Raw genomic sequence first — 52,340 nt, forward strand, 5'->3', positions numbered from 1 at the left:
AGGCATTCATCGGTGACGTCCCCACCCCCGTCTCCTCCCCTAAAGGGGAGGGGAGGTCACTCCGCGGCCTGAAGCGCCGCCTCTGCATTGGCGGCGTCGATTTCGGCCGCCTTTTTCTCGACCAGGGCGACGATGTGGTCGACCATCGCCTCTGAGGAAATCTGGTGGTCGGTGACGCCGGAGAGATAGACCATGTGGCGGCCGTTGCCGCCGCCGGTCAGGCCGATGTCGGTCTCGCGCGCTTCGCCGGGGCCGTTGACGACACAGCCGAGCACGGAGAGCGACAGCGGCGTGGTGATGTGGGCGAGGCGGGTTTCCAGCGTTTCCACGGTGCGCACCACGTCGAAGCCCTGCCGGGCGCAGCTGGGGCAGCTGATGACCTTGACGCCGCGGGCGCGGATGCCGAGCGACTTCAGGATGTGGTAGCCGACCTTCACTTCCTCCACCGGGTCGGCGGAGAGCGAGACGCGGATGGTGTCGCCGACGCCGCTCCACAGCAGCATGCCAAGACCGATGGAGCTTTTGACGGTGCCGCCGATCAGGCCGCCGGCCTCGGTGATGCCGAGGTGGAGCGGATAATCGGTGCGGGCCGCGAGTTCGGAATAGGCCGCGACCGCGAGGAACACGTCCGACGCCTTCACCGAAATCTTGAACTCGTGGAAATCATTGTCCTCGAGCAGCCTGGCATGTTCGAGCGCGCTTTCGACCAGCGCCTCGGGACAGGGTTCGCCATATTTTTCGAGCAGGTGCTTTTCCAGGCTGCCGGCGTTGACGCCGATGCGGATCGAGCAGCCATTGGCCTTGGCGGCGCGGACGACTTCGCGGATGCGCTCGTCGCTGCCGATGTTGCCGGGGTTGATGCGCAGGCAGGCGGCGCCGGCGTCGGCGGCTTCCAGCGCGCGTTTGTAGTGAAAGTGGATGTCGGCGACGAGCGGCACGCGCGCGGCCTTGGCGATCAGCCTGAAGCCCTGGGTGGCCTCGACCGTGGGGCAGGAGACGCGGATGATGTCGGCGCCGACTTCCTCGCAGGCGCGGATCTGGTTGATGGTGGCGACCGCGTCCTCGGTCGGGGTGTTGGTCATGGTCTGCACGGTTACGGCCGCGTCGCCGCCGACGGGCACCTTGCCGACCATGATCTGGCGTGATTTGCGGCGGGCGATATCGCGCCACGGACGAACGGACATGGGACCTCGCTTCTGCTTGCCCGCCCGCTTTACCGCGTGATGGGACTATAGGGAAGCGACCTATCCCGCCGCACCCGAGATGATGACCGTCACCGCGCGGCGGTTCTGTGCCCAGGCGGCTTCGTCGCTGCCTTCGGCCACCGGGCGCTCCTTGCCATAGGAGATGACCGACATGCGCGACGCATCGACGCCGTTCGCCGCGAGGAAATTCTTGGCGGCGTTGGCGCGGCGTTCGCCGAGCGCGAGGTTATACTCGCGGGTGCCGCGTTCGTCGGCATGCCCCTCGATGCTGACCTTGACGCCGCTGTACTGCGTCAGCCAGGTGGCCTGCTTGCCGAGCGTTTGGCGGGCGTCCTCGTCCAGCTCATAGCTGTCGGTGGCGAACAGCACGCGGTCGCTGCCGGATTGCGCGACGAAATCGGCGCTGCTGCCGGGGACGGCGGTGGTGCCGACCGCCGGGGTGGCGGGCGCCGGGCCGGGTTCGGCGGCGGGCGGGGTGGCGGGCGCGGCCTGCGGCGGCGGCGGGGGCAGGTCGGCGGCCTTGCGCCCGCAGGCGGCGAGCGCAAGCAGACTGGTGAGGGTGATGAGGGTGAGCGTGGTCTTGCGCATCATCTTGCTCCTTCGCGGCCCATTATCCGTTTCGTGGCACGTCATGGCAACAACGGCGACCAGGCGGGATCGCTCCCGTCGCGCGGTGTGGCAATTCGTCGGTCATTCACACCCGTCAAATCGACGCTGCGCAACTGCACCCGTCCTGACCCTTGCACGGTTCGGCTGAACAGGATCACCCGACCGTTGGGCGCCCAGGTGGGATTTTCATCCTGCCAGGCATCGGTGAGCAGCCGTTCGCCGCTGCCATCGGGGCGGATGACGGCGATGCGGAACTTGCCGGCAACAATTCGGGTGAAGGCGATGAGGTCGCCGCGCGGCGACCAGACCGGCGAGGCGGCGCGGCCCTCGCCGAAACTGATGCGCTGCTGCCCGCTGCCGTCGGCGTTCATGACATAGAGCTGTTGCGTGCCGCCGCGGTCGCTTTCGAACACGATGCGCTTGCCGTCCGGGCTGGGGCTGGGGCTGGTATCGATGGCGCTGCTGCCGGTCAGGCGGCGGGTGGCGCGGCTGGCGATGTCATAGGCCAGGATGTCGGCGTTGCCGCTGCTGGTGACGCTGAAATAGAGCGTGCCGCCGTCCGGCGAGAAGCGCGGCGCGAAGCTCATGCTGGCGAAGTCGCCGACCGCTTCCTGACGGCCGCTGCCGACATTGTAGAGCCAGACGCGCGGCCGGTTGTTGGCGAAGGACATGTAGGTGATGGTCTGCTGGTTCGGCGCGAAGCGCGGCGTCAGGACCAGGCTGGCGCCGCTGGTCAGGAAACGGTGGTTGGCGCCGTCCTGGTCCATGATGGCGAGGCGCTTGATGCGTTTGGTCTTGGGGCCTTCCTCGCTGACATAGACGATGCGGCTGTCGAAATAGCCATTCTCGCCGGTGAGGCGCGAATAGACGAGGTCGCTGCATTTGTGGGCCGCGCGCCGCCAGCCGGCCGGCGTGACGGTGAAGCCCTGGCGGGCCAGTTCTTCCTCCGAAAACACGTCATAGAGGTAGCAGCCGACCGTCAGCGTGCCGTCCGGGTTGGCAGTGACGAAGCCGCTGACCAGCGCCTGCGCGGCGACGGTTCGCCAGTTGAGGAAGCTGGGGGCGGTGACCTGCGCCGGGGTGACGGTGGTGGTGAAGGCGGCGGGATCGATGGGTTTGAACAGGCCGGAGCCGGCGAGGTTGGCGCGGATGATGGCGGCGACCTGGGCGCCCAATGCGGCGGTGTCCCCGGCGGGCGTGGCGGTGGGCACGGCGCTGGGGAAGGCGGGGACGGCGATGGGCATTGGCGCCTGCTGGCCGCTGTTGATGTCGACGCGCAGCGTGGCGAGTGCCGGCGTGGCGGCGACCAGCAAAAGGGTGAGGAGCAGGCGCATCGGGTCCCTCATGTCATCAGGCTCGGATCGAAATTGAGTTCGAACTCCCGCCAGTAAGCGAACATGTCGGCGGGAAGTTGCAGCGGCGCGCAGCGCAGCACGGCGCGGCGGGCAGTTTCGACGAAGGCGCGGGCGTAGGCGGCGTTGGCGGCGGTCGCGCCGGTCTGGCTGACGAATTCGGGCGCGGCCATCACGCTGCCATCGCGGTTCAGGCGGATGCGCAGCACCGCGGTCATGCCGCGCACGTCGGCGCCGCCGATGGGCGGGTTCCAGCAGGGCGCGATCTGGGTGCGGATCGCCTGTTCCAGGCTGGCGGTGGCGCGGGCGTCGAGCCTGGCGCCCTTGGGAATCGCGCTTTCGATGGATTTGGCAAAGGCGGAGGTGTCGCGCGGTTTGACGGCGGCCTTGGGCAGGGCCTTGTCGATGAGATTGGCGAGGCTGCTGGTGTCCAGCGGTTTGGGCGCGGGTGGCGTGGGTTTGGCGGGTTTTACGGGTTCGGGGGCGATGGCATCCTGCGCGCTGGTGTCGGTGGGTGCTGCCTCGGTGGGCGGGGCAGCGGCTTCGACCGTCTCCTGCGGGGCGGCGGCCATCGAGGGTTTGGGGGTTTCGGTGACGCTGGGCGTGTCGGCGATGGTGACGACTTCGACCGGCGTCGTTTCGGCGAAGCTGGCGAGCAGCGGTTTCTGGCTGATGACGGCGAGCGACAGCGCCGCGAACAGCGCGATGTGGCCGATGCCGGCAAGCAGCAGCGCGCGGCCCTCGGTCATGGCGCGGCGAGCGGCTGGTTGACCAGCGCGACTTTGGTGAAGCCGGCGCCGGTGACCTGGGCGAGGACGGTGGCGACCTGGCCATAGGGGACGGCGGTGTCGGCGCGGACGAAGACGCGGGCGTCGTCGCTGCGGGCAGCGCGCAGCGCGGCGAGCTTCGCGGGGAGTTGGGCGGCGGATTGCGGCTGCTGGTCGATGAAGATGGCGCCCTGGCGGTCGACGCTGATGCTGATCGGCTTGCTGTCCGCGTTCAGGCTCTTGGCGGCGGTTTTGGGAAGGTCGACGGGCACGCCGGTGACGAGCAGCGGGGCGGCGACCATGAAGATGATGAGCAGCACCAGCATGACATCGACCATCGGCGTGACGTTGATCTCGGCCATCGGCGCGCGCCGCCGTTTGCCACGCCGGGCGACGCCCCCAAGACCCCCTGTTGCCATCAGCGGTCGCCGTCCAGCTCGCGGCTGAGCATGGCGTGGAAGGCGGCGCTGAAGGCGGTCAGCCGGTCTTCCAGCCGGTCGATGCGGTGCAGCAGGCGGTTGTAGCCGATGACCGCGGGAATGGCGGCGAACAGCCCGATGGCGGTGGCGAACAGCGCCTCGGCAATGCCCGGCGCGACGACGGCGAGGCTGGTGTTCTGGGTGGCGCCGATGGCGATGAAGCTGCGCATGATGCCCCAGACGGTGCCGAACAGGCCCACAAAAGGAGCGACGCTGCCGATGGTGGCGAGGATGTTGAGCCGGTCGGAGAGGTCGGAGATGGCGCGGTCGATGCTGGCCTGCATGACGCCGGCGAGACGCGCGCGCACGCCTTCGCGGTCGGCCAGGCCGGTGCGTTTGGTCGACGCCTGCCATTCGTCCATGCCGGCGGCGAACAGGTCGCCGGCGGGGTGCTTGCCCTTGTCGCCGGAGAGGTCGTCGAGCGATTCGGCCTTCCAGAAGCGGGTTTCGAAGGCGCGGACGGCCTTGTCCAGCGCGGACAGCCGGCGGGTGCGTTCGATGATGATTGCCCAGCTCCAGACGCTGGCCAGCAGCAGCCCGATCATGACGGCCTTCACCACCCAGTCCGCCTGCAGGAACAGCGCCCAGGGGCTCATGTCGGTGGCTGCGGTCAGGGCGAGGGCGTCCATGCGGTCTCCGGGATCAGGCGCCGTGGCGTGGCCTGCGGTTCCTGTATCGGGGCTGAATCAGGGATGCGCAATGGAATGTGGAACGGCGACCTGTGGGAGAATGTTCCACGTGGAACCAGATTGGATGTTCCACGTGGAACAATGATGCGATTATGGTTGTATCATCAGCCGGCGGAAGCCGGCCATCCAGTCGGCTGGCTGGCGTCTTGGGCGGCCGTCCGGCGTGAGGAAAGCGGCGCGGATGGTGGCGTCGGTCAGCAGCCGGCCGTCGCGGGAAATGGCCTGCACCATGCTGACGGTGGCGGCACCCAGCGCGGTGACGCGGGTTTCGATGAGCAGGTCGTCTTCGAGGCGCGCCGGGCTGAGATAGTCGATGGAGAGGTCGCGGATGGCATAGACGCCGGTGCCGCTGGCGTGGGCTTCGCGCTGGTCGATGCCGGCGACGCGCAGCAGGTCGCTGCGCGCCCGTTCCATGTAGCGCAGGTAGTTGGCGTGATAGACGACGCCGGAGAAGTCCGTGTCCTCGAAATAGACGCGCACCGCGAAGCGGTGCACGCCACTTTCAATGGCGCCGGTGAGCGGTTTCACCGGTGAAACGCTTATGCAGCGGTGGAATCCGTCCGCTTGTCGCGCAGTTCGACGATGCGGGCGGATTTGCCGCTGCGGCCGCGCAGATAATAGAGCTTGGCACGACGCACGACCCCGCGACGCACGACGTCGATGCTCTCGACGATCGGCGAATAGAGCGGGAAGACGCGCTCCACGCCTTCGCCGAAGCTGATCTTGCGCACGGTGAAGTTGCTGTTGATGCCGCGGTTCGAGCGGGCGATGCAGACGCCTTCGAAGGTCTGGACGCGGGTGCGGTCGCCTTCGACCACCTTGACGCCGACCTTCAGCGTGTCGCCGGCGCGGAACAGCGGCACGGCGCGTTTTTGCGTGAGTTTGGCGATCTGTTCGGCTTCAATCGTCTGGATGATGTTCATGTCATTTCTCCTCTGCCCTCTTGGGGGCGATGGTGCCGCGTGCCAGAGGGCGGACCAGGTCGGGCCGCCATAGCGAGGTATCGGCGAGCGCACGGGTGCGTCGCCATTCCTCGATCCGCGCATGATCGCCGGAACGCAGCACGTCCGGAATATCGCGCCCCTCCCAGCTGACTGGTCGGGTATAGTGGGGGGCTTCGAGAAGGCCGCTTTCGAAGCTTTCCTCGACCCCACTGAGGGCCGCGCCCATTACGCCGGGAAGCAGGCGAATGCAAGCGTCGAGAAGGACAAGGGCCGCGGGTTCGCCGCCGGAGAGGATGTAATCGCCGATACACAAGGGCTCGACGTCGCGGCCGGGGAAGATGCGCTCATCAAAACCTTCGAAGCGGCCGCAGAGGAGAGTGACGCCGGGGCCGGCGGCGAGCGCGCGGACGCGGGCCTGGGTGAGGCGGGGGCCGCGGGGGGTGAGGGCGATGACGGGGAGCGCCGGGTGCCGGCGCCGTGCGGCGTCGATGGCGGCGGCGAGGACATCGACGCGCAGGACCATGCCGGCGCCGCCGCCCGCCGGCGTGTCATCGACGCTGCGGTGGCGGTCTGTGGCGAAATCGCGGAGCTGCAGGGGGGTGAGCGACCAGATCTTGTCGGCAAGCGCGCGGCCGGCGAGGCTGTGGCCGAGCGGGCCGGGGAACATCTCCGGGTAGAGGGTGATGGGTTGGGCGCGCCAGGTCATGCGGGCCAGATGGTCCAGTCTTCGGTGACGAGACCGGGGATGTCGGCGAAGTCGCGCGGATTGTTGGTGGCGATGGCGGCGCCCAAGGACAGCGCGTGGGCGGCGATCAGGCGGTCGAAGGAGTTTCGGCGGAAAGGGAGGGTGGCATAGATGTGCGCGGCTTCGCTGGTGAAGTTTCTGACACCGGCGCGCATGAACAACTGCTCTGCGGCCCACAGTTGGTCGCTGGGAGCGCGTGTCAGACCCAGCATGACTTCGGCGTAACTGATCACGGATACAGCAACATCTTCCTTGTTGCGGTTGCTGAGTTGGGCGACTTCGGGGCCGCTGGCATTCTGCAATATGTAGATACAGATGTTGGAATCGAGCAGAATCAGCCTGTCAGTCACGCGGTTTGCCCGCATATTTCATGTCCCAATCGAGTTCACGCTCTTCGAACATCCGCTCTTCAGGTGTCAGCGGTTTGAGCCAGGGGATGGCGCCCGCGATACCGGTGAGGTCGATCTTCTGGCGTACGGGTTCGACGATGAAGCGGCCCATTTCCTCGCGGACACTGACCTGCTGGCCGACGGTGACGGGGTAATCGGCGGGCAGGCGCACGGCCATGCTGTTGCCGGATTTGAAGATGCGGGTGGTGCGGGGCATGACGGGGTCCTGTGATGACAGGGCGTATATACTCAGGCGAGGTAGGGGGTGTCAATGATGAGGGGGGCGGTGAGGGCGGGGACGGCGGCGGGGATGAGGGGGACGAGGACGCGCTTTCCATCGGGTTTTTCGATGTCGAGCAGGTCGCTGGCGCCGTAGTTTTCGACCGCCACAACGCTGCCGGCGGGGGTGCCATCCGGGGTGACGACGGGCAGGCCGATGAGGTCGTGCCAGTAATATTCGCCCTCCGCCAGCGGCGGCAGGGCGCTGCGGGGGGCGGTGAGGAGGGTGCCGCGCGCGGATTCCGCCGCTTCGCGGCTGCCGAGCTCGGCGAAGCGGGCGACGGCGCCCTGGGGGCCGGGGCGCAGGCTTTTCAGCGTGACCGGCTGGCCGTTCAGCGCCAGGCCGGACAGGTTTTTCAGCCCGTCGGGGTCGGCGGTGAAGAGTTTCAGCCGGACCTCGCCGGTCACGCCATGCGCGCCGGCGACGGCGGCGAGCGTGACCGGCCGGTCGTTCACGCTTCGGTGGCGTCTTCGGCCGGGGCGGCTTCCGCCGGCGCGGCGGCGGCTTCGGCAGCCGCTTCGGCGGCCTCGGCTTCCTTCTGCGCCTTCAGTTCGGTGCGTTCCTTGGCCTTTTCGCCCGGCTGGCCCTTGGTGGGGTTCTGGCGGGCGGCGCGGGGGCGGATGCCGGCGGCATCGAGGAAGCGGGCAACGCGGTCGGTCGGTTGCGCGCCCTTGACCAGCCATTCCTTCGCGCGCTCGGCGTCGAGGGTGATGCGCTCGGCCGAATCCTTGGGCAGCAGCGGGTTGTAGGTGCCGAGCTTGTCGATGAAGCGGCCGTCCCGCGGTGAGCGGCTGTCGGCGACGACGATGCGGTAATAGGGCCGCTTCTTGGCGCCACCGCGGGCGAGACGAATTGAAAGTGCCATGGTCTTTTCCTCTTCTAACGTTTGAACCTGAAACCGCCGCCCGGGCTTCCGAGGCCGGGGGGCAGCATTTTTCCCATCATGGCCGACGGATCGCCGCCGCCGCCCATCATCTTGGCAATCGCGCCGAGGCCGCCCATCTTTTTCAGGCGCTTCATCGCGCCTTCCATTTCCTGGTGCATCTTCAGCAGCTTGTTGACATCCTGCACGGTCTGGCCGGCGCCCTTCGCGATGCGGATGCGGCGCTTGGCGTTGATCAGATCGGGCTTGGCGCGCTCTTTCGGGGTCATCGACAGGATGAGGGCCTCCATGCGGGCGAGGGTCTTTTCGTTGACGCCGGCCTTGTCCATCTGCGCCTGCGCCTTTCCCATGCCGGGCAGCATGCCGGCGAGCGCGCCGAGGCCGCCCATCTTCTTCATCTGCTGGAACTGCTGCCTGAGGTCGTTCATGTCGAACGCGCCCTTGGCCATGCGCGCGGCCATCTTTTCCGCCTGGTCGGCATCGAAGCTTTCGGCGGCGCGCTCCACCAGGCTGACGACGTCGCCCATGCCGAGGATGCGGCCGGCGGTGCGTTCCGGGTGGAAGGGTTCGATGGCGTCGAGTTTTTCGCCGGTGCCGATGAACTTGATCGGTTTGCCGGTGACATGGCGCATGGAAAGCGCGGCGCCGCCGCGGGCGTCGCCGTCCATGCGGGTGAGGATGACGCCGGTGAGCGGCACCTCGCGGCTGAAATTCTCGGCGACGTTGACGGCGTCCTGGCCGGTGAGGGCATCGACGACGAGCAGGGTTTCGGCCGGGCTGCTGGCGGCGCCGACCGCCTTCATTTCGGCCATCAGCGCGGTATCGACGTGGAGGCGGCCGGCGGTGTCGAGCATCAGCACGTCGAAGCCCTGGAGCTTCGCGGCCTGGAGGGCGCGCTTCGCGATGTCGGTGGGCAACTGGCCGGGGATGACGGGGAGGGTGGCGATCGACAGCTGTTCGCCGAGGATGCGGAGCTGGTCCTGCGCGGCCGGTCGGTTGACGTCGAGCGACGCCATCAGCACCTTCTTGCGGCGCTTGTCGGCGAGGTGCCTGGCGAGCTTGGCGGTGCTGGTGGTCTTGCCCGAGCCCTGCAGGCCGACCATCATGATGACGGCCGGCGGCGTGATGTCGATGTTGAGGTCGGCGGCGTCGCCGCCCAGGATTTCGACCAGCGTGTCGTTGACGATCTTGACGACCTGCTGGCCGGGCGTGACCGAGCGCAGCACCTCGGCACCGATGGCGCGTTCGGTGGCGATGTCGGTGAAGGCCTTGGCGACGGGCAGGGCGACATCGGCTTCGAGCAGGGCGACACGGACTTCGCGCATGGCGGCGCGGACTTCGAGTTCGTTGAGGGCGCCGCGGCCGCGCAGCTTTTCAAAGACGCCGCCGAGGCGTTCGGACAATGTGTCAAACATGGGCCATCAATCGCTTCACACTCACCTCAACGCGAAAACCGCCGGTGAGCGAACCTTCGCTGACCGGCGTGCATCCGTGGATGCTTCATTCAGACGCGCTGTTTGAAGCGGACTGCCCATGCCGTGTGGCGGGCGAGGAGTCAAGGTTGTGGCCGTGGCTTACCTTGGACATCTGCCGGCGGTAGGGGCAGGTGCTCGGTTGTTTTGCAGCGGCGATCGAAAGCGGTGGCCGGGGAGGGCGAAGGATGTTCATGTTGCAGCGATGGTCGGACGTGCATCGGCAGCCGTTTGCCGACATGCAGAGCGATCCGGAGGTCATGGCCGATTTGGGCGGGCCCTTTAGCCGCGCGGACAGCGACAGGAAATTCGATCGATACCGGGACGCCTGGCGGTCCCATGGTGTGTCGCGCTGGGCTGTTGTTGATGCGAGCGGGAATTTCCTGGGCTACGCGGGGGTCATGAAGGCGGGTGAAACCGATCATCCGCTGGGCCCGCACTATGAAATCGGGTGGCGGTTTCGGCGCCGGGCGTGGGGTTCGGGCTTTGCGACAGAAAGTGCGAGGCAGGCGCTTGAGCATGCCTGGACGGTCCTGACAGTCGATCAGATCTTTTCCTATACAGCGGCGGACAATCACCGTTCTCAAGCGGTGATGAAAAGGCTTGGACTGACTCGGGATATTGGGCGGGATTTCACCGCCCGATATCCGCAAGGTCTTTGGAGCGGGCTGGTCTGGACTGCTCAACGGCCGGTCCAGATTTTGATCAAAAGCCAAGGCTGTGCTTCGGAATGTATCGAAAGCGGACAGAATTCAAGCCGGGACAAGAGCAGGGCTGCTTGAACAGGGCCGGATAGACTTGTATATCCGCAGGGTGAGGTCATGGCCATGGCGACGGTGAAAACACGGACGTTCAAGAGCGGGAACAGCGAGGCGATCCGGGTGCCGCGCGAGCTGGCGTTCGGGATCGGCACGGAGGTTGAGATCGAGCGGAAGGGGGTGCGGTTGATCGTGACGCCGACCCTTCCGGATCGGCTGAGCGTGACCGAGATGCTGGACGCACTGGCGCGGATCGGGCCATCGCCGGACGGGATTCAGGCGCGCGAGCCGTTCGAATATCCCGACCGCCCGGGGTTGTTCGATTGATCCTGCTGGACACCGGCGTTGCGATCAATCTGCGCGACCAGCATGAGCCGACGCGGCAGCGGTTGCGTGAGCGCAGCAGCGATCCGCGGATATCGATCATCACGCAGGTTGAACTGGCGGCCGGGTTGCATCGGAAGGATGCGGACGAGCGGCGGGCGATGCGGTTGGCGGTGCTGCTGCGCGGCGTGACGGTATTGCCGTTCACGGTGGCGGAGGCGGCGGTTTATGCGCGGATTCTGGCGGTGGCGGGGTTTTCGCGGCGGAAGTTGCTGGACCGGTTGATCGCGGCGACCGCCGTCGCCAACGAGGTGCCGCTGGCGACGGTCAATCCGGACGATTTTGCCGATGTGCCCGACCTGGAGATCGAGGACTGGCGTTAGGGCGCGATGCCGAAATCGAAGACGCGGGCGGCCGATGCGCCGCCGCCGGCCAGCGCGCCGGTGCCGCCGGTGGCCTGGACGAAGCCATATTCACCGGGGCCGAGGTCGGTGTTGGGGGTAACCTTGTAGAGGCCGGGGGCGATCATGTCGGACTGGAAGGGGATGCGGTCCTTGTCCATCACGCCGGTCTTGGCGCCGCCGATGTTGACGGTGCCGAAGCGGGCCTCCCGGCGGTCCTTCTTCTCGGCGAATTTCACCAGGCTGAGTTCGTCGGGCGAGCTGGTGAGGCCGCCCACGCCGCTGGCCCACAGGCTGTTGCCGGCACCTTGCAGCGCGCGGGGCACCGATTCATCGAAATAGAAATAGAAAGTCGGGCGGCGGCTGGCGACGCGGACGCGGGCTTGCGGGCCGTTGATCGCCGCTTGGATGTCCATCGGCGCGAGGCCGAGCGTGAAGGCATAGCCCAGCAGGCCGCTGGTGCGGGCCTGGCTGGACGAGGTGGGTTGCAGGCGGGTCATCTTGCCGTCGTTCGGCTGCGCGTTCAGCACATAGACGCCGGGGAATTTGCGCACCAGCGGGTCTGGGGAATCGAGCGACAGTTCCTGCGGGGCGGCGGCCACCGTGGGTTTCGGGTCGAGCATGGCGGCGATGACGGCGTTGGGCACCCCCTTGCTCTTCAGCTCGATCAGCTTGTCGGTGGAGAGGTCGAAACTGGTGTTGCCGCTGCGGATCTTGGCGATGACAGCGGCTTCGCCGAGGCCGGCGCCGAGCAGCTTGATGACCGTGTCGTTGGTGACCACTTCGGCAGCGGGCGCCGGGGCGGGCGCCGCAGCCACCGCTGCTGGCGCGGTGGTTTGCGCGCTGAGCGGTGCCGCGAGCAGCATCAGGGGCAGGGCGAACGCGGCACGGACGGGCATGTATGTCTCCGGTGAAACAAAGTGACGGCGGTTTCGTCGCGGAAAAGCTGACACGACGCAAGCAGAAAATCGCGGCAAAAAATGGCCCCGGTGTTGCCACCGGGGCCAGGTTGTTTCCTTGGGGAGGAAGCGTTGTGGGTGCCGGGTGTCCGGCCCCCGAAATCAGTAGTTGTAGGCCCTTTCGCCATGTTCGGTGACATCGAGGCCTTCGCGTTCGGCGTCCACCGTCGGGCGGAGACCCAGGGTGAGTTTGAGCGCGTAGAAGATGAGGGCCGAGCCGATGCCGCTCCAGGCGACGACGAACAGCACGGCTTTCAGCTGCACCATCAACTGCGTTGCAGCACCAGGGTAGGTGAACTGGATGGTGCCGGGCTGCGCCAGATAATCGGCGATGCCCTGGCCGCCCAGCGCCGGATCCACCAGGATGCCGGTGGCCAGCGCGCCGACGATGCCGCCGATGCCGTGGACGCCGAAGACGTCGAGGCTGTCGTCGTAACCGAGCTTGTTCTTGATGGTGGAGCAGAAGAAGAAGCAAATGGGCGAGACGATGAGGCCGAGGACGATGGCGCCCATCGGGCCGGCGAAACCGCTGGCGGGCGTGATGGCGACGAGGCCGGCGACGGCGCCGGTGACGCCGCCGAGCAGGCTGGGTTTGCCCTTTGCAAGCTGTTCGACGATCACCCAGCTGACGGCCGCGGCGGCGGTGGCGACGAAGGTGTTGAGGAAGGCGACGCCGGTGACGCCGTTCGCCTCGAGATTCGAGCCCGCGTTGAAGCCGAACCAGCCGACCCACAGCAGGCTGGCGCCGATCATGGTCATCACCAGGCTGTGCGGCGGCATCGCCTCCTTGCCGTAGCCGATGCGCTTGCCGACGATGAGGCAGCCGACCAGCCCGGCGATGCCGGCGTTGATGTGGACGACGGTGCCGCCGGCAAAGTCGAGCGCGCCCCACTGGAACAGCAGGCCGGCGTTGGCGAGCGCGGCGGCGTAGGCGGCTTCGCCCTGTTTGGCCGCGGCGACGAAGGCGTCCGGACCGTCCCAATACCAGACCATGTGGGCGACGGGGAAATAGACGACGGTGGCCCAGATGACGGCGAAGATCATCAGGCTGCTGAACTTGATGCGTTCGGCGAACGCGCCGACGATCAGCGCCACGGTGATGCAGGCGAAGGTCATCTGGAAGGCGATGTAGACATATTCGGGGATCATCACCTTTTCGGAGAAGGTGGCGACGACCGAGGTGGCGTCCACGCCGATCAGGCCGGCCTTGGCGAAGGTGCCGAAGAAGTCCCCGCCGCCGCCGGTGAAGGCGAGGCTGTAGCCATAGCTGACCCAGAGCAGCGCGACGACCGAGACGATCATGAACACCTGGGTGAGCACGCTGAGCATGTTCTTGGTGCGGACGAGGCCGCCGTAGAAGAGCGCGAGGCCGGGGATGGACATCATCAGGACGAGCGCGGTCGAGACGAGCATCCAGGCGGTGTCGCCCTTGTTGACGGTGGCTTCGACGGCGGGCGCGGCATCCTGCGCGAGCGCCGGTGCGGCGAGCATCAGCGCGCCCATCGCGCCGATGGCAAATCTGGTCTTCCAGTTGGTCATTCCCAACTCCCCCTTCACAAAGCTGTATCGTTGGTTTCGCCGGTGCGGATGCGGACCGCCTGGCCGAGATCGAGGACGAAAATCTTGCCGTCACCGATGGCGCCGGTGTGCGCCGACTGCTGGATGGTTTCGACGACGCGCGGCGCCAGCTCGTCGGCGGCGGCGATCTCGATCTTCACCTTGGGCACCATGTTGGTGGTATATTCGGCGCCCCGGTAGATTTCGGTCTGGCCTTTCTGCCGGCCGAAGCCCTTCACCTCGGATACGGTCATGCCCTGCACGCCGAGGGCGGAAAGCGCGTCGCGCACCTCGTCCAGTTTGAACGGTTTGATGACGGCGATGATCAACTTCATTCGGCATTCCCCCAAGCAGATGCCATGTTTGCCGATTGTGCGGTGCACAAAGCGTGCCAAGCCGTCCTGTCAGGGAGCGGCGCCGTGTGGCGCCTGTGGCGTTGCCTGAAATATCGGCAGAGTCAGTTCGATGCCTGAATAGCGGGCAAATCCAGGGCGCGGCGGGCTGCTGCCACATCATCCTCCAGCACCATCAGGCGGATGCCGGGAAAGCCGCCGCCGATCAGGCTGCCGAAGTTGCTTTCGAACAGCATGGCGGGGATGCCGTCGGCCTCCAGCGCCGACCGCATGATTTCGGCGAGGGCGACATCATAGAGGGTCTCGAGCTCGACGAGCGCCATCAGCTGTAGGGGAGGACGGTGGGGGAGCGGACGGGCAGCCCGTCGATGCTGAGGCGGCGTTCGGCATATTTGCGCAGGCGGGCGGCGGGGTCGTCCTGCGCGTGCGCCTTGCGCAGGGTCTGGCGCTCGGCGACGAGCGCCATCTTCGGCACGCCCCAGCCGCAACTGCCCTGGGTGGAGTGGACAGCGATGTCGAAGATCTGGCGCACGCCACGCTCGATGGTGAAATGGGCGGCGAGGGCGCTCCAGCCCTCGTCCTGCGGCAGGACGGGCGTGCCATGGCCGTAGATGCGGTAGATCAGCGCCGGCTGGTCGAAGGCGCAGAACATGAGCGTGATGCGGCCGTCGGCGGCGAGATGGGCGTTGGTCTCGTTGCCGGAGCCGCCATAGTCGAGATAGGCGACGCGGGTGGGGGAGAGGATGCGGAAGCTGTCCATGCCTTTTGGGCTGAGGTTGATGCGGGCGTCGGCGGCGGCCGTGGCGACGAAGAAGACGGGCTGGCGGGCGAGGAAGGCGGCGTCCTTTTCGGCGATATGGTCGGAGAAGTCGGCCATGGGAGAGTTCCTTATGCGCGTGGTTGACACGCATGAATGATGCGGGCTATGGCTCTATCATGGCAAATCTGGGCGAAACACGGCGCGCGGTCAACATCACGTTGACGTCGTCCCTGGTGGATGAGGCGAAGTCCATTGGGCTGAACCTGTCGCGTGTCTGTGAAGCGGCGCTCGCCTCCGCGGTCAAAGCTGAGCAGGCGGCGGCTTGGAAGCGCGAGAACCAAGCAGCGATCGAGGCGACCAACGCCTGGGTTGAGAAGCATGGTTTGCCGCTCGAAAAATATCGCCTGTTCTGAAGTGGCACAGTTCGATGTCTTCCGATTAGATGCCGACACAATGGTTGTTGATGTGCAGTCAGATTTTCATGAGGGTCTGCGGTCTCGATTGACGGTGCCGGTGCAGGAAGTGGACGTGGCGGGACATCGCGCTAAGACGCGGCTCAACCCGATTGTTGTGATGAACGGACAGAATTTCGTGGTCATGACCGAGTGGGCGGCGTCGGTGCCGGACGGCCTTTTGCGTCAACCTGTCGGATCGCTGGCGGATCATCGCGACGTCATCATCGGTGCATTCGACATGCTGCTTACGGGATTTTAAATTAAGGGTGTTAAGGGAGATCGGGAATTCGCTGGTAAAAGAGCATTGGGGGGCCAATGAAAGTGTCAGACTTCTTCTATCGCGTAACGGCGACCCCATTCGTCCTTTGCGCAGCAGGTTGGCTATTGACCCGCGCTGCCACGGGACCTTCTGTAGATACCATAGCGGGATCTCTTTCGGCTATCCTCATGCTGGGATGTCTTTCGCTAATCCTCGGCATGGTTGCCAGCATATGGGACGTATGATGCAAAGCAACATTTAGGCCGTTCCGCCGACGGTCAAGCCTTCGATCAGCAATGTGGGCTGGCCGACGCCGGCGGGGACGCTCTGGCCGCCCTTGCCGCAGGTGCCGACGCCTTCGTCCAGCATCAGGTCGTGGCCGATGGCGGTGATGCGGTGCATCACGTCCGGCCCGTTGCCGATGAGGGTGGCGCCCTTGAGCGGCGCGCCGAGGCGGCCGTTTTCGACGCGGTACGCCTCGGTGCAGCTGAAGACGAACTTGCCGCTGGTGATGTCCACCTGGCCGCCGCCGAAGCTCTTGGCGTAGATGCCGTTCTTGACGCGCGACAGGATCTCGGCGGGGTCGTCGGTGCCGGCGCGCATGAAGGTGTTGGTCATGCGCGGCATCGGGGCGTGGGCGAAACTTTCGCGGCGGCCGTTGCCGGTGGCGGGGACGCCCATCAGCCGGGCGTTGAGGCGATCCTGCATATAGCCCTTGAGGATGCCGTCCTCGATCAGCGTCGTGCAGCTGGTGGGCGTGCCTTCGTCGTCGATCGAGAGCGAGCCGCGGCGGTCGTGGAGCGTGCCGTCGTCGACCACGGTGACGCCTTTCGCCGCGACCTGCTGCCCGACGCGGCCGGAGAAGGCGCTGGTGCCCTTGCGGTTGAAGTCGCCTTCGAGGCCATGGCCGACGGCTTCGTGCAGCAGGATGCCGGGCCAGCCGGGGCCGAGGACGACGGTCATCTCGCCGGCGGGGGCGTCGACGCTGTCGAGGTTGACGAGGGCCTGTTGCAGGGCGGTGTCGATGGCGGCCTGCCAGACGCTTTCGTCGAACAGCCGGTCGTAGAGATAACGGCCGCCGAGGCCGTGGAAGCCCTGTTCGCGGCGGTCGCCGGACTGCGCGACGATGGCGACGTTGAGGCGCACGAGCGGCCGGATGTCGCGGGCGCGGCTGCCGTCGGGGCGGATGATCTCGACGACGTGCCAGGTGCCGAGCAGGCTGGCGGAGACCTGGGCGACCTTGGGATCGCGGGCGCGGGCGGCGGCGTCGATGGCCTGGAGCAGCGCGACCTTGCGGGCGAAGGGGATGGCCGACAGCGGGTCGGCATCGGTGTAGAGCCGCTGGTTGGTGCGCGCCGGGGTGGCGCTGGCGCTGGTGGGTCCGCCCTTGATGACGCCGAGCGTGTCGGCGGCGCGCAGGATGGCGGATTCGGAAATGTCATTGGCGTGGGCGTAGGCGGTGGTCTCCCCCACGACGCCGCGCAGGCCAAAGCCGCGCGTGGTGTCGAACGTGGCGGCCTTCAATCGGCCGTCATCGAAGGAGAAGCTTTCGGACGCCGCATATTGCAGGAACAGCTCGCCATCGTCGCAGCCGGTGAGGGCGTTGCGGGTCAGCCGGAGGGCGGCGTCGGGATCGAGGCTGTCGTAGAGCAGCGTGTCGGGATTGGTCATGCCGCCGATATAGGCGGGCGGTGGCGGCTTTGTCAGTGTGAATCGTCTTGCGCATCATTGGCCAGGACGAAGCGGCGGTCGCAATAGCCGCAGTCCACATAGCCTGCCGCGCCGATCTCCAGCCAGACCCGGGGGTGGCCGAGCGCGCCTTCATCGCCATCGCAGGCGACGCGGCGGCTGTGGGCGATGCGGGTTTCCGGCGGCGCGATCATGGCGGCGCTGTAGCGGGGGGGAGGGCGCGGGACAAGCGCGGCCATTCGTCGAACGATGTTGCCGGTTGGTCGGCCATCACGGCCGCTTGCCGAAGCGCGGGCCGTGCCGGTCGAACGGCACGCGACGGCGGCCGCCGCCGGTGCGACAGCGGAGGGGCGACGTCGGCATCTTGTCCCCCTCTCGATCCGGCAGGCGTCGCACCCCTTTTTGACGGAGACAGTCGATGATTTTCCATGCCAAGCGGCTGCTGCCGCTCGCCGTGCTGGCGCTGACCGCGATGCCGGCGCTTGCCAATGACGACGCCCACCGGGTTGCCGCCGTGGAGCATGGCGACCTGGACCTGCGGACCGAGGCCGGGCAGCGGACGCTGGATGCCCGCATCAGGACCGCGGTGCGGTCGGTCTGTTCGGTGGATGGCGCGCGTGACATCCGGGCGATGCCGGCGCGGTGCCGTGCCGAAGCCACCGCGAAGGCCCAGGTTGCGGCGCAGGCGGCGATCGCCGCGGCGATCTCTCGCGAGCAGATGGCGGGCGGGGTGGCCAAGGCGCCCATCCTGCGCTGACCCGACAGTCCAGTCCTTCGGGGCCGGCCGCGGTCGGCCCCGGTTTTTTTCATGTCGGCCTTGCCATGGCCTGGACCGATTTCAGGTAGCTTCGGCCGATGCGCCAGGCGCCGTTGGCCGTGACAGCGGACCAGATGCCGGCGCCGTCGTGCCGCAGGCTGAGGATGGTATCCCGCCGCAGGATCACGCTGCGGTGGATGCGGATGAAATCGGCCGGATCGAGCCGTGCCTCGAGCTCGGTGGCGGTGGTGTGCAGCAGGTAGCTGCGGCCTTGCGCGATCAGGCGCATATAGTCCCGGTCGGCTTCGATCCGTTCGATGGCACGCGCGGCGAGACGCACCAGTTCGCCGCGGACGGGCACCCAGAATTCGCGAGTCCAGGGGTCCGCCGGGGCGGTGTTCGCGCGATGCGCGCGAACCCGGTCGAACGCGCGGGCGAGCCGTTCGGGCGAAACCGGTTTCTGCACATAGTCGACGGCGTCGGTATCGAAGGCGGCGACGGCATAGCCATCAAAGGCGGTGACGAAGATGATGCCGGGCCGGGACGCGCGGCCGTCCAGCGCGCGCGCGACGTCCATGCCGCTGAGTTCGGGCATGGCGATGTCGAGGAGCAGCACGTCGGGGGACAGGGCATCGACCATGCGCAGCGCGGCGGCGCCATCGTGGGCGATGCCGGCGAGGCGCAGGCCGGGCAGCTGGGCGCAGAGCAGTTGCAGGCGTTCGGCCGCGAGCGGTTCATCGTCGACGATGAGGACGGTGAGTTCGTCAGCCATGGGGGATGTCCAGGATCACGCGCCAGCCGCCGCCGGGGCGGGGACCGGCCTCCAGCCAGGCATCGTCGCCATAGCGGGCGGCGAGGCGGTCGCGGACGTTGCGCAGGCCGAGGCCGGTGCCGGCGTCCGTGCTGCTGCCGGGGCCGTCATCCTCGACACGGACGCGCAGCCGGCGCGCCGTCGTCGAGGCGGTGAAGGTGAGCGAGACGGGCCGCGCGACGGGCGCGACCGCATATTTGATGGCGTTTTCGACGATGGGTTGCAGGATGAAGCCGGGGACGGGCGCATCGCGGCATTCGGCCGGCAGGTCGACGACGACGGCGAGGCGGCCGGGAAAGCGCACCGCCTCGATCGCGAGATAGCGTTGTTGCAGCGCGATTTCCGCGTGCAGCGGCACATCGTCCGTCGGGTCGCCGCTGAGGCTGGCGCGGAAGAAGTCCGACAGGTTGAGGATCATGGTTTCGGCGGTGCGGTTGGCGCCCTTCATGACGAGCGAGGACAGCGAGTTGAGGGTGTTGAAGAGGAAATGCGGGTTGATCTGGTAGCGCAGCGCGCGGAGTTCGGCGGATTGTGCCGCCGCGGCGTAGCGGGCGGCGCGTTGTTCGGCGGCGCGCACCTGGGCGGCGAAGGTGAGCGCGATCCACATCACCGCCCAGCAGACGATGAAGAAATACCATTGCAGGGCGAGGCCGACGATCTGCTGGAGGGGGCTTTCATGTTCCTCGCCGGCGGTGATGACGGTGGCGGTGGTGCGGCTGCCATCGGGCCGGGTGCGGGTGATGGTGGTGACGGAGCTGCTGGCCCCCTGATCCACCCGCGTCGACTCGGTGGCGCCAGGGGGCGTGGGCGGGGCGGGTTTCACGATGATGCGGTTGTTTTCATCGCCGGTGACGATGGGCGGAACAGGAGGCACGGGGGGCGCCGGCGGGGCGGGCGGCTGCTGAATGACGAGCAGGGGATCGATCTGCCATTTCACCGGAAACAGTTCGAACGCCACGTAGTTGGTGGCGGAATAGGCGAGCGCCAGCGGCACGCAGGCGATGAAGGCGAGTGGCAGCAGCCGGCGGGCGCGCAGATGATCGAAGCGGCGGAGCAGCAGCCAGAGCAGGCTGGTTAGGCCGATGGAGACAGTGACGACGATGCCGCGGCGCACGGCCATCGGCAGCTGGTCGGGTTTCTCGTAGATGGCCATCATCAGCGTGTTGATGACGAAATAGGCAAGCCAGAACCCGCCGATCGACAGCAGCGCCAGGCGGCGCGAGGGGCGTGTGGGGGGATCGGGCGCGGTCATGGACAGCTTCCCTACGACAAATGGATGATTCTTGGCGGGGCTTTGTCGACAACGGAAGATGTTTGGTCGAAAAGCGGGTCGCCTGCGATGGCAGGGCACGGGCTGACGGCGACGGGTGAGGATGATGGAAGAGCGTTCCGACGATGCGGACAGGGCGGGACCGCTTTCAGGCGTGATGGTGCTGGACCTGTCGCGGGTGCTGGCGGGACCCTATGCGACGATGATGCTGGCGGAGCTGGGGGCGCGGGTGGTGAAGGTGGAGGCGCCGGGCGTGGGCGACGACAGCCGGCAGATCGGGCCGTTCAAAGAGGGCGAGAGCGCCTATTTCGCCAGCATCAACCGGGGGAAGGAATCGATCGCGCTGGACCTGAAGGCCGCCGGCGACCGGGTGATTTTCGAGGCGCTGCTGGCACGGGCGGATGTGCTCGTCGAGAATTTCCGGCCCGGCGTGATGGCGCGGCTGGGCTATGGCTGGGAGGTGCTGCGGGCGCGGCATCCGCGGCTGGTCTATGCCGCGGCGAGCGGGTTCGGGCAGACCGGGCCGGAGGCGGCGCGGCCGGCCTATGACATGATCGTCCAGGCGATGGGGGGAGTCATGAGCGTGACCGGCCACGAAGGGGGCCCGCCGACGCGGGTGGGGACGAGCATCGGTGACATCACGGCGGGGCTGTTCACGGTGATCGGCGTGCAGGCGGCGTTGTGGCATCGCGAGCGGACGGGGGTGGGCCAGCTGGTGGATGTGGCGATGCTGGATTGCCAGATCGCCATCCTGGAGAATGCGATCGCGCGCTATGCGGTGAGTGGCGTGGCGCCCGGACCGCTGGGGGCACGGCATCCGAGCATCACGCCGTTTGCCGCCTATGCCTGTGCCGACGGGCATATCGTGATCGCGGCGGGGAATGATGGGCTGTGGGCGACGCTGCTGGGGGTGCTGGGGGCGGAGACGCTGGCGAACGATGCGCGCTTTCTCAGCAATGCGCTGCGGACGGAGCATGCCGAGCTTGTGGCGGAGGCGCTGGAAGCGCGGTTGCGCGAGCGGCCGTGCGCGCACTGGCTGGCGGTGCTGGAGGCGGCGGGCGTGCCGTGCGGGCCGTTGCAGGATGTCGCGCAGGCGCTGAACCATCCCCAGGTGCGGGCGCGGAACATGGTGATCGGGACGGCGTTTCCCGGCGGCGCGCCGCTGCTGGCGGCGGGCAATCCGGTGAAGCTGTCGGCGCACGCCGACCCGGCGACGCGGCCGCCGGCGCCGGTGCTGGATGGCGACCGGGCCGCGATCCTGGCGGAGCTGGGGCTGTGAGGGAGGTCCGGACATGACTTTGGCGGCGGATATCGCGTTGGCGCACCGGCTGGCGGACGCGGCGGGGGAGGCGATCAGGCCGCATTTCCGCAGCGGCACGGCGGTGATCGACAAGGATGACGCGAGCCCGGTGACGGTGGCCGACCGCGCCGCGGAGGCGGCGATGCGGCGCATCCTGTCGCACGACCGGCCGCAGGACGGGATCGTGGGCGAGGAATATGGCGTGGAGCGGGAAGGGGCATCCCGGCAGTGGGTGTTGGACCCCATCGACGGCACGCGGGCGTTCATCGCCGGGCGACCGCTGTTCGGCACGCTGATCGCCCTTTTGGAGGATGGCGCGCCGGTGCTGGGGATCATCGACCAGCCGATTGCCCGCGACCGCTGGATCGGCGGCGATGGCGAGACGCGGCTGAACGGCGCGGTGGTGCGGGCGCGGGGCTGCGCGACGCTGGGGGAGGCCTATCTGGCGACCACCAGCCCGGACATTTTCTTTGGAGAGGGCGGCGAGGCGGCGTTCCGGCGGGTGTGGGGCCGGGCGCGGGATACCATCTATGGCGGCGATTGCCTGAACTATGCGCTGCTGGCCACCGGCTGCCTGGACCTGGTGATGGAGGAGGGGCTGAAGCTGTACGACTGGGCGGCGCTGGTGCCGGTGGTGGCGGGGGCGGGCGGGGTGATGACCGACTGGCGCGGCGAGGTATTGCGGCTGGGGGCGGAGGGACGGGCGCTGGCGGCGGGCGATGCGCGGGTGCACGCCGCGGCGGTGGGGGCGATCGGGCTGTAGCAATTTTGGTGCATTTTATGCTATCGCCCGGGTCGAAGGAGACGGGTGATGAATGTATCGGTCGGGCCGCGCTGGGAGGCGTTCATTCAGGCGACGGTGGCGGCGGGGCGCTATGGCACCGCCAGCGAGGTGATCCGCGAGGGGTTGCGGCTGGTGGAGGAGCGGGAGCGGAAGCTGCTAGCATTGCGCACAATGATCGATGAATCGCTGGCGGAGGGCGGCGATGTTTCGGACGCCGAAATCTCAGCCATGGCGGATACCATCGAAGCGGAGCAGACTGCGGCGCGTCATTGATGCGACGGTTGAGCTACCTGCGGTCAGCGCAACGCGATATCGCCATCATTCAGCGATTTATCGCGCGGGAGAGTGGTTATCCCCTGACAGCACGGGCCTTTGTGGCAAGTCTTCAAGATCGATGCCGGAAACTGGCCGAATTGCCCGGCACGCTGGGTCAAGCGCGGCCCGAGCTTGGGCCGGACATTCGATCGATTGTTCACAAGGGCTATCTCATCTTTTTCCGCTATCGGCAGGACGTCTTGCAAATCATCAACATTATCGAAGGCCATCGTGACGTGCAGGCGTTGTTCGGGGAGGAGGCCTCCCCGCTTTCCTAGGCTGACGTTGTGGCGGGGCTTCGCGTAGAGTGCATTTCGGAAAAGTGTGAAGCGGTTTTCCGATAAAAATGCACGACAACAAAAAGATAGACCCGCATTTTGATTCCATCAAAATGCAACAGGGTCTAACTGGCGGGGAAGGAGAGCGACATGCAGACGCGTCAGTGGCTTCTGGCCGATCATCCGCGGGGACGGCCGCTGCGGGATGGGGATTTCACGCTGGTGACGCGCGACCTGCCCGAGCCGGGGGCGGGGGAGATGCTGCTGAAGGTCCTGTGGCTGGGGTTCGATCCGGCGCAGAAGGGCTGGGCGGAGAATGTGGCGGACTATGTGGCGCCGATGGCGCTGGGCGATGTGATGCGCGGCAGCGGCATCGCGCGGGTGGAAGTGTCGAACGGCGGCCGGTTTCCGGTGGGCACGCTGGTCGCCGGGCTGACCGGCTGGACGGAGTGGCTGGTCAGCGACGGCGCGGGGTTCGAGGTGTGCCACCCCGGCCTGCCGCCGACCGCGATGCTGAGCGTGCTGGGGACGACCGGGCTGACGGCCTGGTGCGGGCTGTTCAAACTGGGTGAGCCGAGGCCGGGGGATACGGTGCTGGTGAGCGGCGCGGCGGGGGCGACCGGATCGGTGGTGGGGCAATTGGCGAAGGTGGCGGGGGCGCGGGCCGTCGGGATTGCCGGTGGCGCGGAGAAATGCCGCTGGCTGGTGGAAGAGGCGGGCTATGACGCGGCCATCGATTACAAGGCGGACAATCTGAGGGCGCGGTTGAAGGAGCTGGCGCCGGGCGGGGTGGATGTGGTGTTCGACAATGTCGGCGGCAAGATTCTGAACGACATGCTGGCGCATATCGCCACGGGGGCGCGGGTGGTGATCTGCGGCGGCATCAGCCGTTATGAGACCGGCACGATGCCGGCGGGGCCGGAGAATTATTTCAACCTGGTGTTCCGGCGGGCGACGATGCGGGGGTTCATCGTGCTCGATTGGGCCAGCGAGTTCCCGGCGCTGCGCAAGCGGCTGGCGGGCTTGGTGAACGATGGGCGGCTGAAGTTCCGGATCGATGAGCAGACGGGCTTTGAAAACACGCCGCGGACGCTGATGCGTCTGTTCACCGGCGACAATCGTGGCAAGCAGGTGCTGAAGATTGCGGATTGAGATGTGATTAACGCGCTTGACTCTCACATTGCAATGTGAGACGAGGTGGCATGAGCAGCGAATTGATCGGTCGGATCCGGCGTCTGGTGACCGAGGGCGGCATGTCGAAGTCGGGGCTGGCGCGGGCGGCGGGGTTGCACGCTAACACGCTGCGCGAGCTGGAGGGCGAGGGCTGGAACCCGACAGCGGAGACGTTGCGCAAGCTGGAGAGTTTCCTGTTCGAAAGCGACGAGACGCCGGTGCTGGTCCCGACCGAGGCGATCATCGAGGAGGCGCGCAACGGCCGGATGTTCATTCTGGTCGATGACGAGGACCGGGAGAATGAGGGCGACCTGGTGATCCCGGCGCAGATGGCGACGCCGGATGCGATCAACTTCATGGCGAAGCATGGCCGCGGCCTCATTTGCCTGACGCTGGCGTCGGAGCGGGTGAAGGCGCTGGGGCTGCCGCTGATGGCGCAGCACAATGGCACGCGGCATTCGACGGCCTTCACCGTCAGCATCGAGGCGAAAGAGGGCGTGACGACCGGCATCAGCGCGGCGGATCGGGCGCGGACGATCGCGGTGGCGATCGATGCGGCAAAGGGCCCGGACCATCTGGTGTCGCCGGGGCATGTGTTTCCGCTGGCGGCGCGGGATGGCGGCGTGCTGGTGCGCGCCGGGCATACCGAGGCGGCGGTGGATGTCAGCCGGCTGGCGGGGCTGAACCCCTCCGGCGTGATATGCGAGATCATGCGCGACGATGGCACGATGGCGCGGCTGGATGACCTGGTGCTGTTCGCGCGCCAGCATGGGTTGAAGATCGGCACGATCCGCGACCTGATCGCCTATCGCATGCAGCACGACCATCTGCTGCGCCCGGTGGCGCAGGTGGAGATCGACAGCATGCACGGCGGGCGCTGGACGGCGAAGACCTATCGCAACAGCGCCGATGGCGCCGAGCATATCGTGCTGCAGAAGGGGCGGATCGACGGCGCGAAGCCCACATTGGTTCGCGTACATGTGCAGTCAATGTTCACCGACCTGTTCGGCGAGGTGGGCGGGCGCAGCGGGCTGATTCCGCGGGCGATGGAGGCGATCGCGGCGGAAGGGGCGGGCGTGCTGGTGGTGATCCGCGACGCGCGCATGGACGCGATCAGCAGCCAGATGCGGGCGAAGGACCAGGGCGAGCCGTTCACGCTGCGCGATTATGGCGCCGGCGCGCAGATCCTGGTCGATCTGGGGGTGAGCGACATGGTGCTGCTGTCGACGAGCCACCGCAGCTATGTGGGGCTGGCGGGCTATGGGTTGAACGTGGTGGGCGAGCGCAGCCTGCTGGCGCAGGAGAGCATATGATGGCGCATATCGGAATCGTGGCGGCCGGATTCTATCGGCACATATTGGACATGCAGCTGGCCGGCGCGCGGGCGGCGCTGAAGGCGGCAGGTGCCACGCACGAGCTGGTCGAGGTGCCGGGCGCGCTGGAGATTCCGGGGGCCATCGGCCTGGCGACGGAGACCGGGCGTTATGACGGGTTCGTCGCGCTGGGGTGCGTGATCCGGGGGGAGACATACCATTTCGAGATTGTGGCCGGCGAGAGCGCGCGGGGGATCATGGCGCTGACCATGGACGGGCTGGCGATCGGCAATGGCATCCTGACGGTGGAGAATGAGGCCCAGGCGATCGCGCGGGCGGACCCGGGGCAGAAGAACAAGGCGGGCGAGGCGGTGGCGGCGATGCTGGCGCTGCTGGCGCTGCGGGAGAAGTTCGCGGGGTAAGAACATCCTTCGACAGGCTCAGGATGAGCGGATTTTCCCCCGGACGGTCGGACGTCCGGGGGTGTCGCGCATCAGAACCGCATGGTACCCTCGATGCCGAAGGTGCGGGGGGCGCCGCGGCTGAGGTAATCCTGGTAGAAGGCGTTCAGGTTGAGGCCGTAGACATAGTAGAATTTGTTGCTGATGTTCTTGCCCCACAGGCTGACGCTGTATTTCTCGTCATAGGTGTAGGTCAGGCGCGCGTTGAACAGCCAGTAGCCCGGGTTGCCGCAGGCGAGTTCGGGGGTGGCGGCAAGGATGCGGGCGCCCGGCGCGGGCGCGTTGCACGGGTTCTGGTTGTAGTTTTTGAACGGGTCGAAATAATATTTGCCCATATATTGGGTGTCGCCGCGCAGGTGCAGCTTGTGCTTGTCCGCCTGAACGATGTCCCAATCGAAGCCGGCGGTGAAGGTGACGCTGGGGGCGTTCGGGAAGGGGTTGCCGTTGATGTTGAGCGTCAGCGCGCTGGGGTCGGCGGGGTTGACCTTGTTGCCCTTATACTGGCTGTTGAGGAGGCCGAGCGCGGCGTCGATCTTGAACCCGTCGGCCAGTTGCGCCTGGAGTTCCGCCTCTCCACCATAGATGCGGCCCTTGGCGGAGCGCAGGAAGCTGGTGGCGCCGATGATCTGGGCGATCTGCTGGTTGCTGTAGTCATAGTAGAAACCGGCGAGGTTCAGCTGCACCCGGCGGTCGAGGAAGCGGGTCTTCAGGCCGGCCTCGTAGGCGTTCACCTGTTCGGGTTGCAGGTAATAGACCTGGCTGATGTCTTGGTAGGCGAGGCCGTTGTAGGCACCGGCGCGGTAGCCGCGCGAGTAGCTGATGTAGCCGAGGACATCGTCCGCGAACTTGTAGTCGAGCACGGCGCGGCCGCTGACCCGGCCGGTCTTTTCCTGCTGCCGGACGGTGGGCAGCGCGGCATTGTAGGGGAAGCTGTAGGGCACGGTGGAGGCGATGATGCCCTTGCCCGACAGGTCATAGACGACGGTGCGCGCGTCCTTGTAGCGCACCGTGTCCCAGGTGTAGCGCAGGCCGACCGTCAGGCTGAGCGCGTCGGTGAGGTCGTAGGCGAGCTCCCCATAAAGCGCGGTGGAGGGGCGCTGTACGGTGTAGCGCTGCTCGGCGAGGATCGGCCCGAACGGCGGCGCGCCGGCGGCGAAGCAGGCGTTCTGCGCGGCGTTGCCGGCGGCGGAGTTCGTCGCGGCGACGTCGGCCTGGAAGGCGATCAGGGTGCGTGCGTCATAATAGCCATTGGGGTTGATGACGATGGGCGCGCAGAAGCCGGGCGACGCCGGGGTGAGCGCGGGGTTGAGCAGGAAGGCCGGGATGGTTTTCAGCGAGTTGCCGACCGCGATCGGGATGTTGTTGAAGCTGCCGGGAATGCCCAGGCCGGTGAGGACGGGTCGGAGGAAACCGAAGAAGTCGGGCTGGTTGACGGTTTTGATGGTGTCGATGCCGAAATAGGCGCCGGCGATGATGCGGAACCTGTCGCCGGTGTAGTTGAGCCGCAGGTCCTGGTTGAAATTGTCGGATTTGCTGTCGTAGCGGATGGCGCAGACATTGTTCGGCGAGCCGTCGCAGTCGAAGGGCGAGAGCTTGTATTTGCTGCTGTCGTAACCGGTGATCGAGGTGAGGGTGAGCTTGTCGTTCAGCTCGAACGCGATGCTGAGCGAGGCGCCGACCGAGGAGGTGAAATAGCGGCCCGCCGTGTCGGCCTGCACCTCATTCTGTTTCAGGATGCGGCCGCCGAGTTCCGGGCGGGGGACGAAGCGGGAGTAGCCGCCGGCATCGGTGCGGTTCTGCAGGTAGCCGATGCCATAGGGCAGGTCCTGCCAGGGGTTGTTGCGGGCGCCATAGACTTTGAAATTGATGTCGACGCTGTCGCCGCGGTAGCGGGCGGACAGGCGGCCGCCGATATTGTCGGTGGTGGCGAAATCGCGGTTCAGCGTGGGGTTGTAGGTATAGCCGTCACCGCGGGCGAAGGTGCCGGCGATGCGGATGCCAAATTTGTCTGGCACGAGCGTGGCTTCGGCCGCGGCCTGGGCGGTGAAGGTGTTGAAGCGGCCGAAGCCGAGGGTGACGGTGCCGTTGTCCGCGCCGAGGCCGGGCTTTCGCGTGATGAAGTTGATGGCGCCGCCGGTGGTGTTGCGGCCATAGAGCGTGCCCTGCGGACCGCGCAGCACCTCCACCCGTTCGAGGTCATAGAGCTGCTGGCCGTGGCTGGCGCGGAAGCTCTGGTAGACTTCATCGACATAGACGCCGACGGGGGAGGCGGTGGAGGCGGAGAATTCATTGGCGACCGAGATGCCGCGCAGCGAGAAGTTGGGCTGGGTGGTGCCATAGGGCGTGGTGACCTGGAGGTTGGGGAGCGAGCCCATCAGGTCGCTGGTTTGCGCGATGCCGCGCGCCTGCAACTGTTCATAGCCGAAGGCGCTGACCGCGGCGGGCACGTCCTGCAGGTTCTGGGCGCGTTTCTGGGCGGTGACGACGATTTCCTCCAGGCCGGTGTCGGCGGGGGCCGCGGCGGTTTGCGCCATGGCGACAGTCGAGAGCGCGGTGGTGCTGGCGAGCATCATCAGGCGCAGGGTCATTTTGTGGGTCATGTTCTTCCTCCCGGTTTTATTGTGATGGTTTTGGTCATGCGCGGCCCGCGGCTGCTTCGGCGGCGCGGGTTCGGCCGGACAGGCGGATCAGCTCTTCGTGCAGCTCGAACCAGACGCTGTGGTAGCTGTCGAGGAGCGGGGCGGCCATGAAGCGGATGTCGCCGGCGGTGAGGCGGGCGAGGGCGGTGGCGAAGCGCGGTGTGTAGCGGGCGAGGCGGGGGGCGAGGGCGGCGGCCGCCGCGACGATGGGGGTGAGGCGCGCGTGGATGCCGGCGAGGCGGGCGAGGATCGCGGCGTCGTAGGCGGCGTCGGCGTGGTCGTTGGGCTGTCCGTCGCGGAGTTGCCAGTCGGCGACGAGTGCCTTGAAGGCGGCGTTGATGGCGTGGAAGCTGTCGTAGAGCGCGGCGGCGGCGATGGGATCGGCGGCGGCGCGTTCGGCGGCGAGGGCGGCGTCGGCGGCGGCCTGGCCGGCGGGGCTGAGGCGGGCGCCGAGTTTGGTGGCGGTGGCGAGACCGGCGGTTTCGAGGGTGGCGAGGTCGGCGGCGGGGTCGCGGCCGAGCACGTCGGGGAGCGCCTCGGGCTTGGCAAAGCCCTTGAGGCGGAGCGCGATGAGGAGGTCGGGCGCGGTCATGCGGCGGCTTTCAGCGCGCGGGCGCAGTGGCCGCGGTCGGGGCGGGCGGCCCAGTCGCGCTTGAGCGTGGCCTTGTCGAGCTTGCCGGTCTCGGTGCGGGGCAGTTGCGCCACGAAGGCGAGCCAGCGCGGGCGCTTGGGCGGTGAGAGCAGCGCGGCGAGGGCGGCGAGGAGGCCGGGCGTGTCCTGGGGCATGCCGGGTTCGAGCTGGACGAGGGCCTGGACGGCTTCGCCGAGGTCGTCGTCCGGCACGCCGAACACGGCGCAATCGGCGACGCCCGGTTGTGCCATCAGCGCGTCCTCGATCTCGCGCGGGTAGATGTTGACGCCGCCGCTGATGATGGTGAAGGCGCGGCGGTCGGTGAGGTAGAGGTAGCCGTCGGCATCGACATGGCCGATGTCGCCCATGGTGGCCCAGCCCTGGGCATTGTGCGCGGCGGCGGTCTTTTCGGGGGCGTTGTGGTAGGCGAGGCCGCCGCTGCCGGAGAAATAGACCATGCCCGTCTGGCCGGGCGGCAGTTCCTGGCCGGCGTCGTCCAGGATGTGGATCTTGCAGCCATGGGCGCGGCCGGCGGTACCGGGGCGGGCGAGCCATTCGGCGCTGGTCGCATGGGTGAAGCCGACGCTTTCGGTGCCGCTGTAATATTCGTGGAGGATCGGCCCCCACCAGTCGATCATGGCGCGCTTGACGTGCGGCGGGCAGGGGGCGGCGCCGTGGATGGCGCGGATATGGCTGGAGAGGTCGTGCGCGGGCCGCGGGTTGAGGGCGAGCAGGCGGACGAACATGGTCGGCACCCACTGGCTGTGGGTGACGCGGTGGGTTTCGATGAGCGCGAGCGCCTGCGCGGCGTCAAACTTTGCCATGCCGATGACGGTGCCGCCGACGCGGAGCAGGTTCATGGCGAAGCGCAGCGGCGCGGCGTGATAGAGCGGGGCGGGGGTGAGGAAGATGCTGCCATCGTCGAGACCGAACAGCAGGCGGGCGCGTTCGACGCGGCGGGCCTCGCTGCCGAGCGGCGCGAGGGTGAGGGCGCGCTTGACGCCCTTCGGGCGGCCGGTGGAGCCGCTGGTGTAGAGCATGTCGCCCCCTTCCAACGCCGGGGCGGGGGGTGCGGTGGTGGGGGCGAGGGCATCGGCGAGGGAGAGGATGGTGAGGGGAAGGCCGGCAGCGGCGGTGGCGGCGATTGTCTGGTGCGGGGGGTCGGTGATCAGGGCCCTGGCGCCGGAATCGGCGAGGAGGTAGGCGAGTTCGGGGACGGTCGCTTTCGCTGGGAGGGGGAGATAGTAGAGCCCGCTGCGCTGCGCGGCCCAGGCGGCGGCGAAGAAGGCGGGGCTGTTGTTCAGGAGAAGGGCGACCGTGTCGCGCGGTTGCAGGCCGAGGGCGTGCAGGCGGGCGGCGGCGTGGGCGGATTGCTGGTCGAGATCGGCGTAGCTGAGGCGGTCGTCGTCGATGATGACGGCGGCGCGGCCGGGATCGCGCGCGGCGATGGTGGCGGGGGAGAGGCCGCTCATGCCGGCACGCGCGCCGCAGCGACGTTGGCAGCGGCGATGTGCGCGGTTTCGTTGATGCTGTAGGGGGTCAGGCGTTTCAGCGTGCGGGCGCCGAGGCGGGTGACGGAGCCATAGCCGAGCACGAAGCGCGCCTCCCCCGGGATGCGGAGCGCGTGGCTGAGCAGGATGTTGATCGGGAAGCCGTGGGTGAAGACGGCAACGGTGCTGCCGCCGCCGGCGAGGATGGCGGCGAAACCGGCGAGGACGTCGGCGCGGAAGGCGGCGGCATCGACGCCGAAATAGGGCAGCGGATCGGTGAGGAAGCGCAGCCATTCGTCGCGGCCGCGGGCGCGGACGGTTTCCAGGCTGGCGTAGCGGCCGGTGAGGCGGTCGGTCTCGGCGATCAGAGGCTGCGGTTCGATGGGGAGGCTGAGGGCGCGGGCGAGCGGGGCGGCGGTGGCATCGGCGCGGATCATGCCGCTGGAGACGATGCGGTCGATGGGTTCGGCCGCCAGCAGGTTGGCGGTGATGGAGGCCTGGACCTGGCCTTCGGGCGACAGCGGCGGATCGCCGGCGAGGTCGGGGCCGACGAGCGGCTGGCCGTGGCGGATGAGGATCAGTTGCATGGGATCAGCGCTGCCACCATGCGAAACTGATATCAGCGTCACTTTGTTGGGCAAAGCTGGCGGAGAGGAGAGGCATGTCAGGCGCTCCGCAGCGCGTGGTAGCCGCCGTCGACCTTCAGCTCGATGCCGTTGACCCAGCGGCTGGCGCGCGACAGCAGCCAGCGCACCGCTTCGGCGATCTCGTCCGGGCGGCCATGGCGCCCGGTGAGGGCGGCGGCGGCGTCGAGCCGGTCCTTGCCGATGCTCGCCTCGAAATCCCTGAGGATGGGGGTCTCGACCGGGCCGGGGGAGACGGCGTTGACGCGGATGCCGCGCGGGTGGAGCGCGGCGGCGGCCATCGACGCCCAGACGAGGGCGCCGCGTTTCGAGATCTGATAGGCCTCCACACCGTCCACGGTGGCGGCGATGGCGTTGGCGGCTTGCGCGCCGCCCTCGATCAGGGCGCGCACCTGCGGTTCGGGCCAGAGGCAGCGGTGGCCGGTGACGCTGGCGACGATGACGATGGCGGCGCCGTCCGCCAGTTTTGGTTCAAGCAGGTGGTTGAGCCGCGCCGGGGCGACGGTGTTGACGGCGAGGATGACCGCCGGGGGCGCGGTGCCGGGGACGCCGGCGACATGGGCGATGCCGGTGAGCGGCCCTTCGATTCGGGCCGCGGCGGAGTCAATGGCGGCGATGTCCGACAGGTCGGCGACGATGTCGGCGCCGGGGGTGCGGTCCAGCGTGAGGACGGTGTGGCCGTCGCTGCGCAGTTGCGCGGTGAGGGCGGCGCCGATGCCGCTCATGGCGCCGGTGACGAGGATGCGGCTCATGCCCATTCCACCATCAGGCGGTGGGTGGCGGCGAACCAGTTGCTGGGGTTGCGGGTGGCGGGTTCGACGATGGCGACCCGGGCGATGCGGCGCAGGAAGCTTTCCAGGAACAGCCGGGTTTCCAGGCGGGCGAGGTGGGCGCCGATGCAGAAATGCGCGCCGGCGCCGAAGCCGACATGCGGATTGGGGTGGCGGCCGGGGTCGAAGATGTCCGGGTCGGCGAAGACGCGCTCGTCGCGGTTGGCGCTGTTGAACCAGAGCACGACCTTGTCGCCGGCGCGGATCGGCTGATCGCAGAGCGTCATGTCCTCCATCGCGGTGCGGCGCATCTGGAGCACCGGGGAGACGAAGCGGCACATTTCCTCCACGCATGACCCCACCAGGGTCGGGTCGGCGCGCAATCTGTCGAGCGCGCCGGGTGTTTCGACCAGCGCCTCCAGGCCTTCCGCCAGCAGGAAGCGCGTGGTTTCGTTGCCGGCGACGGTCAGCAGCATGAAATAGGCGTCGAGGATCTCGTCGCGGTGGGGGCCGTCGAAATGGCCGGCCAGCGCGCTTGCCACATCGTCGGCGGGGGAGAGCCGCTTGCCGTCGGCCAGCGTACGGAAATAGCGGAACAGGGCGGCGCGGGCTTCGGCCTGCTCGGTGTCGGTGGCGTGCACGTCGCTCATGGCGTTGGCCCAGCGGGTCAACTGCGGCGCGTCGGCGTCGGGCACGCCCAGCACCTCGGCGATGACGATCATCGGCAGTTGCAAGGCGATCGTTTCGACGAAATCGAAGGGGCGGTTGACGGGGGCGGCATCGATCAGCCGGTCGACGATGGTGGCGATGCGGTCGCCGTGGCGGGCCATGGCGGCGCGTCTGAAGGCGTCGAGGCCGGGGGCGCGCAGCGGGCCGTGGATCGGCTGGTCGGCGTTGTGGACGCTGGGGTGGCCATGGCCCTCGGCGCGCTTGTCCTTGATCTGGGTGCCGCGGCCCGACCCCAGCCGGCGGTTGTCCCGCGCGGCGGTGACGACATCGGCGTGGCGGGTGAGGTTCCAGAAGCCCTGGCCGCCCGGCTCCGGGTTCCAGAACGGCGGCGCCCGGTCGCGCAGGCGCCGGAACAGCGCGGCTTCCTGGCGCCGCGCGAAGACCGAGGTGTCGAGCAGGTCGATCGGCGGATGGGCAAGCGCGGCGGTGGCCATCAGTCGGGCGCCTTTGCGAACAGGGTGCGATACCAGATGCGGCCGCAGACCCGGCCCAGGTCGTCCAGCTGCTCGGGACGGGGGCGGACGCGGGCGAGCCCGACCTGGACATAGGCGAGCTGTTCGCCCATCGAGCCGAGGGCTTCGGCGGTGAGCGCGGGATCGATGCCGGCATCGATCAGGCCGTCGGCGCGGAGCCGGGTGAGCCAGGCGGTGTTGCGTTCCGCGAAGATGCCGCGGATCTGCAACCAGAAGTCGAGGAAGCCGCCGGCGTCGCCCGCGGCCGCTGCCTCCCGCGCGACACGCAGCAGGTGGCGGTGGTCGGCGTAGAGGTGGAAGAAGGCGATGTTGCGGCGGATGAGGTCGGCCTCGGTCGGCACGCGCCCGGCGCCGGGTTCGCGGCTGGTGCGGGCCGAAATCTCCCGATACAGCCCTTCGAGGACGGCGAGCAGGATCGCCGATTTGTCCGCGAAGTGGCGGTAGAAGTTGCCGTGGCTGGTGTGGGCCAGCGCGACGATGTCGGCAACGCGGGTGCGTTCGAAGCCATAGTTGGCGAAACATTCCGCCGCGGCCGCCAGCAGGCGTTCACGCATGGCGGCGCCCTTGCGTGTGGCGGGCGCCTCCTGCGGGATTTGGCGGGCTGTTTCCACGATCACCCTCGTGCACGATGATGCTTGGCAAAAGATGATACGGATGTCATTTATTCGCGCAAGCGAAAAGCGCGGGCGAAGTCGGGGAGGCGGATTTGGCGGAGCATTATGATGGCGCGCGGGCGGTGGCGACCGTGACCGCGGAAAGTGCCGCCGCCGGCCGTTGGATCGTGGATAATGCGCCGTCGCCGCGCTACCCGATCTATACCCGGGCCAATGTGGGCGAGGTGTTTCCCGAGGTGGTGCAGCCGCTGAGCTGGACGCTGTGGGGCATCCGCCATGCCGAGCCGGGCTGGCGGGAGGCGTTCGCCAATCTGGGGGCGTTCGACCTCACTGAGTTCACGCCGGACCGGATGGAGGTGCTCGGTGTGTTCGGTGGCTATTGCTATCTGAATGTCTCGGCGAGCCGGATCTTTGGCACGCGGACGCCCGGGATGTCGGCGGAGGCGATCGACGCCAGCTTCTTTGGCGGGCAGCCGGATGTCCCGGCCTATGTGGAGGCGGCAACGGACGTGTCGGCCGTGCACAGCGAGCGGCTGGGCGCGATGCTGGGGTGGCTGTTCAGCGTGGAGTCGCTGCCCGACCTGGATGCGATGCGCGCCGAGGTGGAGGGCTGGCGGGCGGCGCGGCCCGACCTGGGCACGGCGGACGATGCGGCGCTGCTGGCGCATGTGGAGGCGCTGTGCGCGGCGATGTTCCGCAAGCTGTGGGTGCGGCATATCGAGGCGACCTATCACAGCATGATCCCGGCCGGCGTGATCGCCGGGGTGTGCGCCGCGGTCGGCCGGGGGGAGCTGGCGGCGGACATATTGACCAGTGATGCGCTGGTGGATTCGGCACGGCCGGCGCATGCGCTGTGGGCATTGTCGCGGCAGGTGAAGGCATCGCCGGTTCTGGGGGCGCTGTTCGATGCCGGGGCGGACGGGTTGGAGGCTCGGCTGCGGCGCCACGCGCCGGATTTCGCGGAAGCGTTCGATGGCTTTCTGCGCGCGTTCGGCTTTCGCGGGCCGATGGAGTGGGAAATGCGCAGCCGCGCCTGGGAGATCGACCGGGCGACTCCGCTGGCGGCGATCGAGCGGATGCGCGGGGCGGGGGATGATGAATCGCCGGCGGCGCGTGCAGAGCGGCGGCAGGTGGCGAAGGCGGCGGCGGTTGCCGATGTGGAAGCGCTGTTGGCGGGCGACGAGGCGACGCTGGGACAGTTCCGGGCGGCGGTGGCGGCGGCGGGGCGGTTTTTCGCTGCAAGGGAGCGGACCAAGACCAGCGCGGCGATGCTGATCCACGAAATGCGGATGGCGATGTGGGAGCTGGGGGCGCGGTTCGTGGCGCGGGGGCTGTTCGAGCGGGCGGACCAGTTCGGGTTGCTGACGCTGGATGAGTGGCGGGCGGCGCTGGCGGATGCGTCGGGCGTGGCGGCGACTGTCGCGGCGCGGGGGGCGGAGGAGGCGCGGCTGGCGGCGCGGGAGCCGCCGTTCATCGTGGATGGTGTGGTGCCGCCGCTGGACTCGTTCCGGGTGCGGGGCGGTGGTGCTGCCGAGGGCAAGGCAGCGTCTGGAGCGCTGTTGCAGGGGGTGCCGGGCTGTGCCGGCGTGGCGCGGGGCGTGGCGCGGATCGTGCATGATCCGGCGGAGCCGGGCGACATGGAGCCGGGGGATATCCTGGTGGCGCCGCATACCGACCCGGCCTGGACTCCGCTGATGGCGGCGGCGGGCGCGGTGGTGGTGAATGTGGGGGCGACCGTCAGCCATGCGGTGATCGTGGCGCGCGAGCTGGGGGTGCCGTGCGCGGTGAGCGTGACGGGGGCGACGGCGCTGATCCCCGAGGGGGCGATGATCGAGGTGGACGGCGGCGCGGGGACGGTGCGCATCCTGTGATCTACGGCTTCGACCATCCGCATGCCGACAGGGAGACGGCGACGAGGCTGGTGGGTGGCAAGGGCGCGAGCCTGTGGGCGATGACGCGGCTGGGGCTGCCGGTGCCGCCGGGGTTTACCATCGGCATCGGCGCCCAGCCGGCGGCGGCCGAGGTGGATGCGGCGCTGGCGCGGCTGGAGGCGGCGGTCGGCAGGGGGCTGGCGGACGCGGCCGCGCCGCTGCTGCTGAGCGTGCGGTCGGGGGCGGTGCAGTCGATGCCGGGGATGATGGACACGGTGCTGAACCTGGGGCTGACTCCGGCCATGGTGGCGGCGGGTGGGGCGTTCGAACGGGCGGCCTGGGCGCGGTTCGTGTCGGGCATGGGGGATGTGGAGGCGGCGGTGCTGGCGGAGCCGCGGCGGGCGCTGGCGGCGGCGATTCACGCGGTGCAGGCGTCGTGGCACAGCGAGCGGGCGCGGGCCTATCGCGCGCATGCCGGGCTGGGGGATGGTGGCGGCACGGCGGTGACGGTGCAGGCCATGGTGTTCGGCAACCGGGATGCGCGTTCTGCCACCGGGGTGGCGTTCAGCCGCTGCCCGACGACGGGGGCGCTGGGGCCTCGCGGTGATGTGCTGTTCGAGGCGCAGGGGGAGGAGGTGGTAAACGGCAGCCGGGCGACGCTGCCGCTTGCGGCGCTCAGCGAGCGGCTGCCGGCGGTGGCGGCGGAATTGCTGGCGGCGATCCGGATGCTGGAGGTGCATTATCGCGACCTGGTGGATGTGGAGTTCACCATCGAGAGCGGGAAGCTGTGGGTGTTGCAGGCGCGGACGGGCAAGCGGAGCGCGGCGGCGGCGGCGCGGATCGCCGTGGAACTGACGGAGGACGCGGAGATCGGGTTGGCCCGGGCGGAGGCGCTGGCGCGGGTGCCGGCGGAGGCGCGGCCGCGGCTGACACGGGCGGCGGGGGTGGCGCCGCTGGCGGTGGGTCTGGCGGCCTCTCCGGGCCTGGCGAGCGGGCGGATCGCGATGAGCTGTGACGCGGCGATCGAGCTGGCGGAGGGCGGCGAGGCGGTGATCCTGGTGCGGGCGGAGACGAGCCCGGAGGATGTGCATGGCATGGGGGTTTCGGCGGGGATTTTGACGACGCTGGGCGGCCCGATGAGCCATGCGGCACTGGTGGCGCGGGAATGGGGCCTGCCGGCGGTGGTGGGGGCGACGGGCGTGGGGCTGACCGGCGAGGGCGTGCGGATGGGCGGGCGGTTGTTCGCGCCGGGCGAGGTGATCAGCGTGGACGGCAGCACGGGCGAGGTGTTCGCCGGCGTGGTGGCGGGTGAGGTGATCGAGGATCCATGGAGCGCGACATTGCGCGGTTGGCGAGAGGGAGAGGCGGCATGAGCGGGCGGTTGGCGGGGAAAAGCGCGATCATCACCGGGGCGACGGGGGGGATCGGCAGCGCGACGGCGGAGACGTTTGCGCGGGAGGGAGCCAAGCTGTTGCTGGTGGGCAGGGATGCCGGACGGCTGGAGGCACTGGCGGCGCGGTTGCCGGGTGAGCACGCGACCTTTGTGGGGCGGGTGGCGGAGGAGGCGGATGTCGAGGGCTATGTGGCGGCGGCGCGGGCACGGTTCGGGCGGATCGACGTGCTGTTCGCCAATGCCGGCGACGAGGGGGCGGTGAAGCCGCTGTCCGCGCTGACGGTGGCGGAATGGGACCATGTGCAGGCGGTGAATGTGCGCGGGCCGTGGCTGGCGATCAAGCATGCGGCGCCGCTGATGGCGGAGGCGGGGGGCGGCTCGATCGTCCTGACGTCCTCGGTGGCGGGGTTGATCGGCTTTCCGGGGCTGGCGGCCTATGCGGCATCGAAGCATGCGATGGTGGGGCTGACCAAGGTGGCGGCGCTGGAGTTCGGGCCGGCGAAGGTGCGGGTGAATGCGGTGTGCCCGGCGCCCATCGACAATGCGATGATGGCGTCGGTGGAGCGGCAGGTGGCGCCGGACTCGCCCGAGGCGGCGCATGCGATGTTCGCGACGATGAACGCGCTGAAGCGATATGGGACGAACCAGGAGGTGGCGAACATCGTGCTGTTCCTGGCGAGTGACGAGGCGGAATTCTGCACGGGGACGGCCTATCCGGTGGATGGCGGGTTTTTGGCGATCTAGGCCGAAGGCGGCTGAAAATAGCGCGCAGCGCTATTTTCAGACTCGCCGCAGGCCTGGCCGGCGTGCGGTTGGCCGGTGGCCAACCGACACGTCCGACAGCGTGGCTTGGCCACGCTTTTTTTGTTCTTTCTTCCTTTTCTTCTTTCGCTCGCTCCGCCTCGACCGCTGCCCGAGTTCGCGCGGCTTGGCCGCGCAGGGGCGGTGGTTCGGGGTTGGTGCGGACGCGCTGGCCCCCTCCGTCAGGCTTTGCCTGACACCTCCCCCGCAGGCGGGGGAGGGGCTTTGGCGCTGGAGCCGATAGTGTGAGCGGAGTGTCGAATGGGCCCCGGGCCCCGGGTCGAGCCCGGGGTGACGGGGGCTGTTGGTTTGTTGCGGATAGGAAATCTGGAAGGTTTTTCGCAAAAAGTGACAGCCTGAATCAAGGGCTTAGCGATTTCGGAGAGTTCGGGACCGGTGTTGAGCGCTATAATCTACAGGAAGCAGAAACAACCTGGTCATGGCGCTTGGTGGCGCCAGGTTAAAAGCGCTCAATAACCATTGTGGTTATCACAGCACGCTGCGTTTTGCAAGTCTTTTCCTGCAACTGGCAATGATGGCCGCATGTCATTCCGCGACGCGCCGCAGCACGAAAAAGGGGCCGCCCGTTGCCGGACGGCCCCTTTTTCTGTCCTGCGCTCAGGCGGTGACGGTGGTGCGGCGGCGGAGCGAGGCGCCGACGAGGCCGAAGCCGAGGATCATCATGGCCCAGGTAGCGGGTTCCGGAACGGCGGTGCCGATGGTGAGGCCCGACCAGAATTCCGTGGTGTCCGTGCGCAGCGTGACGCTGGTGAAGGTGCCGGTCAGGCGCAGGATGCCATGGGCTTCGCCGGCGGTGACGCTGTTGCCGCTGAGCGTGAAGACGCCGTTGCCGAAAAAGCCCTGACCCTGGTCGACGATGGAAACCGGCGCGCCGAAGGTCCATTGCGTGGGGACGTTGGTTCGGCCGAGGCTGATCACCGCGATGTAGGGGTTGGTGACGGCCGACGAGAAGGTGATGGTGTGGGTGACGCCGTCGCCATTGGGAGCGATGAAATCGACATTGCCGGGGACGTTGGAGACGCCGTCATAGGCGGCCCAGGGCGAGCCGCCGTTGAGCCAATAGTTGGTGCCGACGTTGTTGATCTGCGCGTTGTGCAGCGGGCCGTCGATGGCGACAGTGACGGCGCCGATGGTGCCGGTGGCGCCTGCGACCGATGCGCTGTTCCAGCTGGCCCAGTTGATGGCGGCGCTGGCGGGCAGGGCGACCGCGGCGACCGCGGTGGCAGCGATGATCGAGGTGACTTTCATGTCCGAACTCCTGGAAGCAAAACTCTTCGCCGAGAGTAAAGCAATTATCGTGCCACCTGCATGAATGCAAATTACCCTGTGTTTTCAGCATTGCCGACGGCGTAGATTGTTGTCCGCTGTCAAGATGGGCGACTTACATGGTTAACGCCTTGTGGCAATCGGGCGACGGCATGAAAAAGGGCCGCCCGTTGCCGGACGGCCCCATTTTTTCGCTGTCCTTGCGCTCAGGCGGCGAGGGCGCGACGGCGGCGCAGGCCGGCGCCGACGAGGCCGAAGCCGCTGATCAGCATGGCCCAGGTCGAGGCTTCGGGCACGGCGCCGAAGACGAAATTGTCGGCGCTCCAGTAGCCGTCCGACAGGCCATTGCTGAGCGTGACGCTGCTGCCGGTCTGGTTGACGACATAGGTGGTGAGCGTGGGGGTGTAGTTCACCGTCGCGCCACCGGCGGTCATCGAGGCGGCCGTGGCGGAGGAATACCAGGAGATGGCAATGTCGAAGCTGATCAGCTTGAACGAGCCGCCGCCGGCCTTGGTAATGGTCCAGCCCGCGTTGTTGCCGAAGAAGCCCGAAGAGATCAGGTTGATCGTGCCATTGCTGTTCGGCGAGCTGCCGTCCCAGAGATAATTATAGGCATCCTGATTTGACGTGAAGGTGTAGCCGCTATCGGTAAAGCCCGTGCCACTGGCATAATAGTTTTGCGACTGAGTGTCGAAGGTGACCGTTGTGACCGCAGCGGCCGGGGCCGCGAGGGCAAGGGCGGCGGCGACGAATAGGGTTTTCATGATGCTCTCCTGTTGGTTGCGGGCCATCGCTGGCTGCGCCCATGGCGATGCAAATAAGGTGCCAAGCGGCATTCTTGCTGCCACTTGTTTGCGATCAACGACTTGGCGACAAAGATCGAGTATCGGGCCGGCTGGAAATGTAAGGATTTCCGACATTTTGGATGCGTGATGCCTGGCGGCAGGCGGGCTGTCAGATGTCCGCGAACTGGTGGGTTTCCGTTTTGCCACCGGGGTGCGTGAGCGCGCCGCTGCGGGCCGGGCCGACGGTGCGGCTGTAGCGCCAGAGCGCGCCGGACTGGTAATCGTGGGCGCGGGGTTGCCAGGCGGCGCGGCGGGCGGCGAGGGTGGCGTCGTCGACATGCAGGTCGATGCTGCCGCGCACGGCATCGATGCTGATGCGGTCGCCATCCTGAACCAGCGCGATGGGGCCGCCGTCTGCCGCCTCCGGGCCGACGTGCCCGATGCAGAAGCCGCGGGTGGCGCCGGAGAAACGCCCATCGGTGATGAGGGCGACCTGGTCCCCCATGCCCTGGCCATAGAGCGCCGCGGTGGTGGCGAGCATTTCGCGCATACCGGGGCCGCCCTTGGGCCCCTCGTAACGGATGATGATGACGTCGCCGGGGGTGATCCGGCGGGCTTCGACGGCGGCGAAACAGTCTTCCTCGCAATCGAAAACGCGCGCAGGGCCTTCGAAGCTGAGCATGGCGAGGCCGGCGACCTTGACGATGGCGCCGTCCGGGGCGAGCGAGCCTTTGAGGCCGACGACGCCGCCGGTGGGGGTGATGGGGCTGCTGACCGGGTAGATCACCTTCTGGTCGGGGTTCCAGCTGATGCGGTCGATGTTTTCGGCGAGGGTGCGGCCGTTGACGGTGAGGCAGTCCCCGTGGAGGAAGCCGCCGTCCATCAGGGTTTTCATCACCATGTAAACGCCGCCGGCATCGTGCATGTCCCGCGCGACATAGCGCCCGCCGGGTTGCAGGTCGGCGATGTAGGGGGTGGATTTGAAGATGTCGGCGACGTCGAACAGGTCGAAGTCGATGCCGGCCTCGCTCGCCATGGCGGGGAGGTGGAGGGCGGCGTTGGTGCTGCCGCCGGTGGCGGCGACGACGCGGGCGGCATTTTCGAACGCCTGGCGGGTGCAGATGGCGCGGGGGCGGAGGTTCGATTCGAGCAATGCCATGATGGTGCGGCCGGCATCGGTGGCGATATCGGCGCGGCTGGCATAGGGGGCGGGGGCCATGTTGCTGTTGGGGAGCGACAGGCCGATCGCCTCGGCGACGCAGGCCATGGTGTTGGCGGTATATTGGCCGCCGCAGGCACCGTGGCCGGGGCAGGCGACCTTTTCCATCGCGGTCAGTTCGCTGAGCGGGCAGGTGCCGGCGGCGTGGCGGCCGACGGCCTCGAACATGTCCTTCACCGTCACGTCCTGGCCGTTGAAGACGCCGGGGAGGATGGAGCCGCCATAGACGAAGATCGAGGGGACGTTGAGGCGGAGCATGGCCATCATCATGCCGGGGAGGGACTTGTCGCAGCCGGCGAAGCCGACGAGCGCGTCGTAGCAGTGACCGCGGACGCTGAGCTCGATCGAGTCGGCGATGACTTCGCGGCTGACCAATGAGGATTTCATGCCCTGGTGGCCCATGGCGATGCCATCGGTGACGGTGATGGTGTTGAAGCGGCGGCCCATGCCACCGGCGGCGTTGACTGCAGAGCGGGCGATTTCGGCCTGGGCGTCCAGCGTGGTGTTGCAGGGGGCTGAATCGTTGCCGGCGCTGACGACGCCGACGAAGGGGCGGGCGATTTCCTCCTCGGTGAGGCCCATGGCGTAATAATAGCTGCGGTGCGGGGCCTTGGCGGGGCCGACGCTGACGTGGCGGGAGGGGAGATGGGATTTGTCGATGGGCATGCTGGGGTTCCCGCTGTTTGCCGGCGTTATTGGCGGCGTGGGGCGGGGCGTCAAGCGCGGTCCTCAGGGTGTGGTGGCGGCAATGCCCAGCGTGGTGGCGGCGCGGGCCATGGCGGTGTCGCGGGTGAGAAGGGTGGCGGCGAGGCGTTGGCACTGGGCGAGGTGAATCGCGTCCGGCATGCGGAGCGCCAGGTCGGGGTGGCGGCAGAGGGTGGTGGCGGTGGTGAGGTCGGTGGGGGTGATGGCGGGGATGTCGTCGGCGTCGGCGAACCAGGCGTCGAGTTGTTCGAGCAGCGCCAGAACGGTTTCGGCTTCGATCGCTCGCGTGCGTGCCTTGCAGAGAATGGCCGACGAGCATTCGCCGCGAACCAGCTCGTTCGCCGCGATCGCGGGCGCAGCGAGGATTTGGTGATATACCCATGAGGCATCTGGTTCAGCGGCGAAATGCGCGACCAGCGCGCTCGAATCGAAGAAGATCATTCCCAGGGGAGGCCGTCGTCATGGCCACGCATGCCGCGGATCATCGCCACCGAATCGGACTGCGGCGGCAGGGTTTGCGCGAAGGCGCGGATACGGTCGTTCAGCGCTTTGCGACGAGCCTGTTTTTCGGCAGCCTCGTCGATGGGGGTGACGGTGGCGACGGGTTTGCCGTTGCGGGTGATGGTGATGATTTCGCCGGCCTCGACGCGGCGGAGCATGGCGGGGAGTTGGTCCTTGGCTTGGGCGACGCTAAGGCTGGCCATTTTGGATTCCTTTGGATGGCCATCTCTTATGGAGGAAGATGGCCAGATTTTCAACTGTTGGCGTTTAACCGGGAGGCTTCCTCGGCGAGGAGGGTGAAGAGGATGGCGCGGGTTTCGCCGTCCACGGCGCCATCGAAGAAGGCGGGGCGGAAGCGGCGCTGGAAGGCGCGGGTGGCGGCGACCGGGTCGGTCACGTCATAGCCGAAGCGTTCGAGGCTGAGATAGAAGGCGGCGTCGGGCCAGAGCGGGTCGACAAGCAGACGGTCCGGGCGGGCCAGCGCGAGGCGGTGGCGGGCGAGCAGCGGCCAGTCGAACAATTCGCCGGGGTCGTCCTTGCGCGTGGGGGCGATGTCGGAGTGGCCGACGACCATGGCGCGGTCGATGCGGTGGCGGGCGCTGATCGCCTGCACCAGGCGGACGACGCGGGCCATCTGCACGCGCGGGAAGGGGCGGTAGCCATGTTCGTGGCCGGGGTTGGCGATCTCGATGCCGACGCTGGCGCTGTTGATGTCGGTGATGTCGTGCCAGCGGCTCTTGCCGGCGTGCCAGGCGCGGTCGGCCTCGTTCACCAGGCGGAAGACGCGGCCATCCTCCTCCACCAGATAGTGGCTGCTGACGCGGGCGTCGGGGTCGCGCAGCCGTTCCAGCGCGCCGCTGACCATGCCGGTGTAATGCAGGACGATCATGCTGACCGGCAGCGCGCGCGTGTCGAAATTGGGACTGGGGGCTTCGGTGATGCCGTCGAACCAGCTCATGCCGCGTCCTCCCTTTTCTGTGCCGTGCGGAGCGCGATGATGGCGACGCCGACGAGGGTGAGCAAGCCGCCGGCGACGAGCTGGAGGGTGATCGGCGTGGGATAGACGAACAGGGCGAGGATGACGCTGAGCAGCGGGGTGGGGAGCGTGAGCGGGGTGATGGTGCTGACCGGGTAGCGTTGCAGCAGCCAGGCCATGCCGACATGGCCGATCAGCGAGGCGAACAGCGCGGAGTAGGTGATCCAGCCGATCGAGGCCAGCGTGATGCCGCCGAGGCCGGCGACGGCGCCGGGTTCGAAGGCAAGGCTGGCGAGGAACAGCGGCGGCACGCTGACCAGCGCCACCCAGCCGTAGAGGTTGAGGACATGGACGCCGGTGAGCTTGCGGTAGCCGAGGTTGCCGATGGCCCACAGCAGGCTGCCGAGGATGGCGAAGAACAGCGCCCAGCGCTCATCCACGATGTGCGGGTCGAAGGCGAGGACGGCGACACCGAGGAAGGCAAGGAGGATGCCGAGCGTGCGTTTCCAGCGGATGCGCTCCCCAAAGACCAGGATGGCGAGGATGAGGCTGAAGGGCACGCCCAATTGCCCGGCGATGGCGATGGCGGAGACATTGTCGGCAAGGTGGAAGCCGATGGCGCCGATGCCGAAGCTGCCGGCGCCGGCGACAAGGCCTGTGCCGATCAGCAGCGGCATGCGGCCGGGCACCCAGCGCATCCAGGGCAGGCAGATGGGAACGACCATCAGGAAGCGCAGGCCGACCGCCAGCAGCGGCGGGACGGCGGTGACCGATTCCTTGAGCGCGACGGTGTTCAGGGCCCAGATGATGTTGATGAACAGCATCAGCGCGAGGTGGCGTGGCTTCATGCCGGGACCTTGGTGAGGGCGGCATAGGCGGCGTTGATCGCGGCCATGCGGGCTTCGGCGACGCGGATGAACTCGGGCGGGGTGCCCTCGGCGATGTGGCGGTCGGGGTGATGTTGCTTGACAAGGGCGCGCCAGGCGGCGCGGATGGTGGCGTCGTCGCTGCCGGCGGGGATGCCGAGGATCACCCAGGGGTCGTCGGGGGCGGAGGCGATGTGGCGCGCCTTGATGCGGGCCCAGTCGCGCGGCGAGAAGCCGAAGATGACGGCGACGGCATCGAGGAAGATAATCTCGTCGGGATGGACGCCGTCGACGGTGGCGATGAGCAGCAGCGCCTCGAGCAGGTCCTCGAGCACGGGGGAGGCGGGGCCGAGCAGTTCGGCGGCCTGGCGGGCGTAGCTTTCATAGCCCGCGACCGATTGTTGCGCGGTGCGGTAGAAGCGTTCGGCATTGGCGCGTTCGGCCTCCGGCACATGGAACAGGCGCTGGAAGCTGGCGAATTCGTTGGCGCTGACGAAGCCGTCGGCGCGGGCCATCTTTGCCGCGAGCGCGATGGCGGCGATGGTGAAGGCGACCTGCGCGCGCTGCGGATCCTGACGCCGCACCGCGATGGCGCGGTCGATGCCGCCGCCGATGGCGGCGCCGGCGAGCGCGCCGAGCGGGCCACCCAGTGCCAGGCCGGCGGCGGTGCCGAGGATGAGCGCCCAGATGGCCATTGGCGGTTCTTAGGGGGGCGGCGCGGTCAAATCCACCCCGCCGCCTGCATGGCTGACCCCAGCGCGGCGAGGCCGAACAGCGCCAGCAGCGCGGCGGCGGCATGGTTGATGAGGAGCAGGTGGTGATCGGTGAGGCGGCCGCGCAACTGCCGCGCGATCAGGCACACGACGCCCCACCAGAGCATCGAGCCGGCGAAGGCACCGGCGACGAGAAGCCCGCTGTTCAGCCGGGCGGCGAAACTGGCGTGGCCGAGATTCTCGACGCCGACCGCGGCGACGGCGCTGGCGAAGAACAGGAGGGTCGCCGGGTTGGTGATGGTCATGGCCAGGACGGCGAGCGCGACGCGGCGGGCGGGGATGGGTTTGGCGTCCGGCGCGTCGAGATGCGGGTGGGTGCGCCACAGCAGCACGGCGAACAGCAGCATGGCGGTGCCGCCGATGAACCGCAGCGGGACGACATGCGCGTCCATCAGGCTGGCGAGCGCGCCGAGACCGAAGGCGGCCACCGTGGCGAACAGCGCGTCGCCCAGCGCCGCCCCCAGGCCGATGCCCAGCGCGGGGCGGCTGCCGCCGCTGAGCGCGCGGCGCAGCACGATGAGGTTGACGGGGCCGAGCGGGGCGGCGGCGGCGAAGCCGATGAGCAGGCCGGCGGGAAAATGCCAGGGGATGTCGAACAGGGTGGTCAAGCGCGGCGTTTCCGCGGCCGCTCGGCAAGGCGGATGCCGAAGGCGGTCAGGCGGCCATCGCCGGTCTGCGTCAGCTCGAAATCGACGCGGGCGCCGGGCACGAGGGTGGTGAGCCCGGTTTCGCCGAGCGTGCTGATGTGGACGAAGACGTCACGCGGGCCGAGATGGGGGCGGATGAAGCCGAAACCGCGTTCTTCGTCGAACCAGAGCACCTCGCCGCTTGCCATGACGCGCTCTTAGCGAAGCGGGCGCCGGACGCCAACCGCTTGAACGGGCGGCGGGGCGGCATACATGGCGGGTCTGATGACGGGGGCCGCGACAGTGGAAAGCGTGACGCTGGGCGCGGAGGCGCGGGGGCTGCGGCTCGACCGGGCGCTGGCGCTGGCCTTGCCGACGCTGAGCCGGGAGCGGCTGAAGGCGCTGGTCAGCAGCGGGCAGGTGGCGGCGGGAGAGCGGCTGCTGCGCGACCCGGCGATGAAGGTGAAGGGTGGCGAGGCGCTCCGCATAACCGTGCCGGTGCCGGTGGCGGCGGAAGCGGTGGCGCAGGACATATCGCTGACCATCATTTTCGAGGATGAGCATCTGCTGGTGGTGGACAAGCCGGCGGGGCTGGTGGTGCATCCGGCGGCCGGCAACCTGGACGGCACGCTGGTGAACGCCCTGCTGCACCATTGCGCCGGGCGGCTGTCGGGCATCGGCGGGGTGGCGCGGCCGGGGATCGTGCACCGCATCGACAAGGACACGTCGGGGCTGCTGGTGGTGGCGAAGACCGATCCGGCGCATGTCGGCCTGTCGGCACAGTTCGCGCGCCACAGCATCGTGCGGCGATATCTGGCGGTGGTGGCGGGGACGCCGGTGCCGCCGGCGGGGCGGATCGAGACCCATCTGGCGCGCAGTGCCGCCAACCGGCAGAAGGTGGCCGTGGTGGCGGCGCCGGCGGGGAAGCATGCGGTGACGCATTACCGCAACCTGACGCCGCTGAAGGTCGCGACGCTGGTGGAATGCCGGCTGGAGACCGGGCGGACGCACCAGGTGCGGGTGCACATGGCGCATATCGGCCATCCGCTGGTGGGTGACCCGGCCTATGGCCGGCGGCTGGGGCAGCATGCGGCGATCCTGAGTGAGCTGGGCTTCGCGCGGCAGGCGCTGCATGCCGAGACGCTGGGGTTCGAGCATCCGGTGCACAAACAAAAACTGTCTTTCGAAAGCCCGCTGCCGGCGGATATTCAGGAACTGGTCAGCAGGCTGACGCTTTAGGAAAAACCATGGCAACCAATCTTCCCGCCACCATCCCCTCGCTTGGCGCCGAGGCCAGCCTGAACCGCTATCTGAGCGAGATCCGGAAGTTTCCGATCCTGCAGCCGCAGGAGGAATATATGCTGGCGAAGCGCTGGCAGGAGCATGAGGACCCGAAGGCGGCGGCGAAGCTGGTGACGAGTCACCTGCGGCTGGTGGCGAAAATCGCCATGGGCTATCGCGGCTATGGCCTGCCGGTCAGCGAGCTGATCGGCGAGGGCAACATCGGCCTGATGCAGGGCGTGAAGAAGTTTGAGCCGGACCGGGGCTTCCGGCTGGCGACCTATGCCATGTGGTGGATCAAGGCGAGCATCCAGGAATATATCCTGCGCAGCTGGAGCCTGGTGAAGATGGGCACCACCGCGGCGCAGAAGAAGCTGTTCTTCAACCTGCGGCGGATGAAGGGCAAGCTGAACGCGCTGGAGGACGGCGACCTGCGGCCGGAGGACCGGTTGAAGATCGCAACCGACCTGGGCGTGACCGAGGCCGAGGTGGATTCGATGAACCGCCGCATGGCGATGGGCGGGGATACCAGCCTGAACGCCAGCCTGCGCGAGGATGGCGAGGGCGAGTGGCAGGATTGGCTGGCAGACGAGGGCCCGACACAGGACGTGATCGTGGCCGATGCGCAGGAGAGCGACATCCGCCACCGGCTGCTCGCCGATGCGATGGACGCATTGAACGAGCGGGAGAAGCACATCCTGACGCAGCGCCGGCTGGTGGAAGAGCCACAGACGCTGGAGGATCTGAGCCAGGAATATGGCATCAGCCGCGAGCGGGTGCGGCAGATCGAGGTGCGGGCGTTCGAGAAGTTGCAGAAGCGGATGCGCGCGCTGGCGACGGAGCAGCGGCTGATCGAGGCCTGAGGCCGTGGTCCCGGATGCGCCGGCATCCGGGAAGGGGGCTGATCAGGCAGCGACGCTGCTGAGAAGTGCTGCTTCGAGGTCGGGACTGGTGGCGAGCGCGCGATAGGCCGCGGCCAGTTCCGGTGTGGCGACCTCGATCAACAGGCATTCGTCGATCCAGAACTCGATGATGTCGAGCGGGCCGTGGGTGGCGCGGTGGGCGTGGCAGCCCCAGCGCCGGGCGATCTCGAGCACGCGCGCTTCGGGATGCGGCGTTTCGATGAGGAGATGGAACCCGCTCTCGTGTGTCGTGCGGCCGGGACGGTTGGCGACGGTTTCCCCGCGGACATAGTGGAATTCGCGCCCGCGTTCGAGGAAGAAGAGCGCGGTGCCATGATCGTCGCCGGCAAGCGCTGCCCAGGCATGCTCGCCGAGTTCGGGGAAGGGCATGGCCTTGCCGCCGAAGAGTTCGGCGACGGCCTGGGCGGCGAAGCGGGGGCTGCTGACGGTGACGGAGCCGTGGAGGATCATCGGACACCTCCCGCGGCACGGGCCGGGCGGCGGCGGAGCGCGACGCCGGTGAGGCCGAAGCCGGCGATGAACAGCGCCCAGGTGGCGGGTTCGGGGACGCCGGCGGTGATGTCGGTGTAGCCAAAGGTGCCTTCACCCTTGGCGAGGTCGGCGATGCCGGTGTTGCCGCCGCCGCTGCGGGTCCACATGTTGAAGCGATAGTCGGCGACGGCGAGGCCGCGCGAGGGCAGCAGCGCGGTGTCGACGAAGGTTGCGAAGCCGTTGGCCTCTGAGAAGACGGCGTCGGCAAGCGTGGTGACCGTGGGCGGCGCACTGTCGTTGAACGCGGTCACCGTGACGCTGCCGTCGGCGCGCACCACGACGACGGCATCGAAGGTCACGCCGGGTCCGACCGGCGGTGTTCCGGAGAACAGGCCGGCGGTGCCGGCGCCGCGATCCACACCGAAGACATAGGACGCGCCGGGCGTGGCGCCGAAATCGCCGGCCAGAAAGGTGGTGAAGACGATCCCGAGGTCGAGGTTGATGATGTCCGTGCTGGTGATGTCGAGGTCCGCGGCATTGATACCGGCGTGGGTGGGGAGAAAGTCGCCGGTCGCGTCGCTGACCGCGAACGCCGGGCTGGTGAGGGCGAGGGCAGCGAGGGCTGCCAGAAGGCTACGCATGATGATCCTTTCCTGTTGCGCCGCGTGCAGGCGGCGGAAAGGCCCTGTGAGGGGGGTGCGTTGCCGGGGTCGTTGTATGCTGCGTTGCAGCGAACGTGGTTTTTTGCGCCTGTTATCGCGGACGCGGCAGGTTGGGGCCGATGGGGCGGCCGGGCTGGCCCATGGGGCGGTCCTTGCGCGGCATCTGCGCCTGGTAGGCGACCAGGCAATGTTCGCCGCAATAGGGGAAGCCGGGGTTCACCGGCTTGCCGCAGAAGTGGAAGTCGGCCTCGTCAGGATGGCCGATGGGCCATTTGCAGATGCGGTCATTGAGGTCGAGCAGGGTGACGCGGGCGGCCTTGGGCGCGGGCTTGGCCGGTTTCGGCTTGGGCGCCGCGACGACGGCCGGCGCCGGGCGGGGTTCGGCGGGGGCGGCCACGGCGGCGGCCGGGGCGGGGGCCGGCGCGGCCTCGGCGACTTTCAGCGGCGAGGGGCGGCTGGCGAGGCCGAGGCGGTGCGCCTTGCCGATGATGGCGTTGCGGCTGATGCCCTCGGCCAGGATTTCGGCGATCTGGCTGGCGGACTTGCCCTCTTCCCACAGTTTTTTCAGCTGCGCGATGCGCTCGTCGGTCCAGGCCATGTCAGTCTCTCTTGTCTTGTCGGGCCGACCGCCTAAAGCAGTCGACCCATGAACGCCAGCCCGCCCAGCCGAACCGTTTTTCCTGAGTCGGGGCGCGCCGAACCGGGCAAGCCGGTGATCGTGGGCATCAACTGGGTGGGGTTGCAGACACTCTATCTGAAGGAGGTGCGCCGCTTTTTCAAGGTGCAGCTGCAAACGGTGTGGGCGCCGGCGATCACGACGCTGCTGTTCCTGGCCATTTTCACGCTGGCGCTGGGGGGCGTGAAGCAGGAGGTGCTGGGGGTGCCCTATGCCAGTTTCCTGGCGCCGGGGCTGATCATCATGGGCATGGTGCAGAACGCCTTTGCCAACAGCAGCAGCAGCCTGTTGATCGCGAAGATCCAGGGCAGCATCGTTGACGTGCTGATGCCGCCGCTGTCGGCCGGCGAGCTGCTGGCGAGTTTCGTGGCCGGTGCGGTGACGCGGGCCTGGCTGGTGGGGCTGGCGGTCTATGCCGCGATGATCCTGTGGCCGGGGGTGAGCGTGAGCATCGCCGATCCGTTGCGGGTGCTGCTGTTCGGCACGCTGGGCGCCATCCTGCTGAGCCTGCTGGGGGTGCTGACGGGCATCTGGGCGGACAAGTTCGACCATGCGGCGGCGGTGACGAACTTCGTGGTGCAGCCGCTGACGCTGCTGTCGGGCACCTTCTATGCCATCGACCGGCTGCACGGCGTGGTGCAGGGGATCAGCCTGTCGAACCCCTTTTTCTATTTGATCGACGGTTTCCGCAGCGGCTTCATCGGGGTGGCGGAGGCGAATGTCTGGGTCGGCCTCGCCTATGTCGGCGGGTTGAATGTGGTGCTGTGGGGGCTGTGCTACGTGCTCCTCAGGCGGGGCTGGAAACTGCGCGCCTGAGGAGGTCGAGCGCGGCGCCGGTGAGGCGGTCGAGGCTGGCACGGTCGGCACCGGCACGGGCACGGACGGCGAGGCTGTGCTGGATGGCGGCGAGCGCGGCGCCCAGGGCATCGACATCGGTTCCGGCGGCAAGCTGTCCGTCCTGCACCGCGCGCGCCAGGCGGTCGGCAAGCAGGGAATCGATGGTGGCGATTACCTTGGCAAGGGCGTGGCGGATGGCGGGATCGGTGGCGGCTTCGGCCGGTGCGGTGCAGAGCGCGAGGCAGCCTTCGGGACCGTCGCGGCCGGTGAGATAGAGGCAGGTGGCGGCGTCGAACAGGGCGGCGACGGCGTCGACCACATCGGCCTGCCGCTCCAGCAGCGGCGGCAGCGCGCTGGCGACGAAGCGGTCGAGGTCGGCAAGGCTGCGCAGGTACATGGCCTGCTTGTCGCCAAAGCCGGCGTAGAGGCTGGGACGGGCGAGACCGGTGGCGCGCGACAGGTCGTCCAGCGAGGCGGCGGCAAAGCCCTGATGGCGGAATTCGGCGGCGAGCGCGGCCTGCGCGGCGGCAGGGTCGTAGGCGCGGGGGCGGCCGCGGGGCATTTTTGTATCGTTTCGCATAAAATACTTGACCGGCCTCCGGGTACGGCGATATTTTGTGCGAGTCGGTATATAAATCGCCGACGGCAATATCAAGGGAGTGAGACGATGCGGTTGTATTTTGCCCCCATGGCCTGCTCGCTGGCGGCGCGGATCGCGCTCAACGAGGCGGGAATTGATGCGGACTATACGCAGGTGAGGCTGGCGGAGCGCCGGACGGCGGAGGGCGAGGATTATCTGGCGATCAACCCCAAGGCGCAGGTGCCGGCGCTCGGCCTGCCCGATGGCCGGGTGGTGACCGAAGGCCCGGCGGTGTTGCAGCTGATCGCCGACGCCGCGCCGGAGGCCGGCCTGGTGCCCGCGGCGGGCACGGCGGCGCGGGTGGAAGTGCAGGCTTGGCTGAATTTCCTGGCGACGGAAATCCACAAGGGGCTGTTCTATCCGCTGTTCCATCCGATGGCGCCGGAAGGCGCGCGGGATTTCGCGCGGGAGACGGCGATGCCGAAGCTGGCGCATCTGGCGACGCGCGAGTGGCTGGTGGAGCGCTTCAGCATCGCCGACGCCTATCTGCTGGCGATCCTGAACTGGTTCGAGGCGGGGAAGCTGGACATCCGCGACTGGCCGGTGCTGGCGGCCTGGCGGGAGCGGGTGCGGCAGCGGCCCTCGGTGGTGGCGGCGCTCAGGGCGGAACTGCCGCTGTACCAGGCCGCATAGCATGGGGTGGAAATAGCGGTTGCGAATCGGTATGACCCGGGCATCTGGCGGCGTGTCGCAGCGCCGCCTTTTGCTTTTTGAAGGAAAGACCGTCCGATGGCCATCACCCCGCTCATGCCCGTTTATCCCCGGTGCGAGGTGGAGCCGGTGCGCGGCGAGGGGGCGTGGCTGTTCGATGCCCAGGGGCGCAAATGGCTGGATTTCGCCAGCGGCATCGCGGTCAACCTGCTGGGGCACGGGCATCCGCACCTGACGGCCGCGATCCAGAAGCAGGCGGCGACGCTGATGCACACGTCGAACCTGTACGGCAGCCCGCAGCAGCGGGCCCTGGCGGAGCGGCTGGTGTCGCTGACCTTCGCCGACACGGTGTTCTTCACCAATTCCGGCGCCGAGGCGCTGGAGTGCGCGATCAAGACCTGCAAGGCCTATCACTACGCCACGGGCAATCCGCACAAATATCGCATCCTGACCTTCAGCAACGCCTTCCATGGCCGCACGCTGGCAACGATCGCCGCGACCGACCAGGAAAAGCTGCGCAAGGGGTTCGAGCCGCTGCCCGACTGGTTCACCGTGCTGCCGTTCGATGACCTGGCGGCGGCGGAAGCGGCGATCGACGACTCGATCGGCGGCTTC

General features: G+C 68.1%; 66 protein-coding genes (2 of these 66 cut by a window edge). 21 read left to right on the forward strand and 45 right to left on the reverse strand.

Translation table 11 applies throughout. The features are described from left to right. The 15 genes from H3309_RS03000 to ffh form a co-directional block, all read right to left on the reverse strand. Positions 1–10: the 5' end (the start) of a TfoX/Sxy family protein gene (locus tag H3309_RS03000; RefSeq protein WP_182297309.1), read on the reverse strand. Its footprint begins 323 nt before the window's first position; the window shows 10 of its 333 coding nt (coding positions 1–10); it begins with the start codon at positions 8–10; the stop codon falls past the left edge of the window. Positions 11–56: 46 nt separating this feature from the next. Next, positions 57–1,184, reverse strand: coding sequence for a flavodoxin-dependent (E)-4-hydroxy-3-methylbut-2-enyl-diphosphate synthase (gene ispG / locus H3309_RS03005; RefSeq protein WP_182297310.1), 1,128 nt, complete (start codon positions 1,182–1,184; stop codon positions 57–59). A gap of 60 nt (positions 1,185–1,244) precedes the next feature. Beyond that, the gene (pal, locus tag H3309_RS03010; RefSeq protein WP_182298451.1) at positions 1,245–1,793 is read right to left on the reverse strand and encodes a peptidoglycan-associated lipoprotein Pal; all 549 of its coding nucleotides are present in this window, start codon (positions 1,791–1,793) and stop codon (positions 1,245–1,247) included. A gap of 41 nt (positions 1,794–1,834) precedes the next feature. Further along, complete coding sequence (gene tolB, locus H3309_RS03015) at positions 1,835–3,148, reverse strand: Tol-Pal system beta propeller repeat protein TolB (protein ID WP_243453819.1); 1,314 nt, start codon at positions 3,146–3,148, stop codon at positions 1,835–1,837. 8 nt (positions 3,149–3,156) lie between these two features. Beyond that, positions 3,157–3,915: a TonB C-terminal domain-containing protein gene (locus H3309_RS03020; RefSeq protein ID WP_182297312.1), complete on the reverse strand. Its 759-nt coding sequence runs from the start codon at positions 3,913–3,915 to the stop codon at positions 3,157–3,159. Continuing rightward, a complete protein-coding gene (gene tolR / locus H3309_RS03025) occupies positions 3,912–4,295 on the reverse strand; it encodes a protein TolR (protein ID WP_182297313.1) in 384 nt (127 codons plus the stop codon). Before tolR ends, H3309_RS03020 begins: the two co-directional genes overlap by 4 nt. Before the next feature lie 56 nt (positions 4,296–4,351). Next, positions 4,352–5,041: a protein TolQ gene (tolQ, locus tag H3309_RS03030; RefSeq protein ID WP_182297314.1), complete on the reverse strand. Its 690-nt coding sequence runs from the start codon at positions 5,039–5,041 to the stop codon at positions 4,352–4,354. A gap of 150 nt (positions 5,042–5,191) precedes the next feature. After that, complete coding sequence (locus H3309_RS03035) at positions 5,192–5,629, reverse strand: YbgC/FadM family acyl-CoA thioesterase (RefSeq protein ID WP_243453820.1); 438 nt, start codon at positions 5,627–5,629, stop codon at positions 5,192–5,194. 11 nt (positions 5,630–5,640) lie between these two features. Then, positions 5,641–6,024 carry a 50S ribosomal protein L19 gene (gene rplS, locus H3309_RS03040; RefSeq protein WP_182297315.1) on the reverse strand — a complete coding sequence of 128 codons (384 nt, stop codon included), beginning with the start codon at positions 6,022–6,024 and terminating at the stop codon, positions 5,641–5,643. Between the two features lies 1 nt (position 6,025). Then, positions 6,026–6,751: a tRNA (guanosine(37)-N1)-methyltransferase TrmD gene (trmD, locus tag H3309_RS03045; protein ID WP_182297316.1), complete on the reverse strand. Its 726-nt coding sequence runs from the start codon at positions 6,749–6,751 to the stop codon at positions 6,026–6,028. After that, complete coding sequence (locus tag H3309_RS03050; RefSeq protein ID WP_182297317.1) at positions 6,748–7,140, reverse strand: type II toxin-antitoxin system VapC family toxin; 393 nt, start codon at positions 7,138–7,140, stop codon at positions 6,748–6,750. Before H3309_RS03050 ends, trmD begins: the two co-directional genes overlap by 4 nt. Then, positions 7,133–7,396 (reverse strand): AbrB/MazE/SpoVT family DNA-binding domain-containing protein, encoded by a 264-nt coding sequence (locus H3309_RS03055; RefSeq protein ID WP_182297318.1) that lies wholly within the window; start codon positions 7,394–7,396, stop codon positions 7,133–7,135. Before H3309_RS03055 ends, H3309_RS03050 begins: the two co-directional genes overlap by 8 nt. A 32-nt stretch (positions 7,397–7,428) precedes the next feature. Continuing rightward, positions 7,429–7,914 (reverse strand): ribosome maturation factor RimM, encoded by a 486-nt coding sequence (gene rimM / locus H3309_RS03060; protein ID WP_182297319.1) that lies wholly within the window; start codon positions 7,912–7,914, stop codon positions 7,429–7,431. Then, positions 7,911–8,324, reverse strand: coding sequence for a 30S ribosomal protein S16 (gene rpsP, locus H3309_RS03065; protein ID WP_182297320.1), 414 nt, complete (start codon positions 8,322–8,324; stop codon positions 7,911–7,913). The genes rimM and rpsP overlap by 4 nt, the downstream gene beginning before the upstream one ends. Positions 8,325–8,338: 14 nt before the next feature. Continuing rightward, positions 8,339–9,757: a signal recognition particle protein gene (ffh, locus tag H3309_RS03070; RefSeq protein ID WP_182297321.1), complete on the reverse strand. Its 1,419-nt coding sequence runs from the start codon at positions 9,755–9,757 to the stop codon at positions 8,339–8,341. Positions 9,758–10,002: 245 nt separating this feature from the next. On the opposite strand from ffh, the gene H3309_RS03075 reads away from it, so the two are divergent. The 3 genes from H3309_RS03075 to H3309_RS03085 are packed head-to-tail and all read left to right on the forward strand — an operon-like array spanning position 10,003 to position 11,279. Then, positions 10,003–10,596 carry a GNAT family N-acetyltransferase gene (locus H3309_RS03075; protein ID WP_182297322.1) on the forward strand — a complete coding sequence of 198 codons (594 nt, stop codon included), beginning with the start codon at positions 10,003–10,005 and terminating at the stop codon, positions 10,594–10,596. 39 nt (positions 10,597–10,635) lie between these two features. After that, the gene (locus tag H3309_RS03080; RefSeq protein WP_207791553.1) at positions 10,636–10,899 is read left to right on the forward strand and encodes an antitoxin; all 264 of its coding nucleotides are present in this window, start codon (positions 10,636–10,638) and stop codon (positions 10,897–10,899) included. Then, complete coding sequence (locus tag H3309_RS03085) at positions 10,896–11,279, forward strand: PIN domain-containing protein (RefSeq protein WP_182297323.1); 384 nt, start codon at positions 10,896–10,898, stop codon at positions 11,277–11,279. Before H3309_RS03080 ends, H3309_RS03085 begins: the two co-directional genes overlap by 4 nt. On the opposite strand, the gene H3309_RS03090 is transcribed toward H3309_RS03085, so the two are convergent. From H3309_RS03090 to H3309_RS03110, 5 genes are all read right to left on the reverse strand, one after another. Further along, positions 11,276–12,196 (reverse strand): hypothetical protein, encoded by a 921-nt coding sequence (locus tag H3309_RS03090; RefSeq protein ID WP_182297324.1) that lies wholly within the window; start codon positions 12,194–12,196, stop codon positions 11,276–11,278. The two genes, H3309_RS03085 and H3309_RS03090, sit on opposite strands and share 4 nt — an antisense overlap. 162 nt (positions 12,197–12,358) lie before the next feature. Further along, entirely contained in the window at positions 12,359–13,795 is a 1,437-nt protein-coding gene (locus H3309_RS03095; protein WP_182297325.1) for an ammonium transporter, read from the reverse strand. A 14-nt stretch (positions 13,796–13,809) separates the two neighbouring features. After that, positions 13,810–14,148: a P-II family nitrogen regulator gene (locus tag H3309_RS03100; RefSeq protein ID WP_182297326.1), complete on the reverse strand. Its 339-nt coding sequence runs from the start codon at positions 14,146–14,148 to the stop codon at positions 13,810–13,812. Between the two features lie 122 nt (positions 14,149–14,270). After that, positions 14,271–14,489 carry a putative signal transducing protein gene (locus H3309_RS03105; RefSeq protein WP_182297327.1) on the reverse strand — a complete coding sequence of 73 codons (219 nt, stop codon included), beginning with the start codon at positions 14,487–14,489 and terminating at the stop codon, positions 14,271–14,273. Continuing rightward, positions 14,489–15,043: a pyridoxamine 5'-phosphate oxidase family protein gene (locus H3309_RS03110; RefSeq protein WP_182297328.1), complete on the reverse strand. Its 555-nt coding sequence runs from the start codon at positions 15,041–15,043 to the stop codon at positions 14,489–14,491. Before H3309_RS03110 ends, H3309_RS03105 begins: the two co-directional genes overlap by 1 nt. 59 nt (positions 15,044–15,102) lie before the next feature. Between H3309_RS03110 and H3309_RS03115 the strand changes: the two genes are divergently transcribed. Further along, positions 15,103–15,339, forward strand: coding sequence for a type II toxin-antitoxin system CcdA family antitoxin (locus tag H3309_RS03115; protein ID WP_182297329.1), 237 nt, complete (start codon positions 15,103–15,105; stop codon positions 15,337–15,339). 1 nt (position 15,340) lies between these two features. Further along, positions 15,341–15,640: a CcdB family protein gene (locus H3309_RS03120; protein ID WP_182297330.1), complete on the forward strand. Its 300-nt coding sequence runs from the start codon at positions 15,341–15,343 to the stop codon at positions 15,638–15,640. Positions 15,641–15,898: 258 nt separating this feature from the next. Here H3309_RS03120 and tldD read toward each other — a convergent pair whose 3' ends face one another. Both tldD and H3309_RS03130 read right to left on the reverse strand, forming a co-directional pair. After that, on the reverse strand, positions 15,899–17,311 hold the full coding sequence (gene tldD, locus H3309_RS03125; protein WP_182297331.1) for a metalloprotease TldD: 1,413 nt from the start codon (positions 17,309–17,311) through the stop codon (positions 15,899–15,901). 32 nt (positions 17,312–17,343) lie between these two features. Then, entirely contained in the window at positions 17,344–17,523 is a 180-nt protein-coding gene (locus tag H3309_RS03130) for a zinc-finger domain-containing protein (RefSeq protein ID WP_207791554.1), read from the reverse strand. Between the two features lie 224 nt (positions 17,524–17,747). Here H3309_RS03130 and H3309_RS03135 point away from each other — a divergent pair, with 224 nt between their 5' ends. Continuing rightward, positions 17,748–18,086 (forward strand): UrcA family protein, encoded by a 339-nt coding sequence (locus H3309_RS03135; protein WP_182297333.1) that lies wholly within the window; start codon positions 17,748–17,750, stop codon positions 18,084–18,086. 49 nt (positions 18,087–18,135) lie between these two features. Here the strand turns inward: H3309_RS03135 and H3309_RS03140 are convergent, their stop codons facing one another. Further along, on the reverse strand, positions 18,136–18,858 hold the full coding sequence (locus H3309_RS03140) for a LytR/AlgR family response regulator transcription factor (RefSeq protein ID WP_182297334.1): 723 nt from the start codon (positions 18,856–18,858) through the stop codon (positions 18,136–18,138). Next, positions 18,851–20,149, reverse strand: a complete 1,299-nt coding sequence (locus H3309_RS17530) for a sensor histidine kinase (protein WP_182297335.1) — start codon at positions 20,147–20,149, stop codon at positions 18,851–18,853. Before H3309_RS17530 ends, H3309_RS03140 begins: the two co-directional genes overlap by 8 nt. A gap of 121 nt (positions 20,150–20,270) precedes the next feature. Here H3309_RS17530 and H3309_RS03150 point away from each other — a divergent pair, with 121 nt between their 5' ends. The 7 genes from H3309_RS03150 to ribH all read left to right on the forward strand — a co-directional run bounded on the left by H3309_RS03150 (position 20,271) and on the right by ribH (position 25,752). Beyond that, a complete protein-coding gene (locus H3309_RS03150; protein WP_243453821.1) occupies positions 20,271–21,446 on the forward strand; it encodes a CaiB/BaiF CoA transferase family protein in 1,176 nt (391 codons plus the stop codon). 13 nt (positions 21,447–21,459) lie between these two features. After that, positions 21,460–22,230, forward strand: a complete 771-nt coding sequence (gene hisN, locus H3309_RS03155; protein ID WP_182297336.1) for a histidinol-phosphatase — start codon at positions 21,460–21,462, stop codon at positions 22,228–22,230. 48 nt (positions 22,231–22,278) lie between these two features. Beyond that, positions 22,279–22,524, forward strand: coding sequence for a type II toxin-antitoxin system ParD family antitoxin (locus H3309_RS03160; protein ID WP_182297337.1), 246 nt, complete (start codon positions 22,279–22,281; stop codon positions 22,522–22,524). Then, the gene (locus tag H3309_RS03165) at positions 22,524–22,844 is read left to right on the forward strand and encodes a type II toxin-antitoxin system RelE/ParE family toxin (RefSeq protein WP_182297338.1); all 321 of its coding nucleotides are present in this window, start codon (positions 22,524–22,526) and stop codon (positions 22,842–22,844) included. Before H3309_RS03160 ends, H3309_RS03165 begins: the two co-directional genes overlap by 1 nt. Before the next feature lie 150 nt (positions 22,845–22,994). Next, on the forward strand, positions 22,995–23,996 hold the full coding sequence (locus tag H3309_RS03170) for an NADP-dependent oxidoreductase (protein ID WP_182297339.1): 1,002 nt from the start codon (positions 22,995–22,997) through the stop codon (positions 23,994–23,996). Between the two features lie 50 nt (positions 23,997–24,046). After that, the gene (gene ribB, locus H3309_RS03175; RefSeq protein WP_182297340.1) at positions 24,047–25,330 is read left to right on the forward strand and encodes a 3,4-dihydroxy-2-butanone-4-phosphate synthase; all 1,284 of its coding nucleotides are present in this window, start codon (positions 24,047–24,049) and stop codon (positions 25,328–25,330) included. Then, on the forward strand, positions 25,330–25,752 hold the full coding sequence (gene ribH / locus H3309_RS03180) for a 6,7-dimethyl-8-ribityllumazine synthase (protein ID WP_182298458.1): 423 nt from the start codon (positions 25,330–25,332) through the stop codon (positions 25,750–25,752). The genes ribB and ribH overlap by 1 nt, the downstream gene beginning before the upstream one ends. Positions 25,753–25,823: 71 nt before the next feature. On the opposite strand, the gene H3309_RS03185 is transcribed toward ribH, so the two are convergent. The 7 genes from H3309_RS03185 to H3309_RS03215 form a co-directional block, all read right to left on the reverse strand. Then, positions 25,824–28,391 carry a TonB-dependent receptor gene (locus H3309_RS03185; protein ID WP_243453822.1) on the reverse strand — a complete coding sequence of 856 codons (2,568 nt, stop codon included), beginning with the start codon at positions 28,389–28,391 and terminating at the stop codon, positions 25,824–25,826. A gap of 34 nt (positions 28,392–28,425) precedes the next feature. After that, positions 28,426–29,022, reverse strand: a complete 597-nt coding sequence (locus H3309_RS03190) for a MarR family transcriptional regulator (protein ID WP_182297341.1) — start codon at positions 29,020–29,022, stop codon at positions 28,426–28,428. Beyond that, positions 29,019–30,533 (reverse strand): AMP-binding protein, encoded by a 1,515-nt coding sequence (locus H3309_RS03195; protein ID WP_182297342.1) that lies wholly within the window; start codon positions 30,531–30,533, stop codon positions 29,019–29,021. The genes H3309_RS03190 and H3309_RS03195 overlap by 4 nt, the downstream gene beginning before the upstream one ends. Continuing rightward, complete coding sequence (locus H3309_RS03200; RefSeq protein WP_182297343.1) at positions 30,530–31,138, reverse strand: histidine phosphatase family protein; 609 nt, start codon at positions 31,136–31,138, stop codon at positions 30,530–30,532. The genes H3309_RS03195 and H3309_RS03200 overlap by 4 nt, the downstream gene beginning before the upstream one ends. A gap of 77 nt (positions 31,139–31,215) precedes the next feature. Then, positions 31,216–31,947, reverse strand: a complete 732-nt coding sequence (locus H3309_RS03205) for an SDR family oxidoreductase (RefSeq protein ID WP_182297344.1) — start codon at positions 31,945–31,947, stop codon at positions 31,216–31,218. Beyond that, a complete protein-coding gene (locus H3309_RS03210; RefSeq protein WP_182297345.1) occupies positions 31,944–33,128 on the reverse strand; it encodes a cytochrome P450 in 1,185 nt (394 codons plus the stop codon). Before H3309_RS03210 ends, H3309_RS03205 begins: the two co-directional genes overlap by 4 nt. Beyond that, positions 33,128–33,721, reverse strand: a complete 594-nt coding sequence (locus H3309_RS03215; RefSeq protein WP_182297346.1) for a TetR/AcrR family transcriptional regulator — start codon at positions 33,719–33,721, stop codon at positions 33,128–33,130. Before H3309_RS03215 ends, H3309_RS03210 begins: the two co-directional genes overlap by 1 nt. A 152-nt stretch (positions 33,722–33,873) precedes the next feature. On the opposite strand from H3309_RS03215, the gene H3309_RS17535 reads away from it, so the two are divergent. The 3 genes from H3309_RS17535 to H3309_RS03230 are packed head-to-tail and all read left to right on the forward strand — an operon-like array spanning position 33,874 to position 37,789. Then, on the forward strand, positions 33,874–35,652 hold the full coding sequence (locus tag H3309_RS17535; RefSeq protein ID WP_182297347.1) for a PEP-utilizing enzyme: 1,779 nt from the start codon (positions 33,874–33,876) through the stop codon (positions 35,650–35,652). Then, a complete protein-coding gene (locus H3309_RS03225; protein WP_182297348.1) occupies positions 35,649–37,025 on the forward strand; it encodes a PEP/pyruvate-binding domain-containing protein in 1,377 nt (458 codons plus the stop codon). Before H3309_RS17535 ends, H3309_RS03225 begins: the two co-directional genes overlap by 4 nt. Then, positions 37,022–37,789, forward strand: a complete 768-nt coding sequence (locus H3309_RS03230; RefSeq protein ID WP_182297349.1) for an SDR family NAD(P)-dependent oxidoreductase — start codon at positions 37,022–37,024, stop codon at positions 37,787–37,789. The genes H3309_RS03225 and H3309_RS03230 overlap by 4 nt, the downstream gene beginning before the upstream one ends. Positions 37,790–38,464: 675 nt before the next feature. On the opposite strand, the gene H3309_RS03235 is transcribed toward H3309_RS03230, so the two are convergent. The 10 genes from H3309_RS03235 to H3309_RS03280 form a co-directional block, all read right to left on the reverse strand. After that, positions 38,465–39,115, reverse strand: a complete 651-nt coding sequence (locus tag H3309_RS03235) for a PEPxxWA-CTERM sorting domain-containing protein (protein ID WP_182297350.1) — start codon at positions 39,113–39,115, stop codon at positions 38,465–38,467. A 224-nt stretch (positions 39,116–39,339) separates the two neighbouring features. Continuing rightward, entirely contained in the window at positions 39,340–39,897 is a 558-nt protein-coding gene (locus H3309_RS03240; protein WP_182297351.1) for a PEPxxWA-CTERM sorting domain-containing protein, read from the reverse strand. A gap of 190 nt (positions 39,898–40,087) precedes the next feature. After that, positions 40,088–41,803: a dihydroxy-acid dehydratase gene (gene ilvD / locus H3309_RS03245; protein ID WP_182297352.1), complete on the reverse strand. Its 1,716-nt coding sequence runs from the start codon at positions 41,801–41,803 to the stop codon at positions 40,088–40,090. A gap of 63 nt (positions 41,804–41,866) precedes the next feature. Continuing rightward, the gene (locus H3309_RS03250; protein WP_182297353.1) at positions 41,867–42,283 is read right to left on the reverse strand and encodes a type II toxin-antitoxin system VapC family toxin; all 417 of its coding nucleotides are present in this window, start codon (positions 42,281–42,283) and stop codon (positions 41,867–41,869) included. Then, positions 42,280–42,546 carry a type II toxin-antitoxin system Phd/YefM family antitoxin gene (locus H3309_RS03255; protein WP_182297354.1) on the reverse strand — a complete coding sequence of 89 codons (267 nt, stop codon included), beginning with the start codon at positions 42,544–42,546 and terminating at the stop codon, positions 42,280–42,282. The genes H3309_RS03250 and H3309_RS03255 overlap by 4 nt, the downstream gene beginning before the upstream one ends. A 50-nt stretch (positions 42,547–42,596) precedes the next feature. Continuing rightward, positions 42,597–43,301: an N-acetylmuramoyl-L-alanine amidase gene (locus H3309_RS03260; protein WP_182297355.1), complete on the reverse strand. Its 705-nt coding sequence runs from the start codon at positions 43,299–43,301 to the stop codon at positions 42,597–42,599. Then, positions 43,298–44,167, reverse strand: coding sequence for a DMT family transporter (locus H3309_RS03265; RefSeq protein WP_182297356.1), 870 nt, complete (start codon positions 44,165–44,167; stop codon positions 43,298–43,300). The genes H3309_RS03260 and H3309_RS03265 overlap by 4 nt, the downstream gene beginning before the upstream one ends. Then, entirely contained in the window at positions 44,164–44,880 is a 717-nt protein-coding gene (locus H3309_RS03270; RefSeq protein ID WP_182297357.1) for a J domain-containing protein, read from the reverse strand. The genes H3309_RS03265 and H3309_RS03270 overlap by 4 nt, the downstream gene beginning before the upstream one ends. Positions 44,881–44,906: 26 nt before the next feature. Then, positions 44,907–45,566: a LysE family translocator gene (locus tag H3309_RS03275; protein ID WP_182297358.1), complete on the reverse strand. Its 660-nt coding sequence runs from the start codon at positions 45,564–45,566 to the stop codon at positions 44,907–44,909. After that, positions 45,563–45,793 carry a cold-shock protein gene (locus H3309_RS03280; RefSeq protein ID WP_182297359.1) on the reverse strand — a complete coding sequence of 77 codons (231 nt, stop codon included), beginning with the start codon at positions 45,791–45,793 and terminating at the stop codon, positions 45,563–45,565. The genes H3309_RS03275 and H3309_RS03280 overlap by 4 nt, the downstream gene beginning before the upstream one ends. Before the next feature lie 76 nt (positions 45,794–45,869). Here H3309_RS03280 and H3309_RS03285 point away from each other — a divergent pair, with 76 nt between their 5' ends. Both H3309_RS03285 and rpoH read left to right on the forward strand, forming a co-directional pair. Next, positions 45,870–46,823: an RluA family pseudouridine synthase gene (locus tag H3309_RS03285; RefSeq protein WP_243453823.1), complete on the forward strand. Its 954-nt coding sequence runs from the start codon at positions 45,870–45,872 to the stop codon at positions 46,821–46,823. Positions 46,824–46,831: 8 nt separating this feature from the next. Continuing rightward, entirely contained in the window at positions 46,832–47,728 is an 897-nt protein-coding gene (gene rpoH, locus H3309_RS03290; protein WP_182297361.1) for an RNA polymerase sigma factor RpoH, read from the forward strand. Positions 47,729–47,770: 42 nt separating this feature from the next. Here the strand turns inward: rpoH and H3309_RS03295 are convergent, their stop codons facing one another. The 3 genes from H3309_RS03295 to H3309_RS03305 form a co-directional block, all read right to left on the reverse strand. Beyond that, on the reverse strand, positions 47,771–48,238 hold the full coding sequence (locus tag H3309_RS03295; protein WP_182297362.1) for a hypothetical protein: 468 nt from the start codon (positions 48,236–48,238) through the stop codon (positions 47,771–47,773). After that, the gene (locus tag H3309_RS17110) at positions 48,235–48,900 is read right to left on the reverse strand and encodes a PEPxxWA-CTERM sorting domain-containing protein (RefSeq protein WP_243453824.1); all 666 of its coding nucleotides are present in this window, start codon (positions 48,898–48,900) and stop codon (positions 48,235–48,237) included. The genes H3309_RS03295 and H3309_RS17110 overlap by 4 nt, the downstream gene beginning before the upstream one ends. Positions 48,901–49,012: 112 nt before the next feature. Continuing rightward, positions 49,013–49,519 carry a GcrA family cell cycle regulator gene (locus H3309_RS03305; RefSeq protein WP_182297363.1) on the reverse strand — a complete coding sequence of 169 codons (507 nt, stop codon included), beginning with the start codon at positions 49,517–49,519 and terminating at the stop codon, positions 49,013–49,015. A 48-nt stretch (positions 49,520–49,567) separates the two neighbouring features. Between H3309_RS03305 and H3309_RS03310 the strand changes: the two genes are divergently transcribed. Then, complete coding sequence (locus tag H3309_RS03310; RefSeq protein ID WP_182297364.1) at positions 49,568–50,413, forward strand: ABC transporter permease; 846 nt, start codon at positions 49,568–49,570, stop codon at positions 50,411–50,413. Here the strand turns inward: H3309_RS03310 and H3309_RS03315 are convergent. Then, complete coding sequence (locus H3309_RS03315) at positions 50,385–50,996, reverse strand: TetR/AcrR family transcriptional regulator (RefSeq protein WP_182297365.1); 612 nt, start codon at positions 50,994–50,996, stop codon at positions 50,385–50,387. The genes H3309_RS03310 and H3309_RS03315 overlap by 29 nt on opposite strands. Positions 50,997–51,101: 105 nt before the next feature. Between H3309_RS03315 and H3309_RS03320 the strand changes: the two genes are divergently transcribed. Continuing rightward, a complete protein-coding gene (locus tag H3309_RS03320; RefSeq protein ID WP_182297366.1) occupies positions 51,102–51,707 on the forward strand; it encodes a glutathione binding-like protein in 606 nt (201 codons plus the stop codon). Between the two features lie 96 nt (positions 51,708–51,803). Continuing rightward, positions 51,804–52,340 carry the start of an aspartate aminotransferase family protein gene (locus tag H3309_RS03325; protein WP_182297367.1) on the forward strand. Its footprint extends 651 nt past the window's final position, so only the first 537 of its 1,188 coding nucleotides appear in the window; it begins with the start codon at positions 51,804–51,806; its stop codon lies beyond the right edge, outside the window.

The organism is Sandaracinobacteroides saxicola, from assembly GCF_014117445.1.
In the GTDB taxonomy this organism is placed as follows: domain Bacteria; phylum Pseudomonadota; class Alphaproteobacteria; order Sphingomonadales; family Sphingomonadaceae; genus Sandaracinobacteroides_A; species Sandaracinobacteroides_A saxicola.

Excerpts from the sequence above, each read along its gene's own strand:
- ispG (WP_182297310.1), bottom strand. The coding sequence starts at position 1,184 with ATGTCCGTTCGTCCGTGGCGCGATATCGCCCGCCGCAAATCACGCCAG.
- pal (WP_182298451.1), bottom strand. The coding sequence starts at position 1,793 with ATGCGCAAGACCACGCTCACCCTCATCACCCTCACCAGTCTGCTTGCG.
- tolB (WP_243453819.1), bottom strand. The coding sequence starts at position 3,148 with ATGCGCCTGCTCCTCACCCTTTTGCTGGTCGCCGCCACGCCGGCACTC.
- H3309_RS03020 (WP_182297312.1), bottom strand. The coding sequence starts at position 3,915 with ATGACCGAGGGCCGCGCGCTGCTGCTTGCCGGCATCGGCCACATCGCG.
- tolR (WP_182297313.1), bottom strand. The coding sequence starts at position 4,295 with ATGGCCGAGATCAACGTCACGCCGATGGTCGATGTCATGCTGGTGCTG.
- tolQ (WP_182297314.1), bottom strand. The coding sequence starts at position 5,041 with ATGGACGCCCTCGCCCTGACCGCAGCCACCGACATGAGCCCCTGGGCG.
- rplS (WP_182297315.1), bottom strand. The coding sequence starts at position 6,024 with ATGAACATCATCCAGACGATTGAAGCCGAACAGATCGCCAAACTCACG.
- trmD (WP_182297316.1), bottom strand. The coding sequence starts at position 6,751 with ATGACCTGGCGCGCCCAACCCATCACCCTCTACCCGGAGATGTTCCCC.
- H3309_RS03055 (WP_182297318.1), bottom strand. The coding sequence starts at position 7,396 with ATGCCCCGCACCACCCGCATCTTCAAATCCGGCAACAGCATGGCCGTG.
- rpsP (WP_182297320.1), bottom strand. The coding sequence starts at position 8,324 with ATGGCACTTTCAATTCGTCTCGCCCGCGGTGGCGCCAAGAAGCGGCCC.
- ffh (WP_182297321.1), bottom strand. The coding sequence starts at position 9,757 with ATGTTTGACACATTGTCCGAACGCCTCGGCGGCGTCTTTGAAAAGCTG.
- H3309_RS03075 (WP_182297322.1), top strand. The coding sequence starts at position 10,003 with ATGTTCATGTTGCAGCGATGGTCGGACGTGCATCGGCAGCCGTTTGCC.
- H3309_RS03080 (WP_207791553.1), top strand. The coding sequence starts at position 10,636 with ATGGCCATGGCGACGGTGAAAACACGGACGTTCAAGAGCGGGAACAGC.
- H3309_RS03090 (WP_182297324.1), bottom strand. The coding sequence starts at position 12,196 with ATGCCCGTCCGTGCCGCGTTCGCCCTGCCCCTGATGCTGCTCGCGGCA.
- H3309_RS03095 (WP_182297325.1), bottom strand. The coding sequence starts at position 13,795 with ATGACCAACTGGAAGACCAGATTTGCCATCGGCGCGATGGGCGCGCTG.
- H3309_RS03100 (WP_182297326.1), bottom strand. The coding sequence starts at position 14,148 with ATGAAGTTGATCATCGCCGTCATCAAACCGTTCAAACTGGACGAGGTG.
- H3309_RS03105 (WP_182297327.1), bottom strand. The coding sequence starts at position 14,489 with ATGGCGCTCGTCGAGCTCGAGACCCTCTATGATGTCGCCCTCGCCGAA.
- H3309_RS03110 (WP_182297328.1), bottom strand. The coding sequence starts at position 15,043 with ATGGCCGACTTCTCCGACCATATCGCCGAAAAGGACGCCGCCTTCCTC.
- H3309_RS03115 (WP_182297329.1), top strand. The coding sequence starts at position 15,103 with ATGGCAAATCTGGGCGAAACACGGCGCGCGGTCAACATCACGTTGACG.
- tldD (WP_182297331.1), bottom strand. The coding sequence starts at position 17,311 with ATGACCAATCCCGACACGCTGCTCTACGACAGCCTCGATCCCGACGCC.
- H3309_RS03130 (WP_207791554.1), bottom strand. The coding sequence starts at position 17,523 with ATGATCGCGCCGCCGGAAACCCGCATCGCCCACAGCCGCCGCGTCGCC.
- H3309_RS03135 (WP_182297333.1), top strand. The coding sequence starts at position 17,748 with ATGATTTTCCATGCCAAGCGGCTGCTGCCGCTCGCCGTGCTGGCGCTG.
- H3309_RS03140 (WP_182297334.1), bottom strand. The coding sequence starts at position 18,858 with ATGGCTGACGAACTCACCGTCCTCATCGTCGACGATGAACCGCTCGCG.
- H3309_RS17530 (WP_182297335.1), bottom strand. The coding sequence starts at position 20,149 with ATGACCGCGCCCGATCCCCCCACACGCCCCTCGCGCCGCCTGGCGCTG.
- H3309_RS03150 (WP_243453821.1), top strand. The coding sequence starts at position 20,271 with ATGATGGAAGAGCGTTCCGACGATGCGGACAGGGCGGGACCGCTTTCA.
- hisN (WP_182297336.1), top strand. The coding sequence starts at position 21,460 with ATGACTTTGGCGGCGGATATCGCGTTGGCGCACCGGCTGGCGGACGCG.
- H3309_RS03160 (WP_182297337.1), top strand. The coding sequence starts at position 22,279 with ATGAATGTATCGGTCGGGCCGCGCTGGGAGGCGTTCATTCAGGCGACG.
- H3309_RS03165 (WP_182297338.1), top strand. The coding sequence starts at position 22,524 with ATGCGACGGTTGAGCTACCTGCGGTCAGCGCAACGCGATATCGCCATC.
- H3309_RS03170 (WP_182297339.1), top strand. The coding sequence starts at position 22,995 with ATGCAGACGCGTCAGTGGCTTCTGGCCGATCATCCGCGGGGACGGCCG.
- ribB (WP_182297340.1), top strand. The coding sequence starts at position 24,047 with ATGAGCAGCGAATTGATCGGTCGGATCCGGCGTCTGGTGACCGAGGGC.
- ribH (WP_182298458.1), top strand. The coding sequence starts at position 25,330 with ATGGCGCATATCGGAATCGTGGCGGCCGGATTCTATCGGCACATATTG.
- H3309_RS03185 (WP_243453822.1), bottom strand. The coding sequence starts at position 28,391 with ATGACCCACAAAATGACCCTGCGCCTGATGATGCTCGCCAGCACCACC.
- H3309_RS03190 (WP_182297341.1), bottom strand. The coding sequence starts at position 29,022 with ATGACCGCGCCCGACCTCCTCATCGCGCTCCGCCTCAAGGGCTTTGCC.
- H3309_RS03195 (WP_182297342.1), bottom strand. The coding sequence starts at position 30,533 with ATGAGCGGCCTCTCCCCCGCCACCATCGCCGCGCGCGATCCCGGCCGC.
- H3309_RS03200 (WP_182297343.1), bottom strand. The coding sequence starts at position 31,138 with ATGCAACTGATCCTCATCCGCCACGGCCAGCCGCTCGTCGGCCCCGAC.
- H3309_RS03205 (WP_182297344.1), bottom strand. The coding sequence starts at position 31,947 with ATGAGCCGCATCCTCGTCACCGGCGCCATGAGCGGCATCGGCGCCGCC.
- H3309_RS03210 (WP_182297345.1), bottom strand. The coding sequence starts at position 33,128 with ATGGCCACCGCCGCGCTTGCCCATCCGCCGATCGACCTGCTCGACACC.
- H3309_RS03215 (WP_182297346.1), bottom strand. The coding sequence starts at position 33,721 with ATGCGTGAACGCCTGCTGGCGGCCGCGGCGGAATGTTTCGCCAACTAT.
- H3309_RS03230 (WP_182297349.1), top strand. The coding sequence starts at position 37,022 with ATGAGCGGGCGGTTGGCGGGGAAAAGCGCGATCATCACCGGGGCGACG.
- H3309_RS03235 (WP_182297350.1), bottom strand. The coding sequence starts at position 39,115 with ATGAAAGTCACCTCGATCATCGCTGCCACCGCGGTCGCCGCGGTCGCC.
- H3309_RS03240 (WP_182297351.1), bottom strand. The coding sequence starts at position 39,897 with ATGAAAACCCTATTCGTCGCCGCCGCCCTTGCCCTCGCGGCCCCGGCC.
- ilvD (WP_182297352.1), bottom strand. The coding sequence starts at position 41,803 with ATGCCCATCGACAAATCCCATCTCCCCTCCCGCCACGTCAGCGTCGGC.
- H3309_RS03250 (WP_182297353.1), bottom strand. The coding sequence starts at position 42,283 with ATGATCTTCTTCGATTCGAGCGCGCTGGTCGCGCATTTCGCCGCTGAA.
- H3309_RS03255 (WP_182297354.1), bottom strand. The coding sequence starts at position 42,546 with ATGGCCAGCCTTAGCGTCGCCCAAGCCAAGGACCAACTCCCCGCCATG.
- H3309_RS03260 (WP_182297355.1), bottom strand. The coding sequence starts at position 43,301 with ATGAGCTGGTTCGACGGCATCACCGAAGCCCCCAGTCCCAATTTCGAC.
- H3309_RS03265 (WP_182297356.1), bottom strand. The coding sequence starts at position 44,167 with ATGAAGCCACGCCACCTCGCGCTGATGCTGTTCATCAACATCATCTGG.
- H3309_RS03270 (WP_182297357.1), bottom strand. The coding sequence starts at position 44,880 with ATGGCCATCTGGGCGCTCATCCTCGGCACCGCCGCCGGCCTGGCACTG.
- H3309_RS03280 (WP_182297359.1), bottom strand. The coding sequence starts at position 45,793 with ATGGCAAGCGGCGAGGTGCTCTGGTTCGACGAAGAACGCGGTTTCGGC.
- H3309_RS03285 (WP_243453823.1), top strand. The coding sequence starts at position 45,870 with ATGACGGGGGCCGCGACAGTGGAAAGCGTGACGCTGGGCGCGGAGGCG.
- rpoH (WP_182297361.1), top strand. The coding sequence starts at position 46,832 with ATGGCAACCAATCTTCCCGCCACCATCCCCTCGCTTGGCGCCGAGGCC.
- H3309_RS03295 (WP_182297362.1), bottom strand. The coding sequence starts at position 48,238 with ATGATCCTCCACGGCTCCGTCACCGTCAGCAGCCCCCGCTTCGCCGCC.
- H3309_RS17110 (WP_243453824.1), bottom strand. The coding sequence starts at position 48,900 with ATGCGTAGCCTTCTGGCAGCCCTCGCTGCCCTCGCCCTCACCAGCCCG.
- H3309_RS03305 (WP_182297363.1), bottom strand. The coding sequence starts at position 49,519 with ATGGCCTGGACCGACGAGCGCATCGCGCAGCTGAAAAAACTGTGGGAA.
- H3309_RS03310 (WP_182297364.1), top strand. The coding sequence starts at position 49,568 with ATGAACGCCAGCCCGCCCAGCCGAACCGTTTTTCCTGAGTCGGGGCGC.
- H3309_RS03315 (WP_182297365.1), bottom strand. The coding sequence starts at position 50,996 with ATGCCCCGCGGCCGCCCCCGCGCCTACGACCCTGCCGCCGCGCAGGCC.
- H3309_RS03320 (WP_182297366.1), top strand. The coding sequence starts at position 51,102 with ATGCGGTTGTATTTTGCCCCCATGGCCTGCTCGCTGGCGGCGCGGATC.